The organism is Sutcliffiella cohnii, assembly GCF_002250055.1.
Lineage (GTDB): Bacteria > Bacillota > Bacilli > Bacillales > Bacillaceae_I > Sutcliffiella > Sutcliffiella cohnii.
On record NZ_CP018866.1, the window covers coordinates 303,358 to 359,992 of the forward strand.

Below are 56,635 nucleotides of genomic sequence, written 5' to 3' on the forward strand. Positions count from 1 at the left end.
ATTGCCTGTTGTCGACAATTGTAGAATTATGCTGTTAATTAAGATATAATATTATCTTTACACCATAATAGATGTTAACTGTAAAATGTAGACAAAACAAGAGTTTTTCATCAATTAGTTCAAGCTAGAAAGAAGTAACTAAAAAGTAATTGTAATATAATTGAATGAAGAGAGAATAGGAGGGATAATGATGGAATTTAAAATGAAAGACGGAGGATTCTTGGCTGATTTACCTTATGGGGAACTTCACGTATCAGGTGATGAGCAGTTCGGCTTTCGACCATACCAGTTAATGGTTTCATCCATTGCAGTATGTAGCGGAGGGGTCTTGCGAAAAATACTTCAAAAAAAGCGTCTAACCGTAAAAGATATGCATATACATACAAAGGTGGAACGAAACGAGCAGGAGGCAAATCGACTTGAAAAAATCCACTTGCACTATATTATTAAAGGTGAGAATTTGCCTGAAAAACATGTAGAGCAAGCAATGGAACTTGCTCGAAAAAACTGTCCAATGGTCCAATCTGTTATCAATAGCATCGAAGTAACGGAATCATTTGAAATAGTAGAATAAATTAAGTTTCAAAAAAAAGAAAAGACTCCGCGGGGGGAAGCCGCTAGAGTCTTCAAGAACATAGGACAATGTGAAAAATTAAATTTCTTAAGTATTACACTGAAGGATAGTAGGAACTTAACTTTTAAAAGGTTAACTGATGTTCGGAGTAATGCTACCTCCTTTCAAGGTTGTAGTTACTCTATATCCCTCCCTCACTTTAAGTATACTATACTATATAGTTGGACAGTTGTAAATATTCTGATAAATTTAAAGTTTTTTTCATAAATGAGATATTTTTTGTTTACAATAGTAGGACAAGGTATAACAAGAAGGAGATACACATGTTAAAAAGAGCTGTTTTTTACTTAATAGGATTACTCATTTTATCGTTTGGCGTTAGTTTAACGATTGTGTCAGATTTAGGTGCAGGAGCGTGGGACGCGTTAAACGTTGGTCTCTCAATTAGAATCGGCCTAACGGTTGGTAGTTGGGTATTTATCGTAGGTATTATTTTAATTGTAGTTAATGCTTTCTTAAGAAAACATAAACCTGATTATTTAGCAGTCATTACGATCTTTTTAGTCGGATCGTTTATTGATTTTTGGCTATATATGTTGTCCAACTTAGAACCAACGGGCTTCCTATTCAAATTGCTCGTTTTACTTGCCGGTATGACGTTACTGAGCCTTGGAATTGCAACGTATTTACAGGCGAAATTCCCAGTTATCCCAATCGATAACTTAATGTTGGCACTACAAGACCGACTTGGATTTAAGCTAATGACAGCAAAAATGACAGGCGAATTAATTGCACTAGTACTTGCTTTAATCTTCGGCGGCCCAATTGGATTAGGGACTATTATCGTTACGTTTGGAGTAGGACCAATCATTCAATTGTTCTTTCCGACAATGGAAAAACTATATGGGAAATGGATGCACGAGGGGTGAGGATCTCTCGTGTTTTATTTTTGCATATTAAGCAGTGAAACAGAGCGCTTTGGGGATAATCTGTAGTATATTACATGAAATCAATATGTTATTATAATAGAAAGAATTATAATGGTGGTGATTTTTATGGGGAAAATACATTCTTCCGAAGAACTGATGAATCATATTGCTAATATGAATAGTGAAAATTCTGTATTTCAGTTTTCTATTCCAGGTAAAGGGAAATTTACTCTTGTCCTACAAGAAGAAGATAAAAAAACCATAAAGGTTGAATCAGAAGAAAATCCTGAACTCGAGCTTATGTTAAAGGAGAGTATGGAACAGTACGAAAATGGGCGTGGTATGACTACGACAGAGTTATTAAAATCACTTACTAAAAAGGATTTTATGTAATGATTGGTCGAAATATTATTTGGTCCCCTGCTGTTAAGGAAAAACTAACTTCGTTTAGAAGTGAAAGGTTTACACCAGAAGAAACGCTTGATTTTATTTCTCAGTTTATCTTAGAAACCGAAGAACTACTGCAAAATAATGTAATAGGTAAATTGTATACAGAAGAATATGGTAAATATAAGGTATCTCAAGAGTTGTAGTAAAGAAATTTAGAGTCTATTACAAATTGGTAGAAAAGGATGTTATTGTTTTAGCCGTCCTTTTCCCAGGTGAAAACTAATTAAATATTCCATATATGCGGCCATATTTTTATATGGTCTTTTTTGTGTTTGAGTAGGAGTAGTTGTTCAGAACGGAGGGCATGTTGAACAGAACCCTCAAGTTGTTGTACAGAAATGCTGTTGAGTTGAACAGAAAGAGAAATCGGCTGGGAGCTGTAACTCCGAACATGAAGTAGTTGTCCAGAATGGAGCGCATGTTGAACAGAATTCCCAAGTTGTTGAACAGAAATCATGTTGAGTTGAACAGAAAGTGAAATGGGCTGGGAGATGTAACTTCAAATTAGAAGCAGTTGTCCAGAACGGAGCGGATGTTGACCAGAACCGCCAAGTTGTTGGACAGAAATACTGTTGAGTTGAACAGAAAGTGAAATCGGTTGGGTACTGTATCTCCAAATTTGGAGCAGTTGTCTAGAACGGATCGGATGTTGAACAGAAGCCTCAAGTTGTTGAACAGAAATCCAGTTGAGTTGAACAGAAAGTGAAATGGGCTGGGAGATGTAACTTCAAATTTGAAGCAGTTGTCCAGAACGGAGCGGATGTTGAAAAACCCAGGTTGTTGAACAGAACCCCAGTTGAGTTAAACAGAAAGTGAAATTTATCTAGAAAAAGAAAGTCTAACCCCAAGAGTAGTTTTGCAAAATACACTAGACTACTTTCCTCCAACTAATTTTTTATGCCGAACGTGGATAATATTCCTTCTATTCGAAAAAAATAAAAGCAAACAAAATAAAAAGGCTAGTGAAAGGAGTTTAGCAACGTGAGACTCTTCAAAGTAATGCTCGTTTTTATGTTAATGTTTATTATCGCTCCTTCAGCTCATTCGGCAGAGAAAGGGCAAGAAGATAAGCAGCAAGGAAAAGTTCAAATACCAAGCTCCGTGCTCGATATTTCAAAAGAAAATACGTACCCAAACCCAACGGAGGATATTCCGTATTTACAGCCTAGTGAATTAACACAAGAACTAATTGATTCTTCTAACGTGAAAATTGAAAATCCACAGCTCATTAAAATGTTAAACGAATCAAATATTTCTCCTTCGCCTGTAGCGTTAGGGTACCGAGCAACCATTTATTTAGGACAATGGCCGCTCTATTACGATTCGGCAGAAACGAACGTAAACTGGGAATACCAAAAAATCAACACGAACTACATTGATAATCGCGGTGGAAAAGCACCGGTTCAAATGAAATATCGTCAAGAAGCACAAAAGCATATTAAAGGCGGTTTAACCTCTAAAGTCGCAAGCGATGGCGAAGTGAAACAAATGATGATGTTAAAAGCGATGGAAAAAACGAAGTTACCATTATCCTTCAGCACAATTATTGGAGCAGGCACGAAAAAAGACCAGGTGTATAACGTTCCCGTTAATAAACTTGGCTATTTATATGCGTATTCTCCAGCTGTAAATGAAAAAGGAAAAGTAACATATGGGGAAGTCTATTTAGAGCTAAAAGGTAGTAAAAAAGCAATTGTTGTGAAAAATGTAACTTCTCAAGGAATTGGTGCATGGATTCCTATCCAAGATCACGCATCATTCATTTTTGCTGCAAGCGACCGACCAAGATAAGAAAAAGAGTCTTCCAACCCGGAAAAAAGGTTGAAAGACTCTATTTTTATTTTGATAAAACTGCACTCTTTGTAGAAAAATCTTCGTTTGGATAATATGCATTTTTTACTAAAATATTCGGACCTAAACATTGAACAGCTGGACAATGGCAGCTTAGTTGTTTGGCAATTTTACTTTCATTCCATTTGTTATAAGCTTCAGGAAGAGAAGTAGTTTGGATATTACCAAGCGCTGGTGTATCACCAAAGTCAGTGACGATAATGTCCCCGTTAAAAATGTTCACGTTAAGTCTTGAGCGACCGTCCGGGTCATTACGAACCGTCACGTTTTTCGCTGCGTACAGTTTTTTCAATAGAGCTAAATCTTCCTCGTTAGAGCTACAAGCATAAAACGGCAACGTACCAAATAACATCCACACATTTTCGTCGCGAATGTCTAATAAACGATGGATAGCGTCGCGCATTTCTTCTAATGAAAGAACTTCTAAGTTGCTAGCAAAGTCACTTGGGTACATAGGGTGAACCTCATGACGTTGACAATTCATTTCTTCCACGATTTGCTTATGAATGTTTTCGATATGAGGAAGTGTTCGCTTATTCAACATCGTTTCGGCGGAAACAATAACTCCAGCTTTTGTTAATGCTTTCGAGTTATCAATCATTCTTTGGAAGTATTTCGCCCGCTGTTCATAGGAAGGTTTTCTCTCCATCATCGCGAAACCACCTTCGACGAAATCATCGATAGTTCCCCAGTTATGAGAAATATGCAAAACGTCAAGGTAAGGAACGATTAGTTCGTAACGAGCAAGATCTAACGTTAAATTTGAGTTTATTTGAGTGCGAACCCCTCTTTCATGGGCATACTTTAACAGAGGCACGACGTAATCAGTAACGGATTTTTTAGAGAGCATCGGTTCTCCACCCGTTATACTAATAGAACGCAGGTGAGGAATTTCCTCTAATCGGCGTATTAACAACTCTAACGGAAGTGCATCAGGGTCTTTCGGCTGTAACGTATAACCAACTGCACAATGCTCACAACGCATGTTACAAATAGTAGTAGTCGTAAATTCAACGTTCGTTAGTGTCATTTTGCCATATTGTTCTACATCTAAATAAGCTTCCCAAGGATCAAAGCTTGGAGTAATAGCTTGTAAAGGTGCTTTCGTTTTCATTTATATAAAACTCCTTCTAAAACAAAATTACTCTTCATTGTATCACGAAAGCGAGCAAATTAGACCGTGAATTTTGCGAGTACTTGCAACGAACACGCGGTTTCAGTACTATAAACTAAGAAAGAAAGGAGCGGTCAAAACAATGGGTAAGGCAACACATAACAAAGACGATCAAGTATCATACTTAAAAAATCGACTAAATATGTTCCTAGAGGTAATCGACTCAATGGATCCTGAATCAACTGAGGTAGAGGACATCGATCGATTAATTGAAATGTTAGATGATTTAGAAGTGAAGTATAACCAATTTAAAAAAGAGTGGTAAACTTAGGGACTGTCCAAAAATCAGTAGCGGCTGACTTTTGGACTTTTTTTATTTTTATTGGTGTGGTAAGTATGGTGAGTATTAATGAAGATCAATGGCATAAAAAGGAGGCTGGAGACTGTCGGGTTGACCAAAGTGGATTTGTTAGTGCGAAAGGTAGAGCAGTTGGCCGAAAAAGTGATTCAGTTGGCGCAAAAGGACTTGCAGTTGGCCGAAAAGCGATTCGGTTGGCGGAAAAGGACTTGCAGTTGGCCGAAAAAGCGATTCAGTTGGCGGGAAAGGGCTTCCAGTTGGCCGAAAAGTTGGTTCACTTGGCGGGAAAGGACTTGCAGTTGGCCGAAAAAGCGATTCAGTTGGCGGGAAAGGGCTTCCAGTTGGCCGAAAAGTTGGTTCACTTGGCGGGAAAGGACTTCCAGTTGGCCGAAAGATGATTCACTTGGCGGGAAAGGACTTCCAGTTGGCCGAAAGATGATTCATTTGGCGGGAAAGGAACTACGGTTGGCCGAAAAAGCGATTCAGTTGGCACAAAACAGAGTCCAGTTGGCCGATAAAAAGACCCCAATGGAATAAAAGAGAAGGCAACCAACACAGTAAATTGTTGACGGTTACAAATTCCTTTCAACAATTCCAAATAAGCAGTATAATAATTATTGTACAATTATTTATATATAAAATACTCACTATATACGGGGATAGGAGAGGAATTTTTAAAATGGAAAAAATATTAGACAGCTTGTATGAGCTAGTTGTTGAAACGTCCACGAAATTACCGAAAGATGTTCGTCGTGCGATTGCAAAAGCAAAGTTGAGCGAAAGTGCTGGAACGCGCGCTGCAATGTCACTAGCGACGATCACAAATAATATTAAAATGGCTGACGAAAACGTATCACCAATTTGTCAGGATACAGGTTTACCAACTTTCAAAATTAAAACTCCAGTTGGCGTAAACCAATTAAAAATAAAAGACGCTATTTATAAAGCAATGGCAGAAGCAACAAAACATGGGAAACTACGTCCAAACTCTGTTGACTCTTTAACAGGAGATAACAGTGGAGATAACTTAGGACCAGGAACTCCTGTGATAAAGTTTGAACAATGGGAAGAAGATTACATCGATGCGCGCCTTATTTTAAAAGGTGGCGGTTGTGAAAATAAAAACATTCAATATAGCTTACCGACTGAGCTAGAAGGACTTGGCCGTGCTGGTCGTGACTTAGACGGCATTCGCAAATGTATTATGCACTCTGTCTATCAAGCACAAGGACAAGGCTGTAGTGCTGGGTTCATCGGAGTTGGAATTGGTGGAGACCGTACATCTGGTTACGAGCTTGCGAAAGAACAATTATTCCGCAGTAACGATGACATAAATCCAGTAGAAGAGCTTCGTCAATTAGAAGAGTACGTAATGGAAAATGCAAACAAACTAGGAATTGGAACAATGGGCTTCGGTGGAGAAACGACGTTACTAGGCTGTAAAGTTGGCGTCATGAACCGTATTCCAGCAAGCTTTTTCGTATCTGTTGCTTATAACTGTTGGGCATTCCGTCGCTTAGGGATGAAAATTAATCCGGAAACAGGCGAAATTATGGAGTGGTTATACCAAGATGGCGACATGATTGACTTTAAAGATGAGCAAGTGGAAGAGGCTACTGAAAAGAATGATTCACGTGAAGTGGTGTTAACGGCTCCAATTACAGAAGAACAAATTCGTGAGCTTAAAGTAGGGGACGTGGTACGCATTACAGGTAGAATGTACACTGGCCGTGACGCGATTCATAAATATTTAATGGATAACGACGCACCTGTTGATTTAAATGGTCAAATCATTTACCACTGTGGACCAGTTATGATGAAAGACGAAGATGGAAATTGGCACGTAAAAGCAGCTGGCCCAACGACAAGTATTCGTGAAGAACCTTACCAAGGAGATATCATGAAGAAATTCGGTGTCCGTGCCGTTATCGGTAAAGGTGGAATGGGTGCAAAAACTTTAGCGGCCTTAAAAGAACACGGTGGCGTATACTTAAATGCAATCGGTGGAGCGGCACAATATTATGCAGATTGTATTAAAGGAGTAGACGGAGTCGACTTAATGAAATTCGGTATTCCAGAAGCAATGTGGCATTTAAATGTAGAAGACTTCACAGCCGTTGTAACAATGGATTCACACGGCAATAGCTTACATGAAGATGTAGAAAAAACGTCATTAGAAAAATTAGAGCAATTTAAAGAGCCGGTATTTAAATAAAAATTAACAAATGGAACTTCCGCGAATTTGGAGGTTCCATTTGTTTTTTGAAATTCACTTTCTTAACTCAATTTTCACCGCCTTGGCTTTACCTGGATAACTTGCTTCAATCTCTTCGCCATCCAACCAAATGTCGATCTCATTACCTACTTTAAACCCTTTAACATCATCGTAAGTTATATAAATTAAGGTGAGGTTTCTATCCATCAACTCTTCAATTGGAATATCTTTTATTTCATCAAATTCTTTAGAAGATATACGTTCTGCAACCAATAAACCTTTCCCATCTACTTCGAGAATATACCCTGTTGTGTGAGGAGGTTTTGGGTCAAAATTTTCTATTGAACAACCCGTCATGAATGCAATAAACATCAGTAAAATCAGCCGATTTTCTACAAGAATAAACGCTTTTATTTTACAGGCTTCATACAAATCGGTTTTCACCATTAAAAATCACGCCTCATATTGATTATCTTACATAATTCTATTCGCATTCACTTTTTTTCTTCGTTTCACTAACATGCCCCGTGAGTTGAACAGTAAAAAATGTTAATCTATTAGGTAAATTTAGTTGGAACCAAAAAATTTACTTAACCTTGCTTTTCGATAGTTTTATAATATTCGATTCCTAAAATAACTAGACCTATAAGTGTAAAAATCACTCCTAAAATGAATGGAAATCCTAAGAACAATGACTGTACAACTTCATTTCCAAATTGTTTCGCTCCAAAGATTGCATGCCATAACTTTGATTTACCAGACCATGCCGTAATATGAATTGCATATATAGTTCCACATAAAATAATTGTTAATGTGGTTAATAATCCACCTAACATTATAAATCCGCCAATTACGGTTCTTTTCATAAATTTACGCCCCCTATTTTAACTCTTCTCCCAGTTAGTACAATAACTTCCACAAAAAAAGCATTTCTCCTTCTTGAAGAAACGCTCTCTGTTATTTCAACACTAACTCCTTTACTCGTTCGCTGTGTTGTTTTTAACCGTAAATTTTATTCTTTACCGATGTCCCTTTTTTGCATCAAGAATAAACATAGATGCATCTTGTCCCATGAATAGTTTATCTCCAGAATAAAAAGTTTTGAATTGAATGTCTTTGTACCCGATTTTAGTCATCATGTCAGTTAACTCTTCTGGATTAAATCCGTTATGAACAATATCTGAAACTACTTTTTCATTTTTATTAAAATCCACTATTAGTAGATGTCCACCTTCATTCAGAACATCAAACAGTCTTGATAAAACAAATTCAACATCAGGAATATGAAGTAGGACCTGACCCATAAATATATAGTCGGCTTGTAAATCAGTCGGTCTTTCCTTTTCAATATCAAAGCAGAGTGTTTCTGCATTATGAATATTAAAATCAGCTATTTTTTGTTCTATTTCATTGATCATATTTTGTGACGAATCAAGAAAAAGTACAGAATGAAACTCGTTTAACAAATTCATTCCGACAAGCCCAGTTCCACACCCAAAATCGATTGCAGATTTACTTTTAGCGTCAACTAAATGATTGCGGATGGCATCTGAGCATACCTTTGCAATTTCGATTCTTTCAGGTGTGTCATATTTATTAGCTATCATTTCAAACTTATCTGTATTTCCCATTATAAACTCTCCAATCAGCTTAATTAACAGACCTAAACATAAAAACGTCATTTTTCAGCATACCAGTCTGTATATGACAATTCAACAAACCTGTCCTGTTGAATCAAGATATAACGTTTACCTATATCTTCATGAAATATTAACCCTTCCTTTTTGGCAATATAAATAAGAATTAATTGAAAGGTGGATGGTAGATAATATGTATTTTTATAAAGAAGATTTAATTAATATGATTGTCCCTGATAAACCAGATCCTCATGCGGCAAAAGTTCTTCAGGAAGCACTTGGAGGGCAATTTGGTGAAATGAGAACTTTGATGCAATTCTCATTCCAAAGTGCAAATTTCAGGGGGAAAGCGAAACAATATCGTGACCTAATCCGAGGAATATTTCTAGAAGAACTTAGTCATGTAGAGCTCGTTCAAACGACAATTAACCAACTTTTAAACGAATCGGGAGGGGATATGCCAGGAAACCAGGCATCTGATGCGGCTCCATTAGATGATGTGATACAATCTGGTGCAAACCCTCATCATTATATTATGGGTGCAAAAGCTTCCCTGCCAGTTGATGCAGGAGGCAACCCATGGAATGGTTCATGGGTATATGACCATGGAAACCTTGTGGCAAATTTACTTAATAATGTTGTGCTAGAGTCGACCGGTGTTCTTCAGAAGTCGAGAATTTACGAGATGAGCAGCAATAAAACGCTAAGGGAAACAATCGCTTTCTTAATTGTACGTGATAATGCCCATCAAAATGCATTTGCTAAAGCATTAGAAACATTAGGTGTCGATTGGGGAAAGCTATTTCCGATTCCCAACTATGATTTAAACAAATATCCAGAATGTCGTAAATATGTAGAAATGGGCTTCCATAATGCCCAATTCAACTTCCGCCTAGATGATACGAGAATTGGTGAAATCTTTCAGGGGACAACTCCAAGCAGAAATGGCGGAGAGTTGGCAGTCATTGATCCACCACAAGGCTATCCAGTTCCGGAAATGCCAGATATGCCAAATGAGCATGCCCCAGGTCTTTTTGATCTTAATAATTGAGGGGTTAATAAACGAATACTACGCCCTTTGCTTTAGGGCGTTTTTCATTTTTGGAATTAGTGTTGCTTATTGTACTAAAGCATACGTTTTTCAATAAAAATTATTTTGAATTTATATAGTAAATTAAGTTATCAGTCCATTCATCAAATTCATAGATAAAACCTTTTCTTATACATTCAAATTGCATTCCAACACTTTCGGCTAATTTTATCGAAGGAGTATTATCGAGATTAATGTGTGCTTCTATACGGTGAAAGTTTAGCTTATTAAAAGCAAGAATTATTGCTGCTTTTACAGCTTCCTTTCCAAAACCTTGTCTCCAAAATTGGTTATGAATTGTATAACCTAATCTTGCCCATTGAAAATCATCCCTCATAATTGTAGAGAAATCTATTGCACCTAAATGAGCATTATCTTCTATTCGAAATATACCAAATACATATACTTTGTCATCCAAAGCCATCTGTTGCTGGTTATTTAACAATTCTCCAAACCATTCTTTAGTGCAAATGCTCATATCTATTTTACCGTCATCATATTTGTGCTGTGAAGGCAATCTATTATTAAATTGGGTTAACCAATTTGAAAAATCTCCTTTGATATATGGCCTTATTATTAATCTATCTGTCACTATATTATAGTTAAAATTACACAAACAAACACCTCATCATAATTTTTAGGATTTTGCTTAAACTAACCTGTCTCGTTGGTACAATAACTGAAGAGGAAAATTTCATTTTAATTTTTTAGTTCTTGTTAAAATTTCAGAAACACCGATTGCAATACTTGCATTAAGCATTGCGAGTACAGAGAAAATTATAGCTGTTCCATCATATCCAGTAAAAAAATTCATTACGAAAAAAATAAAACTAAAGAAAAATACTACAATACCAAAGAGATATAAGAATCTATCCATTATGACCAACACCCAATCTTAAACAAATTTTTAATTTTATGCTTCAAAAACAGCCATTGAAGCATTTCTAAAGTAAATTTTTCACCAAGAGAAAGCTTTGCTTCTTCTTAAAGAAAACTCAATCCTTCTTTTCCAACAAGGACACAATTTTCTCGTTCTGTTCAATTAGCTTATCAAGTTTTTTAGCAATCGCATTGGAATTATTAGCTCGTATGGAAGAATTTATTAGTATCCTCCGTATAAACATTGAAAAAGATATGACAAATAATAAAATAAGTGCAAATACAATAATAAAAAAATAGGCAGTCGTATGTCCCATCTTCAAAACCCTCCATTCCATTTGTGTTTATAGGTAAACCAAAGTGAGAAACTAATAAAATTTGACGGTGCTGCCAGTAAAAAAACTTACCTTCTCCGACTAAAGTTAAGTCATTTCTAAACGTTGCAACAAACGAAATTATAGTTGTAACAAAACGCTCTTGTTTACTTCAAGCTATCCCATATAGTTTCATCAACCATAAAATATCTTTCATGTGAACATGAAGCAAATAAACATTTCTCGTTATGATAAAACATTAAGTCTTCGGGTAATTCAGGGTTAAGCCAATCGAAAACAGAATTGCTACGTTCTTTTAAGAATAGCTTTGTCGCATTATTTAAATAAAAATAATAAACATATGCTGTGTCCTCACGAAGCTTTGTTGTTTCCCATTCTTGTTGAATTTTTCTTTCGATTAGATGTTCAGCGATATCGGAAATTAATGTATCAATATATGTAAGACGATCTTCTTCAATATCCATCATCTGTCTGTTTTCTACAAATGCAAAACGATTACAATTCGTTGATAAAATGTCTATTAATTGTTTATATGATTTACCCTTTATATTTCTTTCGATCATTAGCATTATAAGATTCTCCCCATACATATAGCTTTACTGACAAGTATGATGACATTAAATAATGTTTAATTAACCTCATTGTATCACGGTTTCCATATATTGTATTGAAAATTTTGATGATTAGGTCTATCTATTGAAAAGAAAAACTCGCCAAAATTTAGCGAGTTTTTGGTCATTATGATAATGATTTCAGGCATCTGATATGACAAATAATTATAAAATTTCCAGTAAATGTGTGGACGAGGGACCTGTCCCCTTGTCCCATCCCCGTGTCCCACAAAAATGGAAAACACTGCAGAGTATTTATGAAACATTGGTAACGGAAACTAGAGGTAGATAAAATAAATGTAAAGGAGGAATGAACATGCGGAAAGGGATGTTAGGTTTCCTTTTGATCAGCTGTTTGTTTTTATCAACTTTTCTTCCTAATATTACTGCTGCAACAGCTTATTCGAATACGTCCATTCATTGGGGGTTCAAACGAAGTCAAAATCACGAGCCGCCTGATGCTGGGAAACAATATAATGAACTTTTGAAGAAATATGGTGCGAAATATTTAGGGGATACATCGAAGAAAGAGATTTATTTAACGTTTGATAACGGTTATGAAAATGGGTATACGTCGCAAGTGCTTGATGTGTTAAAGGAAAAGAAAGTACCGGCAACGTTTTTTGTAACAGGTTATTATTTAAAAGACCAACCAGAATTAGTTCGTCGTATGGCGAGAGAAGGGCATATTGTTGGCAATCACTCATGGCATCACCCTGATTTAACGACAGCGAATGACGTTCGGGTGAAAAAAGAGTTACAAATGGTAAAAGATGAGTATGAAAAAATTACTGGAATTAAAGAAATGCGTTACGTTCGACCACCAAGAGGCATTTTTAGTGAACGTACGATGGCAATCGCTAAAGACGAAGGATATCAACACATTTTTTGGTCGCTAGCTTTTGTTGATTGGAAAACGGATCAACAAAAAGGATGGAAGTACGCGTATGACAATATTATGAAGCAAATCCATCCTGGAGCGATTATTTTACTCCATACGGTTTCTAAAGATAACGCCGAAGCATTAGGTAAAGTCATTGATGATCTTCGAAAAGAAGGGTATGAATTTAAAAGCCTAGACGAGTTAAATGAACCCACAACAATACCTGATCCGTTAATGCTAATTCAAAATTAACAGTGAGGACTGACAAACACGTCAGTCCTTTACTTCGCAAGTAAATGTATACGAAACTTCACCATTTTTCCACTGTGCCACTACTTCATAAATATAGTACCCAGTTTCATCAGGGATATGAAAAGTATTATCCGTTAGCTCTACTTCATTTAACCTCTCCGTCTCTGACCAAAGATATACGGTTAAATTTGCCTCTTCCTTTTCAAATTGAAAAGAAACCGTTTCTCCTTTTTTCACTTGAATAGGTTCCATGCTTTCTGCAATTTGGTTGGGAGACGCTGCATCTGTCATAACGACTTCTGTACCGCTCAAAGTTTTTCTCTCCCACCTATAGCCCCCGGGTTCCATCGGATATGTCACTTCATTTACAATCACACTACCTGGGTATTTAGGTGAATCAACTTCATCAATACTTTCATCAACAGGAGAAATCCCAGACGAACATCCAACGAGTATAAGAAAAACGATAAGGACTACTAATTTTTTCATAAAAATGCCCACCTCTCTTTTTTTCATTGGACGTAGGTGGGCAGGAAAAAGTTACAAGTTTTCTATCAATGAACTTTAATGCTTCCACTCGAAACCTTCAGTTCAATCGAATGTGTTCCATTACCGTGAGAAGCTTCCACAGAGCGACGGTCCTCATCTATTTGATCAAAAGGGAAACCTGTATTAATATGGCCACTACTAATCGAACCGTTCAGCGTAAAGTCTGCATCTTTCGGTAATTGAAGAGTTGCTCTACCGGAACTTACTTGCATTTTGACATCACCAGTAAGCTCATCCACAGATACTTGTAAATTTCCAGACGATACATTTGCATCAAAGGACCCCACTATATTTCGAATCGTCGTGTTTCCTGAACGAACGTCAAAGCTTCCGTCTTCTACTGTTACATTGCGAATCGTTACGTTTCCGGAAGAAACATCGCTTTCCAACATTTTTGCTTGAATATGCTCGAGCTTGGCATTTCCAGAACGAATATCTAATTGTAACTCTTCTAAAACAATTGGGTTACTTGCACTTCCTTCAAAGTTCACATTCCCTGAACCGATATCAAACTCCATCGTTTTATTAAACGACTCTGGAATATAAACTGTTATCTTTTGGCGACCAAAAGAGAAAAACCGAAACGTTGGCGGTTTGTATTCCACAGCAATTGTTTTTCCTTTCTTCTCAACAAGCACGTCACCTTTACCTTCAAGTTTTGCTTTGACACTACTTCGGTCTTCTGTGACAACTTCGATACTGGAGCTTGAACCCTCTATCGTAATCGTATTGATGGAATCCGTTACGGCAACCTCATCCGATTTGCTATTCCCAAAAGACCAACTTGCATTAATAATTAAATTGTAAATAGTAAAAAGGGCAATGAGTAAAAATAACCCCATTCCTAAATATTTCATTGTGACCCCAACTCCATTCGTATTATCTATTTCTAGTGTATGGTAAAACGTTTCCTAATCCTATACTCTTCAGTATTATTTTTTATAAGACTTGAGGCGTAACGTATATTTGTCAGGAGGGAACGGTAATCGTTATAATGGGGGAAGACGTAAAGGAGAATAGGGGAATTTTCTATGTACAGTTATGAAGTAAAAATAGAAGGACCTTACGAATTTAATCGAGTGTTAGATCGGCTTTCGATGGACCCGTTACATGCGGTCGATAAGGAAGCGAGAATAATTCGTGTGCCGATGTATGATAGAGGCGAGCCGGTAGTTGTGACGGTTAGAGCGGTTGGGACTACTGAACATCCAGCTTTTGAAGTGAGTAGTGAAAAAGAAATGTCTTCAACCATAAAGGAACGTATCGCAAGGATTTTCCATTGGGATCGCTCGTTAACACGGTTCAGCAGCATTTTTTGCAAACGAATCTAGCTCCAATATTCAAAGAGCATGAAGGAACTCCGATTGTTTTAGAATTCAATATGTACGGTTGTATCATGAAATGTATCATTCACCAACAGTTAAATTTAAAATTTGCCCATACGTTAACAGAGCGATTTGTGCAACAGTTTGGCTTTCAACGAGACGGAGTATGGTTTTACCCGCTTCCAGAAACAATTGCCGAGTTAGATTATGAAGCGTTAACTTCTCTGCAATTTAGTAGAAGAAAAGCGGAATATGTAATCGATACATCAAGATTGATTGCGGAAGGAAAACTAAATGTAGAGAATATCGAACATCAAACAGATGAAGAAATTTTAAAAGAACTAATAAAAGTAAGAGGAATCGGGCCGTGGACTGTGCAAAATGTGTTATTGTTTGCACTTGGGCGACCAAATCTTTTTCCGATAGCTGATATCGGTATACAAAATGCATTAAAAAAATTATTCAATCTTCCAGCAAAGCCGTCCAAAGAAGAAATGGAAAAATGGTCAAAAGAATGGGAGCCATACTTAAGCTATGCATCTCTCTACTTATGGCGCAGCATTGAATAAAGATTTCGGAGGAACATATGAAACAGCAAAAGCAACAACAAAAACAAGTTCAATCAAACGTTCAATTGGAAGTAGGACAAACCTTTCCAATTACGATAAAACGCCTCGGCATTAACGGGGAAGGAGTAGGCTACTTCAAAAAGTCAGTCGTGTTCGTAAAAGGAGCACTTCCAGGTGAAGAAGTAGTAGCAGAGGCAACGAACATTCAACGTAATTTTGCCGAAGCGAAAGTGAAAAAAATACGAAAAAAATCACCGCACCGCATTGCACCACCTTGTCCCGTTTACGAATTATGCGGCGGCTGCCAGCTCCAGCATATGGACTATCGCGCACAATTAGACCATAAACGCGATATTCTAATTCAAGCGTTAGAGCGCCATACGAAACTAAACGTTAATAAACTGAAGATCGAAAAAACGATTGGCATGGAAGACCCTTGGTACTACCGTAACAAAAGTCAATTCCAAGTAGGTAAAGATAAAGAAAAAATCATTGCTGGCCTATATGGAGAGAGTTCGCATCGACTAATAAATATCTCGGAATGTTTAATTCAACATCGAGATACGACCGAAGTAACGAACACGGTCAAGCAAATCCTCCAAGATTTTAATGTGTCCGTATATAACGAACGGAAACGAAAAGGAATTGTCCGCACGATTATGACGAGAGTTGGCTTCCAATCTGGTGAAATTCAAGTGGTGCTCATTACTTCACAGGCGGACATACCACGTAAAACGCTCATCGTAGAAGAAATTAAAAAGCGATTACCGAAAGTAAAAAGCATTTTACAAAACATAAACGGTCAAAAAACGTCGCTCATTTTCGGCGAGGAAACGATTCATTTAAGTGGAGAAGAAGTCATCCAAGAAACACTAGGCGACATATCATTCGAACTTAGTGCACGTGCCTTCTTCCAGCTCAACCCTGTCCAAACAGTAAAGCTTTACGACGAAGTAAAAAAAGCAGCCGCCCTTACTGGTGAAGAAAAAATAGTCGATGCCTACTGCGGAGTCGGAACAATCGGACTCTGGCTAGCTCGTGACGCCAAAGAAGTCCGCGGCATGGACGTCATCCCAGAATCAATCGAAGACGCCAAAAAGAACGCAAAACGCCACGGCTACACAAACATGACCTACGTCGCAGGCAAAGCAGAAAAATGGATGCCAAAATGGGTAAAAGAAGGATGGAAACCAGATGTAGTGGTAGTAGATCCACCGCGTACGGGGTGTGATGACAAACTGCTTCAAACTATTTTACAGGTGAAGCCGAAGAAAGTAGTTTATGTTTCTTGTAATCCGTCTACGTTGGCGAAGGATATACAGTTCTTGTCTAAAGATTATAAAGTGGAGAACTTGCAGCCGGTGGATATGTTTCCGCATACGGCGCATGTGGAATCGGTTGCTGAGTTAATTTTAAAATAATTTTTTTTAATAGAAGAGTGTGGTGGGAATGGGAGACGCGGTACGACTCAAAATCGTGTTCCTTCTGGAGTGTAGGTTCGACCCCGACCACCGGTACCATCTTTAAACACACAAATTACTAAATACTATTATCGTAAAAGATAAGACAGGTGAATAACCTGTCTTTTTTGCATTATTTAAGAATTTAATTCCATTAGTAATAAGTCTTTAAACGGCTCTAGAATTACTTTTGAACATGATTAAGAGTATTGGTATGGAAGTCTATATTAACCGCTTATAATACGTAATATTCTCCTCTAAAGGGTACTTTTATCTTTACTACTGTAAAACCACTAATATAACTTTTATTTTATACAAGGGGAACCGTATCACAAATAGTGGTAAAACAGAGAGTAGAAATAGTCATAAATGATGTGTGGCTTGAAAAAATATAACCTTATTATAATGATAGTTAAGAAAAAGAAAGCATGGTACAAGATTACTATGCTTTCTTTTATTATACTTAAATAAAAGAATAATGAATATTTATAAAAATAAAAAGCAAATAGACAAAATTTTAATTTATAAAGGAAGTGAATTAGGTGGATAAAAAAATATATCTTGATTACAATGCCAGTACCCCAGTAGCACCTGAAGTGATAAATGCGATGAAACCTTTATTAGAGGATTACTATGGAAACCCATCTGCATTACATTGGTCTGATAAACCAGTTAAAGAATTACTGAATAAGGCAAGAGAACAAGTTGCAAATTTAATTTCTTGTTCACCTAAAGAAATTATTTTTACTAGTGGTGGTAGTGAATCTAACAATTTTGCTTTAAAAGGTTATTACTACAAAAACAAATGTAGAGGTAACCATATCATTACTTCTAAAATAGAACACCCTGCTATATTGAATCCTTGTAAATTCCTAGAGCAATTAGGAGCAGAAGTAACATATGTAGGTGTTGATCAATATGGAAAAGTTTCACTAGAAGAAATTGAAAAGGCTATTAGGGAAGACACAATTCTAATTACAATTATGCACTCCAACAATGAAGTGGGGACTTTACAACCCATTAAAGAGATTGGAGAAATTGCTGACAGGTATAAAATTGCTTTTCATACAGATGCTTCTCAATCTGTAGGTAAGGTTCCAATAGATATTGAAGAATTAAATGTTGATTTGCTGACGATTGCTGGACACAAAATTTATGCCCCAAAAGGCATCGGAGCACTATATATAAAAAATGGAATCGAACTTGAGCCACTAATACATGGGGCTGGGCATGAGTTTGGATTAAGGGCAGGGACTGAAAATACATTGCTTGCCATTGGACTAGGTAAAGCATGTGAGTTATCTAAAATACAACTAATTACAGATGATTTAAAAAGCCTGACTAGTTATTTTTGGAATAGATTAAAAGAGGAATTCGATGAACAAATTGTCTTAAATGGTGATCCTATAGAAAGGCTACCTAATACTTTGAATGTAAGTTTTATTAATAAAGTAGGCCAAGAAATATTGGAGAAAATTCCTGAACTCGCCGCTTCTACTGGATCTGCATGTCATTCTGGAAATATTGAGTTATCACCTGTTTTAAAAGAAATGAAAGTACCAGAATATATTGGAATGGGGGCAGTTAGATTTAGTTTAGGTAGGAAGACGACAAAAACTGAAATCGATTTAGTAATAACTCGATTAAAGAAAATACTTTAATAATAAAAAGCATGTCTAATGGATATTCTATGGGCATGCTTATTTTTATATTTACAACCTAAAAAAATTGTGTTATTATTCAACTAATCAGTTGAATAGTTGAATTAAATTCTGAGGGAGGTGAGAACACTTTGAATTCTAGAGAATTTAAAGACTTTATATATGGGGAATTTGCTCGTATAGGTAAAACTTTATCTAGTCCTAAAAGAATTGAATTGTTAGATTTGTTAACTCAGGGTCCTAAATCGGTTGAATTATTGGCACTTGAAACAAAGATGAGTATAGCGAACACTTCAAAGCACTTACAGACCTTACTTGATGCAAAGTTAGTTTCGTTCGCTAAAGAGAAAAATTATGTTATTTATCAATTAGCCTGTAACAAAGTATTGAACTTAGTCTTGGCTTTAAGAAGTACTGCAGAAGACCGAATTGCTGAGATTAACTATGTAAGGAACGACTTTATTTTAAAGAATAATGAGTTAGATACTATTCAGATTGGTGAATTAATAAAAAAGGTGGAAGAGGGTTCTATTACTCTAATTGATGTCAGACCAAGTGATGAATATTTGAACGACCACCTTCCAAGTGCAATCTCAATCCCAATTTCTGAAATAGAAGAACAACTTGATTTATTGCCAAAAGACAAAGAAGTTGTTGCATATTGTCGTGGACCATATTGTGTTTACGCCACGGAAGCAGTAGAGTTTTTACGTTCAAAAGGATACAATGCTTCATTGCTTGAATCAGGGATAAATGAATGGAAACAATTACAACATTAAAATAGGAGGTTTTAGTTATGTTATTTCGTCAATATTTACACATGAATCCAGTTGCGGCATCTTATTTATTTGGTTGTGGAAGCCTTTCTCAAGGAGTTGTTGTTGATCCATTAGAAGAAGAGGTGGATTTTTACATTAAAGAAGCAAAAGACTTAGGATTGAATATTGTTTATGTAATTGATACACACTTACATGCAGACCATGTATCAGGTGCTAGAAAATTAGCAGATAAAACAGGTGCGAAGTATGTCCTTCATAGTTCTGCAGACACCACATATGATTTTACACCTGTAGAAGATGGAGAGGAATTAATGGCTGGGAATACAAAGTTAACATTCTTGCATACACCCGGTCATACGCCTGAACACATTTCTATTGTTGTAACTGACACAAGACGTGGAGAAGAACCATGGTTTGTTCTTACAGGCCATACGTTGATGGTTGGAGATGCTGGACGTACAGAGTTAGCCTCATCTATAGAGGAAGGAGCAAATAACCTGTATAACAGTTTACAAAAAATCATGGAATTAGAAGACCATATTGAAGTATATCCGGGGGCATTTTCTGGGTCAGTATGTGGTCGTGGATTGAGTGGAAAGCCTTCTTCAACAATAGGTTTTGAAAGACGATTTAATCTTGCCTTACAAAAAGGTGAAAAAGCAGAGTTTGTAGATTTTATGACCAAAGAGGTTCCACCACAACCTGAGAACTTTACGAAAATGAGAAAAACAAATCAAGGAAAATAAGAGTGAAGGGAAGCCTGATATTATTTCAGGCTTTCTTAAATTGGAGGTGAAAGGGATGAATCAACCTAAAATTGGTATAAGGGAAAATCTTTTTCAATTTCTATTGTTAGTAGTAACAAATCTATTTGTCGGATCGATGGTTGGAATAGAACGAACAGTTCTGCCAATCTTAGGCGAAGAACAGTTTGGTTTAGCCTCTACAAGTGCTGCATTATCGTTTATTATTAGTTTTGGCTTTTCCAAAGCGATTGTAAATTATTTTGCAGGGCAAATAGCAGATAGATTTAGTCGAAAAAGAGTGCTATTAATAGGTTGGATAATTGGTTTATTTGTACCTATTTTAATAATTTTTGCTCATGCTTGGTGGGTTATCGTCTTTGCAAATATACTCTTAGGTATTAATCAAGGTTTAACATGGTCTATGACTGTCAATATGAAAATAGATCTCTCTAAGGCTAACCAAAGAGGAACTGCAGTAGGATTAAATGAATTTGCAGGTTATTCTGGTGTGGCATTGTTAGCAGCAGTTTCAGGCTATGTGGCTTCGTCTTCTTCATTAAGACCAGACCCATTTTATATCGGAATTGGAATTGTCATTGTTGGGATATTACTAACGTTGATTGTGAAAGACACAGGGCAGCATTTGAAAGTTCAAATTCAAAATAATTCAACAATCACTGAAGCCAATAAAGATATCTCATCGAAAGAGGTCTTTAACTTAACAACATGGAAAGACAAAAATCTTTCCACGATTAGTTTCTCTGGTTTATCTACAAACCTAAAAGACGGAATGGCGTGGGGGCTCTTCCCAATCTATTTTACTACTGTTGGTTTAAGTGTCAGCCAAATAGGAACAATTGTTGCGCTGTATCCCGCTGCTTGGGGATTCTTTCAATTATTTACTGGAGTACTAAGTGATAAGATCGGAAGAAAAAAACTAATTACCTATGGCATGTGGACACAAGCCATAGCACTTTGGTTTATTCTAATTGTTAACAGTTTCTTCTTATGGGTTATTGGAGCAATTTTATTAGGTTTAGGTACTGCGATGGTTTATCCAACTTTACAAGCAGCGATTGGTGATGTTGCTGCTCCTAATTGGCGTGCATCTTCCATGGGAGTATATAGATTTTGGAGGGATAGTGGATACGCTTTTGGTGCATTACTTGCTGGTATAATAGCAGATTTAATGGGTGTAACATGGGCAATTGGATTAGTGGCATTACTGCCTTTCATTGCAGGACTACTATCTAGTACACGTATGAATGAAACGCTAAAAGTTAGAACAGAACACAATTGAAAATTTTATCATATACTGCCTATTCTTTTGAGGATTGGCTTTTTAGTTTAGGTACTTACCAAAACGTGTGTGCTGAACCGTACCACAAATAGTGGTAAAGCAGAGAGTTGAAGTAGTGCTTGATAAAGAGTGGCTAGAAAGGTTGTAATGAATGTATTTTATACATTCTCAACTTTACTATCAATTTTATAAACACCTAAAAAGGCAGTGGGGTTATTATAAACTCTGCTGCCTTTAATTTATTCCTAAAATTAAATATTTCTTCATTTACATACTTTGAGTACGAAAAATACAATTTTTTTTGATATATAATGGAAATTGTAGGTGTAAAAAAATGTAGAAGGAGGTTACTAAATTGAAGAATTTTGCTGAGTTTTACAAGTGTGCATTACAGGTTAATCCTTATAGTTATGTTGCTTATAGAGGTGAAGAGCACGAAATTAGCGAAGAAGAGTATAATCAATCAGTCCTAAATAATTGCTTATCAGAAGAAATTAAAGTAGTTGGTTTGGCAGACCACGGAAGTGTTCAAACTGCTGAAAAGTTGAGGAATTTGTTAACTGAAAATGGAATAACGGTGTTTCCGGGGTTTGAAATTGCAACAGCCGAAAAAATACATATAGTGTGTCAATTTTCAGAGGAGACAACTCCTGATCAGTTAAACCGATATCTTGGTAGGCTAGGTTTAACTGATGTAGAAAATGGAGTAATGCCTAGCTATTTATCTTGCTTAGATATTGCTAAATTAATTGAAGAAGAATTAGGTGGTTTTTGGTACGCAGCACATATCACTAGTGACAATGGAATATTAAAAATGGGTCAGATGAATCATATCTGGACAGATGAAAGACTAAAAGTAGCGCAAATACCTTATAGTTTAAATGAAGTAGATCCAAGATATATAAATATAATAAAAAATAAAGAACCAATGTACAAGAAAGAAACTCCTTTTGCGTTTATAAATGCAAAGGATATTTGTAAGCCTGAGGATTTATTAGAGAAAAATGCATATTGCTTAGTTAAAATGTCAGATTTGAATTTTACTTGTTTTAAAGAGGCTTTTCAAGACCCGACTGCTAGAGTTAAACTTTCATATGACCAAAATGAACGCTTTCATAGCAGTATAAATAAAATTGAGGTATTTGGAGGATATCTTGACGGCATGTCTGTTGATTTATCAAGGAATTTAAATACAACTATTGGTGGCCGGGGTACTGGGAAATCTACACTGTTAGAGTTGGTGAGATATGCTTTAGACTTAGAACCCAAAAGTAATGATTCAAAAAAGTACTTTAGTGAGTTAATTAAATCAAATCTAGGTTTAGATAATGGCAGAGTTGAATTGCATGTTACGTCATATCACCGGTATGGACAAGAATATAAAGTCATTAAAAGATACGGAGATCCAACAGTAGTAAAGAATATAGATGACTCTGTATCAAATCTAACTGTAAAGGACATTCTGCCTCATATTGAGATTTATGGGCAAAATGAGATAATAGAACTAGTCGCAAATGAAGAAGCCAAACTAAATATTCTAAATAGGTTTCTTCCCAATCAGGCAGATAACTTAAATGAAAAGGAAGAAATAATTAAGAAATTAAAACAAAATGCGATTAAATTAGTAGATATAATAGAGAAAAAAGATGAAACATCTACCAGAGTCTCAAAGTTACCTATTCTTGAGGAAAAAGTGAAATTTTTTAAAGAAGCAGGGATAGCAGATAAGTTAAGTACAATAGAACATCTTTCCACAGAAGAGGAGTATTTAAAAAAGTCGCAAGAGGTCATTGTCCAACATAATGTTCCATTTAGTGAAGTAGATTTACCTTTTTCTAGGGAATTTTTAGATAAAACTCCAAATTATGCTAAATTTAAACTGGTTGATGAAGTATTCAAAAGCTTTAATTTAAAACTTAATGAGTTAAAGGATGAGTATGAAAAACTTGTTAAAGAGTCTGCCAGAAGTGTAGAAGATATTAACTCTGAATGGAAAGTGATAAAACAAGAATCAGATGGAGAAATACGAAATTCAATTAAATCATTAGAGGGGTTAAATGGAAAAACCGGACAAGAAATTGCCTTAGAATATAAAGAAACAGTAGCTGAAATTGCTAGAATAAACCCAATTAAAAGTGAATCAAAGAAATTAGAAGAAGATTTAGAAGAAATAATCTCCGAAAGAAGAACACTGATAGAGAAACTTAAAAAAACACAAGATCAATCCTATGATTCTCTAAGAAAGGCAGTAAAAAAAATAAATAAAGGCAAATTAAGAGGTAAAGTACAGATTGAAATACATGCTGCTAAAAATAGAGATGAATTAATAGAGGTTCTATCTGACATTGAAGGTTTAGGCCCAAAAAGTTTAACTTGGATAAGAGATAAAGATGAGTTTTCCTTATTTTCCTTTATAGGGCATTTGAATCAGGGGAGCGACAAACTAATTGAAGAGTATAACTTAACAAGAGCAAAGGCAGAAATTTTAGCCAACATTCCGCTTGCCAAAAAATTAGAACTTGAATTAGTTCAATTATTAGATGTAATAGATGTCAAACTAAATACTGCTAGTGTGGAAAATGAACAAGAAAATTATAAATCACTTAGTAAACTTTCGAAAGGACAACAATGTACTGCTATCCTAAATATATTAATGTTAGATAATAATGACCCTCTGATAATAGATCAGCCTGAAGACAATCTGGATAATTCCTATATTGCAAATAATTTTGTTGATGGCTTAAGGGATTATAAATTAAACAGACAATTTATTTTTGCAACACATAATGCCAATATACCTGTATTCGGTGACGCTGAACTAATAGTGGTTATGCAAGAAGTAGATAGGCATGGTTCAATTAAAGAAAATTGTATCGGTTCAGTTGATAACCCAAATGTAAAAACAGCGGTGGTAAATACATTAGAGGGTGGGAATATTGCGTTTAAAATGAGAAAGGCAAAATATAATTTGTAGATCTCAAATTAATATAGTGCTCAAAAGTAAAAGAACTTCATCTCAACTATAATTTGATATGTTTCTGAGATTTACAGATGATGTGGGATTTTGTGAATGGTACACAGATAAAATATTTGAAATAAATTATCGATTTGATGGGAACAGTTTTTCATAATATTAAACTTCCCTTGCAGCTGTGCAAGGGAAGTTTTTAGGTTTGGTTAATGCAGAATTATGCTCAATCTCTTTCAGATTTTAAATACCTTGGATTAAATATCCTATTACAACATTAATTATAGAGACTCTTAAAATATATAAAACTAGTACAAATATTATTATTTAGCAACTAGGCACACATAATGCCATATCCGCTACTAGAATGGTAAGTCGGGGTCATTTAGTAGGCTATTTCTCCACAGTTTAGTCTCTTCATAAGTTGTAATCATATTCAATAAATATTTATATACATGATTATCATCCAAGTTTTCACAAATTTTATAAGCCAATTGTTCGATATTTTTATTATAAATATCCTTAAATTTTTTATCTGAGTCCGAGACATTCGAAAGAAGATAATCAATTAGTGTTCTAGCAGAATCAAAGTATTTATAACTCTCATCTGTTTCTTTTATCCTAAAGCATTCTTCAAGGTAATTCCATTCTATCAGATAACTTTTGTCTAATAAGATCTCATAACTATTAGTGTATATGCATTTTTCTTTCCGTATATCAAAAGGTTCTAAGATATTATTATTCACAAACCAATAAATATGGCTCTCGATGGCTCCAACATCCATATATCCATAGAGATCGTGGTAATCATCAAATAAATCATTGAAATCAATATACTTTTCTTTATCATTGCTTTTGGGGAAAGGTATATCTAATTGAAAATAGTCTAGTAAGTCGGCCACTTTTATGTAATTACCAATAATGTCTGTTGTCATCTCCCTTTGCAACATAAGTACTTCAGTGGGAGTAGTGGTTTGAGATATACATTCGTTCTTGCTATTGTAATAATATTCTTCAAACTTCCTTATCTCCCTGCAGAATAAAATAAAGGCATCATATTCATTCCTTATCTCATCTGAGAGGTCGAAAAGATAATTTATGATATAACGAATACCATCAGCAATCCCAATTGTTCCATCATCTAGTAAAACTCTCAAAGAACGACTAGAGTTTTCCCATTCTATAGAACATTTAAAATTAAGATGACCATAAGTGAATACAAAACTATAAGTGTGATGGTTCTTCCTGAATAAATCCCGTTGTAGAAAACTTTTAATATCAGTGTTTTTTCTTTCTAATAGGTATTCATGGATATCTAGATTAGATAAAGGATGGTCTAAACCAAAGATCAAATGACAAATACTATAAAGTGAATTTTCAACCGTATCTTGGTTTATAAATTGAATTTCATTCTTTGTAAATGTAAACAAAGGATCTTCCTTATCATTCCAAAATATATTTTGTTTCCTACTTGCCCATGTACCGTCCGACCAAAATAAAACCTCTTCGGTAGTTTTTGATAGTAAGATATTTTTTAGTTCTTCAACCTGCTTAAGTGTATAAACCCAATTACTACTATAACTTTCTTTAAAACTTTGTTTTCCTTCTTTCATATGCATCAACCTCCTTAATTTGTGTTGTAGGCTGATTATAAATTGTATTATGATTTGTTTGTTATGATTGTTATGTTAATGTCCTACACTCTATTTATAAAATAAATAAAATAATGAATCAAATCTATAGAGAGTTTTTAAAAATTTTTATCTAATAATTTGGAGTCTCTTAGCTTAACTATATATGCCCATATACTATACCTTAACATTGATTTAGAGGGTATTTTGACAACAATTTTTAGGGTGTTTTACAGATATCTCAATTACTGTATGGAATATCATCATGATTAAGATTTCTTACGAAAGAAGGCTTGGAAGTGGATAAAAGAAAAGCAACTACACTTCTGTATGCTGGAAATGGTTACCTAGGTACTTTTTTACTCAGATAGCCTTTTTAAGTGGAAACTATAGTCGTGTTGTAGAGGCACTTAAATTGTATATGATACTTATTCTATTGCTTTATAACCAGTATGTTTATTAATAAGTAGGTTTGAGTCACATGCTAATGGAGAAGTGAGCTGTTAATTCTACTCAAATTTTAATACTGTATTATTCTGTTATTAGGATCGTAGTATAGAATCTTTACTGCATAGTAGACGGATACTGCGGCAGCAACGACTGCGGCCAATTATGGAAAATATGAACAATAATTGGTTATCTTCTGGTATGATTTTTTGTATAGAGATTTGTTATATTGGGAAGTTCTTCACTTAAACTATTGGGGCAGGATTGCACAATAAGATATTCATTAAAAGAAATATGATAAGGAAAAACCGTGCTTGGTGTCCCCTCTGCTTTGAAAGTTGGAAAGAAGAAGGCAAGGAAATATATGAACCACTCATATGGAATATAGAATTAATGAAGTATTGTCCTGATCACTTTGTTCCATTAGACGAGAAATGTTACTCATGTGGCAAGAAAAACAAATTCATTTCTTCAAGTCAGCAGGTAGGGCATTGTGGTAAATGTGGCAATTGGCTAGGGAAAGAGAATGTCGAAGAATACAAGGAATTAGATGAATGGGACTCATGGTGTATCTCGAACTTTAAACAAATTTTAGAGTTCCTTCAACAGAGTAACAACATTCCACTTAGAAATTTCCCTAATCAAATTGTAAAAATGCTCGTTAATCAATATACAGATGGAAATATAAGTGAGTTTGGTAAAATCCTTAATGTAAGTATGATCTCTGAATATGTGATGGATCGTAGTAATATAACTTTTGAAAAGTTACTAAATCTATCATTCTACTTTCAAAGTAAGCGTCAAATAGAACCCACATTTTCAGTGTAGGAAGTTCATGCGATAATCTTCCTAGAAAGTTATTTAGGAGGTTATGCCATGACCCAAACAGACAAAAGAATAGAGTGGAAAGCTAGATTTGATGCATGGAAAGAAAGTGGTTTAAATGTGGCCCAATGGTGTCGAGAATAAGGAATCAAAAGTCATCAAATGTATTATTGGATAAGACATTTTGAGGATGATACACCCTCTGATACAGGACTTGATACACAGTGGCTGACTGTCAACGTGAAAGACGATTTAATAAGTAGCAGTGGCCATGCCCCAGTGTTCATTCATTTTGGTTCAATTTCCGTTGAAGTCCGTCCGGGCGCCAGTATGGCTTTATTATCGGATGTTGTACATGTGCTACAAAACCAATGATAACCAATTCCCATTTTGAACGTGTCTACCTGGCACGCGGTAGTACAGATCTTCGTAAATCCATTGATGGTCTAGCAGTCATTGTAAAAGAATGCTTCAATCTCGATCCCTTTTCCCCCTGCTTGTTTGTATTCTGTAATCGCAAACGCGATAAGTTGAAAATCCTGCAGTGGGAGCACAATGGTTTCTGGCTCCATTACCGTAGATTGGAGCGTGGAACATTTCACTGGCCATCTGAAAAAGATTCACCACCTGTGCCCATCAATCCACGCCAACTGCGGTGGCTCTTAGATGGTTTACCACTTGAACAAAAACAAGCTCACTCGGAAGTGAAAGCACGCACTGTTATATAAATATAAAAATGACGCAAAATAAGGATTCCGACTAGTCAAGTCGGGTTCTTTTTCGTATACTTATTTTATGGAAAATACAGCGCATACATCAAAAGAATCAATTGAATATTATAAAGCGCAAAATGAAAAGCTGGAGCTGGAAAAAGAGGCATTAGAGACCAAGCTTAAATGGTATGAGGAACAATTTCGCCTTAGTCAACAACAGAGGTTTGGCTCTTCTAGTGAGAAAACCAACCCAGACCAGATCTCACTTTTCAATGAAGCTGAAGATACGGCTGATTCGACCGTTGAAGAACCGACTATCGAAACAGTGGCATATAAGCGTAAGAAGCAGCGTGGTCAGCGCGAACAAAAGCTTGAAAACCTGCCTACCGAGACGATTGAATATTGTCTATCCGATGAGGAACAGGTCTGTTCGTGTTGCGGCGGTGAGTTACATGACATGAGCACGGAAGTGCGCAAAGAATTAAAGGTTATTCCTGCTCAAGTGAAGGTCGTTGAGCACGTACGCCATGTTTATAGCTGCCGCCATTGTGAACGCCATGAACTTGAAACACCCATCGTTACAGCGAAGATGCCAGAACCTGTTTTTCCAGGCAGCTTGGCCTCTCCATCCGCGATGGCTTATACCATGACACAAAAATATGTGGAAGGCATGCCACTGTATCGTCAAGAGAAACACCTAGAACGCTTTGGTGTTTCCATTCCACGCCAAACCTTGGCAAACTGGGTTATTTACGGTGCTAACACCTGGCTTCAGCTCTTATACGATGAGATGTATGCACATCTGATGAAGCACGATATTTTACATGCGGATGAAACAACTTTACAAGTTCTTTCTGAACCAGATCGACCAGCCAAATCAACGTCGTACATTTGGCTGTATCGTACTGGAGGAGAAAGCACCCCTATCGTGCTTTATGACTACCAGCAAACGCGTGCAAGCAAGCATCCACAACGATTCCTAGCCGACTTTCACGGTTATTTGAATGTAGACGGATATGCAGGCTACAACAGTATTTCTGGTGTAACGCTGGTTGGGTGCTGGGCGCATGCACGTCGAAACTTCACGGAAGCTTTGCGAGCATTGCCTGAATCGGCAGATACGACTGCCGTAAAAGCAAAGGAAGGCTTAGCCTATTGTAATAAACTCTTTGAAATTGAACGTGATATAAAGGACAAAAGTCCGAAGGAACGTTATCATACACGTCTAGAACTCAGCCAGCCAGTGCTAGATGCTTTTTCGGCATGGCTTCGTGAACAAACTCCACGAGTGTTGCCCAAAAGTGCACTTGGCAAAGCGATCAAATATTGTCGTAACCAGTGGGAACGTTTAGTAGCGTTCTTAGAGGATGGGCGTTTGGAGATCGATAACAACCGTGCAGAGCGGTCTATCAAGCCTTTTATTATTGGCCGGAAAAACTGGCTTTTCAGTAATACCGCGATGGGCGCACATTCTAGTGCGATCATTTATAGCGTGGTAGAGACAGCTAAAGAAAACGGATTAAACCCTTTCAATTATCTCAGCTATCTATTTGAGGAGCTCCCTAATGTGGATACGACAGATAAAGACCAACTGGCACAATTCTTACCCTGGTCATCAACACTCCCAGAGGAATGCAGCGTTCCAAATAAATCTAAATAAAGCATATAATAAGTCCCCATCTATAAATAGGTGGGGATTATTTTACGCTTACCTTTCAAACGTCAATTGTAGATTTAATTCATTTTAAGCCGATTGATAAAAGTAACATTTGTCGGCAATTGATAATCTCGAAAATAGACAGCACAGCTATTATAATGTTTCACCTGAGGAAGTTAGAAAAGAACTTCAAACAATATTAGATTCAGAACAAATTCCTCCCTTAAGTATGGCTCAAGCAATAAAATTATCTAAGTATAGTACTTATATTCTCTATAGACATGCAAAGGATTTGTGTGAAGAAATAACTTCAAAGAGGAAGGCACACTTTCTTAGACAAAAAGAAATAAAACTAAATCAAATTAAGTATGATGTAATTCCGATTGTTGAGAAACTCCTAGAAGAAGGTATATATCCTTCTGAAACTATTGTAGAACAAAGAATTCCCTACACAGTTTTTAGGAAAGAACTAAAAATTTTAATCGATGAAATCATGGAGGAGCTTCTAAAAAAAGTTTTTAACTATAATAGATTAGTGGGTTTATGATTAATTTAAAAGACAAAAAATGACCCAATCCACGTGATTTGGTCATTTTCACTTTCCGTATCATGAGGATTTACAAGAAAACTAGTCATGCTTCTATTGTATATGGGATAAATAAAAAAGAGATAATAAATATCACCAAAACAAACTGTTTCATAAAATACATATTGTAAGTAGTTTTTTGACTAAAGAAGAGCGAGTGTTCAAGAAGCAAAGTCGCTTTTTCAGAAAAAAGGAGTTGTCCACATGGCAGAACAAGATGATGGTGTGTCGGAAGAGTTTAGGAACAAAGTAGAGGAGCTTTGTGATAGGCTTGGACCAAAAAATAAAGAAACCAACGCGTTGTGGCAGCTAGTTAGTGAAATATGCAAGGACGATGTAAAGGATTAACTAAGTTAGGTTTAAAGATCATAAAATATTATCTGTGCGCAGCAAATATATTGGTTATAGAATAACCCTCGAAAGACGATTACTTTAAAAGCAATCGTCTTTCGTATTCGACTAAATACTGTTCAACAGTAAGTATCAACAGACCAAAACATTAAGAAATCAACAAAATTTAGTGAACTCCTTAGTGATATAGACTTATTTTAAATACTAATAATGTAAAAATTTAGGTATAAGGAAATGGTACAAGGCATATTGATTAGAAGGACATGTCTAATAAAGGTGAGGGGGAATTCAGTGAACTATACAGAAAAGGTGTTTTTAGGTCTGTTTCTTGCGTTAACTGTAGTATTTTTGTTTTTATCTCAGTATTATGAAATATTCAAGATTTTAGTTACTCCAGTTGCTACATTATCTGTTTCAACCTTTATTTGGTTAGATATTAAAAATCGAAGTATAGAAGTTAGAAGGCTAGGTCTACTTTTCATTATTACTCTGATTTTAAGCGTTATCTTCGGTAATATTGGATTTGTTAACGAAATAATCATTTGGTTATGGGTAGCTTTAATACTAGCAGCGTTGTGGGTTTTTACTATTAAAGCTTATCAAAGTTTAAGAATATCATTAGCATGGATGGTCATTGTTCCATTATTTGCAATGATCTTTCTTTCAGAGACTGAAATTTTAAGAGGTTATGATTATATTATCTACATTGTAACTCTTTTGGTAACGTGGGCATTTTTATGTTATCAAGGTGAGTTGAAAATTGTTGAAAGAGCAATTCAATTTATAGGAATAATATTTGTGGTGATAGTGTTAGTATGGCATTTATTCTTAGAAATGTTTCAATTATCTTCTGAATTTCCTGAATATTCAAATATTCTCTTTGATAATGGAATAGATATTTTAATGATATTTGCACAAATTGACATGGCCATCTTCCCGGTAATTATTAATTGTTTATTGTGCTATTTAATCATCATTTTAAGAAAAAGAATGCAAGAAAAGGTAACGTGATAAAAGTTTTATGAGAAAGGTCCGTTGTCTCTTGAAAAGTTCCAGAGTCAACGGACTTTCTTGTAATACGACATTTAATAAACTGAAATAGAGTAACTATTATGACGATGACACCTATTCATATGGCTCATCATGGTCATGGACTTGGCGCAATTGGTCTTGTTATTGGAAATCATATTGGGTCGATGTATCCTCCTTCATTGGTTACAGATGTACTTGTGGATAAGGTTGGTCGAACTGCGATGGCTATTGCTGCTGAAGTCACGTTACTATTAGCAGGTTTGTTGGCAGCTTTTGCACCAAGTGATTCTATTCTTGTCTTAATCATAGCTCTTTCCTTACTAGGAGTAGGGTGGAACTTTGGATTGATAAGTGGGACAGCTTAGGTTGTTGATTCAACTGCTTCATCACAACGTGCTAAGATTCAAGGGACAGTGGATGTTATCATAGCATTAACAGGTGCTTCTGGTGGAGCTATGTCTGGAATGATTGTAGCTAATACGAGTTATACAATATTGTCAATAGCTGGAGGCGGATTGTCTTTATTACTGATTCCTGTGGTGATTTGGTCTAGAAGGACGGGAAAAAGAAGAGAAGAGTCTGATGTTTGAGAATAGATTCAGATTAACCTATATAAGCTAACGATTAGCGGTGATTTAAAAGTCACTATTAAAATTAGAGGCAGGAGATTGGGAATCAAACTATTTTCAACGTAAAGTACGCTATAACACCTAACGTAGAAATCGGCTTTTTAATTCATCAAATATGTGAAACAATTGTAATTCTAGTTGATTACATACCCTAATAATGTACCTGTTAGGGTATTATTTAGTAGAGGGAGTGTGCATCATATGAAGAATGAAGAAAAAAGTTGTTCAACTAACTAGTGAGGAATGAATAAACGGACAACAGATGGTAAAAAGGCTAAAATATCGCCTCCAATATGACCAGCTGTTTATCTTTGGTTCCTGGTAGGAGCTATATTTATTATCTATAGTATTATGGGTACTGTACTCTCAATTTTTTAGGGGATATTGTTAATTATGGATCGTACTTTATTTAGCTAAAGAGTCATGGGGAAGTGCATATGAAAATGCACTTTTTTTGTTTTATTTACTTCTTAAACGTTTCTTAATATTCACAAAGTATAACTGAAGATAAAGGAGGAGCATTATGGAGGAGTTTTTAATTATTGGTTCGATACGTTTGCCTATCAAATGGATCTTTATTGGGGGTGCACTAGTAGTAGCCTATCTAGCAATGAACATTCGTTTAAGTCGATTAAATTTAGACAAGAAACCATTATTAGATACGGTATTTAATGCGTTATTTTATGGCTTTATTGTTTGGAAACTAAGTTATGTATTATTCAATCCGGTTCATGCTTTTGCCTATCCACTGGGGATTCTTTATTTTGATGGTGGTCAAAAAGGAATGTTGTTAGGAATTCTAATTTGCTTCATTTATATTTACTTTCAATCTACTAAGCAGAGCATAGGAATAGTAACGTATGTGAATCTTACTTTCAGTGGTTGGCTTGCAGGGAGCGCAACTTATTTTATTTATTTATTCCATACAAATTATTTTTACTACTCTGGTCAAATTTTTTTAGCTGGATGGCTACTATTTGTCATGTCGAAGAATAAGGAAGTAGATCTTGGAAAAGAATTATCCAACAGCTTATTAATTTATAGTCTAGGTCAAATCTTTTTAGGTTATTTGACTCAAATAAAACCAGTTATTTTTGGGTTCACAAATCTCCAAATTGGTTTTATTTTGTTAGCTCTACTTATGCTAATAGTACAGAAATGGAAAAGGGGTGAGAAGAATCGATAATTTATCCATTTTAGTAGCCTTTACTGCAGGACTGCTTTCTTTCTTATCACCCTGTGTATTTCCGTTACTTCCTGCTTACATTGCTACGTTAACAGGTTCTACAGTCTCTGATAAGGTCAATGTAAATAAGAAACTAGTATTTACTAGATCAATAAGCTTTATTTTGGGATTTAGTATCATCTTCGTCCTTTTAGGAGTATCCGCAAGTTTCATAGGTCAAATGTTTATGGAAAATAGAAACATTGTTGAAAAAATAAGCGGACTCCTTATTATCATCTTTGGACTTCAAATGGTAGGCCTTTTACAACTCAAATTCCTTATGAGGGAAAAAAGAATACATATGCAATCTAAAAGGGCAGGTGCAGGACCTTCCTTTTTAATTGGAATGGCTTTTGCATTTGGATGGAGTCCATGTGTAGGTGTTGTTTTATCCTCTATTTTATTATTAGCAGCCTCGCACGAAACAGTAAGTAGTGGTGTGATTTTATTGTCAGTGTACTCATTAGGATTGGGGATACCATTTTTAATGGTATCAATACTTGTGACCTATTCATTGAAAGTTGTAAGGAATATTAATTCAATCTTACCTAAATTGAGTGTAGTTAATGGTTGGATTTTAATCGGTTTAGGTTTGCTTCTATTTACAGGTCAATTTCAAAGGATTAGTGCTTGGCTTGCAACTTTCACCTATTTTGGTTAAGGGAAGGAAAATAAAAGATGAAAAAACAAAAGAATTTGATTGTGATCCTCCTTTTAGTTGGGCTAATAGGATGGGGTTTAATGGATTTACGTGGAGAAAGTGGGAATGAACTGAACAGTGAAACGACTGTAGTAGATGTTGAAGTAGGATTAAACCAAGGAAATTTGGCACCGGACTTTGAATTAGAAACATTAGAAGGAGAGCCATTGAAGTTATCAGACTTTAGAGGGGAAAAAGTAATCCTAAACTTATGGGCAACTTGGTGCCCGCCATGTCGAGCTGAAATGCCCCATATGCAAGACTACTATGAGAAACATAAGAATGATGGAGTTACAATATTGGCAGTTAATTTAACAACTCAAGAGCGAAATAAAGATGCGGTAAGGCCTTTTGTGTATGAGGAATTTCAATTGACATTTCCAGTTGTATTAGATGTCGATGGTGATATCGGAGCGATGTATCAAGCTTATTCTATACCAACAACTTATGTCATTGATACTGAGGGGTTCGTTCAAAATAAAGTGATTGGGCCCATGTCTTATGAAATGATGGAGACAATGATAAACAATATTAATTAATACGAGATGTGGAGGTTCGGAGTGAACACTAAGGGCAAATCTATTTTAATTGTAGAAGATGATCATAAAATAAGACAATTAATTAAGATCTATCTTGAAAAAGAAGGTTATGATGTGTGGGAGGCGGGAGACGGCAAACAAGGCATAGACATGTTTGAGCGGTACGATCCGTGTTTTACGATCATTGATTTAATGCTTCCTGAAGTCAGTGGAGAAGAGGTTTGTAAATGGATTAGGACAGAGAAGAAAAGTGATAGTCCGATTATCATGGTTACAGCCAAGGTGGAAGAAAAAGATCGGATTAATGGACTCAGAATGGGGGCGGATGACTATATAACAAAGCCATTTAGTCCAAATGAACTTGTTGCTCGCGTCGAAACGGTGCTGCGTCGAACAGAGAATCGTTGTAATAAAATTAGTTTTCAAGGGATCACAGTGAAGCCTTTAAAAGGAGAAGTGAATTTTAATGGAACGAAACTTTCTTTAACAAATAATGAAAGCAAATTACTATACATGTTCATGAAGCACCCGAATCAAATTCTATCAAGAGAACAGTTGATCGAGGAACTTTATCCAAATGTTGAGAAAGATATTACGAATCGGACAATTGATGTCCATATCCGAAATCTTAGGGAAAAACTAGAGCAAGTAGACGCTCCAGATTGTATTAAAACAGTTCGGGGCATGGGGTATCAGTTTGTTGCCTTTTAAACAAATCGTAAAAAGAATGTTAAAAATGAACCTTATGTTAAAGCTAACGGTGATAAATAGTATCGTTGTCGGACTGGTCATTTGGATTGTTGGTGTATCTGTAAAAGATTTTGCTTGCTATTTAATTGAAAAAGAAAATTCTCTTTCAGCTGAACAAAGGTTAGCTTTTACAAATCAATTGGATTCTTACCTCGTTTACGCTGTTATTCTCTCCATATTCATTGCTGCGGTCGTTCATTTTTATTTTATTCGTTTGTTATTATATCCACTAAGTACTTTAACGGAGGCGATAAAAAAGATTGCAAAAGGGAACGATCCAGCGATTATTTATAACAAAAACTCTGATGAAATCGGTCAATTAACAAGGCACTTTAATGAAATGATAAGAAAAATAAAAAAAGTAGAGGATTCTCGTGAGAAAATGACTCAAGATGTTGCTCATGAGTTAAGAACTCCTTTAACCAATATCAATGGCTATTTAGAGGCATTAAGATCGGGAGTAATAAGTGGAAATCAAGAGCTATACGATTCTCTTTTCGAAGAATCGATGAGGCTTACAAGTCTTGTTGAACAATTGCAACAACTTAATATTTGGGAAAATGAATATGGCAGCTCTGTAAATTATGAGTGCTTATCTATTCGTCTTCTTATTGAAAGCCAAGTTGAAATGTTTCGCTTAGAACTTCAGAAACAATCGATCCAAATCAAGGTTAGCGTAGAAGATAAACAGTTAAACGCTGAGAAAGAGGCCTTGAAACAGGTCTTAACAAATTTAATTGAAAACGTCCTCAATTATGATAAGGGGGGATGGATGGAGATTATAGGTTTTATGAGTGAAAAAGGCTATCAAGTTCAAGTGAAAAATGAAGGGCTACCTATTCCAGTTGAAGATCAGAACCAACCTTTTGAACGTTTTTATCGAGCTGACCTTTCACGGAATCGTAATTTAGGAGGGTCTGGGTTAGGACTATCGATTGTCAAAGAGATTATCAAAATTCATAACGGAGAAGTAGGCCTAAAAACGAGTCAAAATGTTCATACCTTTTGGTTTATGTTACCAATTGAAAATGATAGAACGTTTTATGGATAAAGTTGTTTTTTTAGGAGGCTGTCAATGAGTTATAAGGAGCAAAAAAAAGACGAGTGGACACTCACATTACTTCATACAAATGATAGTCATGGACATTTATTACCTATTGAAATATCTAGTTTAGACATTTCTTCTCAATTGCGCTTGTGTCACTCATTTCCTCTATATAAAAAGTTAGGTGGTTTCGCCTATTTAGCTGAAGCAGTTAATCGTATTCGGCAAGAAAATGATCATGTACTTCTACTTGAAGCAGGAGATGTATTCTGTGATAGTGAAATTGCGAACATAACAAAAGGCAGTTTTTACATTAAATTGATGAACCAATTAGGGTATGATGCAATGACACCAGGAAACCATGATGTAGATTATGGAATAGAGGTTTTAAAACAAAGAGCAAATGAAGCGAACTTTCCAATGTTAGCAGCTAATTTATTAGAAGAGGAAACAGAAGCACCTTTATTAGGCAATCCTTATATGGTGAAAGAGATCAATGGTTTTAAAATAGGTATCTACGGTCTGACTTATCATTTAACACCCGAAACAACATCAAAAAAGAATACAAGTGGCGCTAAATACACGTTTAGTTTAGAAACAATACAGTCGGACATTAATCGATTAAAAAATAGGGGGGTTAACTGCGTAATTATATTGTCGCATTTAGGATCAGATTTAGATAGAAAGATGGCAGAAAACATAGAAGGAATTGATGTAATTGTAGGAGGGCATTCTCATGAACCCATTCCAAAGGAGATAAGAAATGGTGTCATCATTTCTCAGTCTACACCATACTATACTGGACTTGGGGTACTAAGGTTGCAATTTAATCGTAGCTCATTAGTAGGAGCAGAAGGAAGTATTATCCCTATTATCCCTGAGAACTTTCAACCGAATGTAAATATACAAAGAATGATAAATGAAATGCGGTTTGAGCACAAAGATCGACTAGAGCAGGATGTCGGAAGAATTACATCTCCTATGATTCGTAATTATAAGCGAGAATCGCCTGCTGAAACGTTCTTTGGCAATATTCTACGTACTAAGACAACTAGTGATATCTCAATATTACCCGGAATAGGGTTTGGGGTAACGATCCCTCCTGGGCCTATCACACTCGAACAATTAACGAACTTGCTACTTCATCGTTCATCTATTTATACCGTACAATTAAAAGGTAGAGATATTGTAGCAGCTTTAGAACAAAGTATTTTAAACCAAATTCATCCAGATGTAGAAGAACGAGTTGGTGGTCTTATTCAAGTAACAGGACTTGCTTTTGTTTATCAATATTCCTCTAAGTTGAAAAACTTAGTTCTAAATGTAAGAGTGAATAATCAACCAATCTCCCTTGATCAATTCTATAAAGTTGTTTTGAACCAGTTGATGTTTGAAGGTGGCCATAAGTACTCATCTTTAAAAAAAGGACAGAATGTGTGTAAATGGGAACAAACAGATTTTGAGATGGTGATCGACTGGATGCATAGTAATCCGGCATTACCTGTATATGAAGAAGGGTGGAGTAAACCATTACGTATACCAGATTCCCAGAAATTTCAAAAAAAGGTGTTTTCCATTAGAGAATAGTAATATTGAGGAGTGAAACCGATGAAAGTGACTAATCTCACTCTATTTACGATGTCAGCTTGTCCCTTAGGTAGAACGATGAGGCATGTTTTGGAAGAGGTTACTACCTTGTTACCTGAGCAAACATTTTCGATTGTGTTTATTGATCAAGAACCTGAGTTAACGAATGAGGCACGGATTAGTAATAATCCTACTACGTTGTTTCGAGATAAAAATGGAAAAGAAGTTAATCGGGTTGAGGGATTTATGGAAACAGACGAGGTAATACAACTCATTAAAACTAAAAAAAACTATACAACCTTACCAAGCGGAGCCAAAAGAGAGAAGAGTGTAGAATCTTACACTATCTATTTACTCAATGGTGACGCACTAGAAGCGGTAGACATAGATTTTACTAATCCAACACCAGTGAAAACCCCTCGTATTACAGCAATCAATTTGCTATTTGAAGCTGATTTACAACCATTAATTAACCCGTTTCCAGATAGTGCTACTTTAGAATTAGTTGAGTTTGAAGAAGATTTAGCACGAGTTTATATTAACCATGAAGAAAAAACAATTTCAGAAGATAACGCGTACAAGATGAAAAAGTGTCTACTACAAACATTACACTCATACGGCACTAAAAAAATTGAGCTGGTTCTAAAAAGATTATAAAAAAACATAATAGTTTCTAATTTATCGTAAAAGACCTTAAACATTGTTTGAGGTCTTTTATAAGTATTTAATTTATAAAAGAGATTGTAACGCAATGCGTTCCTCATTAATCTCAATAGGGGTCCTAATACCCAACCCTCTAATGGTAATGGAGGACACCAACCCTGCACAGAGTGTTGCAGTAAAAAATAACTAATCACTCCTGAAAATAAATGCACCTTCTGTTGCCGTAAGCCCTAGAAAGGTTCCAAGGAGAACGAAAGATGCTACTGAAGCTTCTAAAACTCGTTCAGTATCCCATTCTTGATCAAGTTTATCAAGTCGCCTCATTATATCTTCCTTGTTCTCATATTGATACCTTTCAATACTTTGCTGTGTTTCTAGTGCAATCTTTTCGTTCACTTTTACTGGTGTGTTTAACTGCACTCTTCTTGAAGTTGGAGGAAGGAATCCCATGTAAGTGCACCTCTTTCGATTAAATGACAAAAGCTATTCGCGGAATGGTAGTAAAAGCGGAATTAAATTATTGGGTTAAAGAACTGAATTTAGCAAAGTGCTTTTTGAACCTGAAGAAGTAAAAATGTCTGCCTTTTGAAATGATAACTATGTACCACTCTTTTTTTATCTGCATTTAGAGGGGGAAATATACAATATGTCAACAAATACACTGATTGAAGAAATTACACCAACTGAAGTATCACATCGCATAAATGAAGGCAAGCTGGATAGCATCATTGACGTTCGTGAACATGATGAAATAGCAGAAGGAGCCATTCCCGGAATACACCATATCCCACTTGGAGAGCTTGAGGATCGACTTAGTGAAATTGATAAAAGCAAAGAACATATCTTAGTTTGTCGATCCAGTGCCAGAAGTGGCAGAGCTGCTGAATTTTTGAAAGGCAAAGGATATAAGGTGAAGAATATGGTAGGTGGAATGTTGGATTGGGAAGGTGATTTAGAAAGAAAATAAAAGATGTTAGGGAGGTGAAGGAGTTGGAAGTAACAGTAAATAAAACGTTAGATGCAAAAGGGCTTGCATGTCCGATGCCAATTGTTAAAACAAAAAAGGAAATGAATACGCTTGAACCTGGTCAAGTCATGGAAATACAAGCGACTGATAAAGGTTCAACCGCCGATATAAAAGCATGGGCTGAAAGTACGGGGAATCAATACCTTGGAACGATTGAAGAGGCAGAGACGTTAAAACATTACCTTCGAAAAGCAAGCCCAGAAGAAGAAAAAACGGAAACCAAACATCCTTATGTTGTGACGCTTGATGAACTTTCTAAAAAAATAGAAGGGGATAAAAAAGTCACCATTTTAGATGTGAGAGAATCTGCAGAATACGCTTTTGGGCATATTCCGGGAGCTGATCATATTCCGTTAGGAGAGCTTGAAGAACGCTTTGAAGAATTAAATAAAAGTGGTGAGATTTATGTCGTGTGTCGAACCGGCAGCAGAAGTGATTTCGCAGCACAAAAGCTTGCTGAAAAAGGATTTAATCATGTGAGAAATGTGGTACCTGGTATGAAAGAATGGACGGGTCCAACAAATAAACTTCATTAAAAAAGGGAGAGAGTATCAATGAAAATGGCAATTATTGCTGCAAATGATGGAATGTTTGATGCTTACAAAGTTTTTAATATCGCAACAGCAGCCGCTGCTACAGATGCTGAAGTTGAAATGTTTTTCACTTTTGAAGGATTAAATTTAATTCATAAAGAGGCACATAAAAATCTTCCCATGCCTGCAGGTGCAGAACATTTCCAAGAAGGCTTTAAGAAAAACAATGTCCCACCAGTTGATGAACTTGTTTCGATGGCTACAGAAATGGGTGTGAAAATGATTGCTTGTCAAATGACAATGGATGTTATGAGTTTAGAGAAGGAACATTTTATTGAGGGAATTGATGTTGGTGGTGCCGTTACATTTTTGACGTATGCAAAAGATGCTGACGTGACCCTGACATTTTAATAAAGAACTATAGGAGGGGAAACCATGACGACAACAACTGCGATTAAAGGAATCAATGTTAAAGAGTTAACAAAAAAGATTCTTAATGGCGATCAAATTTTTATTTTAGACGTAAGAAACACAGGTGATTTTGACGATTGGAAAATTGAAGGGGAAAACGTCCATATTATTAATAAGCCTTACTTTGATTTAATTGACAGTCTTGATCCGATTATGGATCAATTGCCTAAAGATCAGCCGATCTATGTTATTTGTGCAAAGGGAGGTTCGTCTGAATTTGTCGCTGAACAAATTGCAGAAGCTGGGTATGATCATGTTTATTCTATTGAAGGCGGAATGAAAGCGTGGAGTGAATATCTAGAGCCCATTAAAATAGGTGATTTAACAGGTGGAGGTACTATTTATCAATTTGTTCGAATTGGTAAAGGGTGTTTATCCTATTTAGTTGAATCAAATGCAGAAGTAGCTATCATTGATGCAGCACGTATGATCGAACCTTATGAACAATTCGTTAGCGAACATAACTTAAAGCTAACTCACCTGTTAGATACGCATCTTCATGCTGATCATATCTCCGGCGGACGAACGTTAGCTGAAAAGGTAGGTGCTGAATATCACTTACCACCAAAGGATGCTGAAGAGGTAACGTATTCATATACGAAGCTCGAAGATGGAAATGAGATCAAGGTTGGGAAAGTGTTAATCAAAGTTATTTATTCGCCTGGACATACGATAGGGAGTACGTCCTTTATTGTTGATGATCAATATCTGTTAACAGGAGACATTTTATTTATCGATTCAATTGGCCGCCCTGATTTAGCGGGAAAAGCCGAAGACTGGGTAGCAGATCTTAGACAAACCCTTTATGACCGGTACAAACAATTAGCAGATAATCTGATTGTGCTACCTGCCCATTACATGGGAATTAATGAAATGAACAAAGATGGGAGTGTATCAGAAGAATTAGGCAATTTGTATAAAGAAAATCATGGGTTGAATATCAATGATGAAAATGAATTTAGAAAAACCGTTTCAGAAAATTTACCGCCACAGCCGAACGCATATCAGGAAATTCGAGAGATGAATATGGGCAAGATCAATCCAGATCTTGAGGAACAACGGGAGATGGAGATTGGGCCAAATCGCTGTGCAGTACGTTAAGGAGGAATGAAAAGATGGAAGTGACGAAAGTTTTAGATGCAAAAGGTCTTGCGTGTCCAATGCCGATTGTGAAGACGAAAAAGGCAATAGATGAGTTACAGTCTGGAGAAGTGTTGGAAATACAGGCTACCGATAAGGGAGCTAAAAACGACCTTGTTGCTTGGGCAAGTTCGGGTGGGCATGATTTATTAAGTGATAAAGAAGAAAATGGTGTGTTTACTTTTTATATTAAAAAGTCTTAACCCTCGTCCTACTATGAGGATAACTCTTCATAGTAGGATTTTAAACAAAGTAAGGGACATTGTTAAATGCCTCTAGTTGTCTATAACATGTATCTCCTCTTAGGTCTGATCTATACATAAAATTTAAATGATTGACAAATTAACTCAATAAACCTAAAATAGGTATAGGGGTATATTAGGTATAGGGGTATATGTATACTATAAATTAAAAGAGAGGAAGGAACCTTATGTTTAAAAAGTTAATTCCGGCATTGGAATGGATGCCAAAATATAAACGCTCGGATTTAAGCGGAGATATGTCAGCGGGGTTAATCGTTGCGATTATGCTTATTCCACAAGGGATGGCATATGCAATGTTAGCCGGATTACCACCGGTTATTGGGTTGTACGCTTCTACTATTCCACTTCTTATATATGCATTATTTGGAACGTCGAGACAATTAGCAGTTGGTCCCGTTGCAATGGTGTCATTATTAGTACTAGCAGGGGTATCTACGATTGCTGAACCTGGAACAGATGAGTATATCTCGTTAGTGTTACTTTTAATGCTTATGATAGGTATAATTCAGTTTCTAATGGGAGTGCTTAGACTTGGTTTCTTAGTAAACTTCTTATCTCATGCTGTAATTAGTGGTTTTACTTCTGCAGCCGCAATCATTATTGGATTAAGTCAGTTGAAGCATTTACTAGGAGTGAAACTAGAAGCAGATAAAGATGTATTTAAAATTATATTTGAGTCGATAAGCAGGGTTTCTGAAATAAATCCAATAACATTAACCATTGGATTGGTTAGTATTCTCATATTGATTGGATTAAGAAAGATTGTACCTAAAATTCCAGGTCCGCTTGTGGTCGTCGTCCTAAGCATTAGTACAATCTACTTTTTACAGCTGCAGCAAGCAGGAGTGAAAATTGTTGGTCAAGTACCAAAAGGTCTGCCGTCATTATCGCTACCTGTATTTACACTAGATGCTGTTATGGCACTTCTTCCTATCGCACTAGCCATATCTTTTATCGGTTTTATGGAGTCGATTGCGATGGCAAAGGCAATAGCGGCTAAAGAAAAATATAAAGTAGTTCCAAATAAGGAGCTAGTAGGGTTGGGGCTTGCTAATATTGGTGGTTCTTTCTTTGCAGGATATCCCGTAACAGGAGGATTTTCCCGTTCAGCTGTGAATTATCAAGCTGGGGCAAAGACACCACTTGCGACGATAATAACTGCTATTCTTATTATCCTAACGTTATTATTTTTCACTGGTTTCTTTTACTATCTTCCTAATGCAGTGTTAGCAGCGATCATTATGGTTGCTGTATACAGTCTAATTGATGTGAAAGAAGCAAAACATTTATTTAAAATCAAAAGTGTGGATGGTTGGACGTGGGTAATTACTTTCATAGCTACGCTAACAATTGGGATTGAGCAAGGGATATTAATTGGAGTAGTATTTTCCTTACTTGTTTTTATCGTTCGGAGTGCGTATCCTCATGTCGCAGAGTTAGGGTATTTACAAGAAGAAAATGTGTTCCGTAATATTAAACGCTACCCAGAAGCAAAAGTAGACCCAGAAGTTATGATTTTCCGTGTCGATGCTTCATTATACTTTGCGAATATGACCTTTTTAGAAGATAAACTATGTGAGCGTGTAGGAGAAAAGCCTGAGACGAAGTGGATTATTTTAGATTTTTCAGGTGTGAACTCCATAGACGCTGTAGCAATACATTCATTAGAAGAAATAATGGAGTCATGTAGAAAAGGGGATATTGCATTTCTTTTCGCGGGAATTAAAGGTCCTGTGATGGATTTATTGAAGAAAGCGAACTGGGATGAAAAATATGGGGAAAATTTAAGGCATTTATCGGTTGAGCACGCGCTTAATGCAATTAACAAACAGAAGGAGAGGAGCAAAGATGGAGGAACTTGAATTAAGAAAGAAAAATGAAGAATTTATACAAAGGATTAAAGAACAAGACCCAACATTCTTTGATGAGTTAAAAAAAGGTCAAACACCAGAATTCTTTGTCTTGTCTTGCAGTGATTCGCGTGTTAGTCCTTCTGTCATTACGCAAATGCCTTTAGGACACATGTTTGTCCATCGAAATATTGCTAATCAAGTGGTAACGGAAGATGAAAGCTTTTCGGCTAGTCTATATTATGCGTTGAAACACTTAAAGGTAAAAAAGATTGTCATTAAAGGTCATACCGACTGCGGAGGCGTAAAGGCCGCTTGGTTAGAGAACGATGAGCAGGAGCTCCAGGGTTGGATTTCAAGAGTTCGCGCTAGTCTACCTGATAAAAGTACGAAGATAGAACCAGTTTCATTGGATGAATTAACGAAGCTAAATGTTTTAAAACAAGTCGAAAGATTAATGGAGCACCCTATTTATAAGGAATACGGGACTGATATAGAAGTTTTAGGATGTTTATTTCATGTCGAGTCAGGGGAATTGGAAAGGGTGTTTCCGCTTGAGAATTAATTGGTTCTTAAAGTTGTTCTCTAAATAAGGTGTCTATTTTTTAAAAAGTTAACAATGCAAAAAGTAATACGTTGTTTTTACTGGTACCAATAACTCATAAAGGAGAGAAAATTATGTTTGATTATACTGTCGATACAGTAAGTGGAATGGAAGAAACAATTGAGAAGTTAAAAGTAAATTTGATGGAAGAGCAATTTGGAGTCTTGTGGGAATTTGATATCCAAGCAAAGTTACAAGAAAAAGGATTGGAATTTAACGATCCATATAAAGTGTTAGAAGTATGTAACCCCCAAGAAGCGAAACGAGTATTAGATAGAAATAAAATGGTTGGGTACTTCCTGCCTTGTAAGATAGTAGTGTATAACGATAATGGAAAAACGAAAATTGGAATGCCAAAACCTACTTCATTAATACAGTATGTAAATGATGAAGATTTAAATGGAATAGCTGCGGATATCGAGAAAAGACTGATTTTTGCTATCGATAAAAGCATTTGATGCATATAAAGTCTCTTGTGAAAAGTCTAACTTAGTAGCAAGAGGCTTGTTTTACAAGTTAGGAGGTCTATCCAAATGAATCAATCGATGAATCTAAATATATTCAACAACACTTAGCAAATGAAAGAACGTATTTAGCTTGGATTAGAACAGCCATTGCTATTATTGGAGTAGGATTCTTAGCAACAACCCTACACTTTAATACACCAATGAATGAGTTCTTAGACAATACAATTGCAATGTTTATTAGTTTATTTTCTCTTTTGATGGGGCTATTAACCATTTTTTTTGCTACATTTGTTTATTACCGAAATCGAAAGGCTATAAATAGCCAAACGTTTCATTCTTCGTATAAAATTATCTTCTATATGACATTCATCATTACCGCTATATTGGTATTGTTTGGTATTTATTATTTTTTTGTTAACACTCCTTGACTTTATACCCTAAGGGGTATAATATACAAAATATAAAGAGCAAAGGGGGTTAAGGTAATGAAGAAATATAGTTCCTATATTTTGCCGCTTGTATTCATTATCGGTTTTATTGGCTATAAGTTAATTCCCACAATAGGGGTAGAACAAGTGAGTACAGAACAACTTGCCAACATGATGACGAATGCATCTGATGACGTTTTCTATGTTGATGTACGAGAACCTCACGAATTTCAAGAGTCCCATATAGAGGGAATGATTAATGTTCCTCTTAGTGAGTTAGAAAGCAATTATCATCTAATTCCTGCTGATAAAACCGTTGTGATTATATGTAGAAGCGGGAATAGAAGCCTACAAGCCTTAAATAAACTTAAAGATTTTGGGTATCAAAATTTAATTAATGTAAAAGGTGGAATGCTTGCTTGGGAAGGGGAAGTAACAAATTAGATACTTCTTAGGTTAACGATATGACCATCTTCATAATTGTGCTATTATTAATAGGATCAAATATTTTATATAGAAGATTTGTGCCAGTGATTGGATTAGCGCGCATGGATATAGACCATTTCAGTGATGAAAAAACGATTTTACTCGATGTAAGAGGTTATCTTCAGGCTCATAAAACGCCTATCAACGGTTCTTATAATATTCCTTTGCCTTATATAAAAAGGAATTTACCTGATCTTGAAGGGAAACCTGTTTGTATTATTGGTTCAGATATATTAGATGTAACGATAAGCGCTCGTTTTTTAAAAAGTAAAGGTGTTAAAGTAGCTGGATATTATTTAGAAGATAAATATTATAGTAAGCAAATGGCTTGCACAGATAGGAGGGAAATTCATGGAATACACTGATCAAATGAAAAATAGAGTGAAACGCATAGAGGGGCAAGTGAAAGCTATCCTAAGAATGATGGAAGAAGGAAAGGATTGTAAGGATCTCGTTGTTCAACTTTCTGCAGCAAGAAATGCGCTAGACCGGACAATTGGTGTTGTTGTTAGTACCAATTTGGAGCACTGTGTCAGAGAGCAGATCGAAAATGGGGAAGATACAGAAAAATCCATCCAGGAAGCTGTTAACTTGTTAGTGAAAAGCAGGTAAAAAGATAAATATAAAAGGTTGACAGCGGCAATAAAAATAAGTTAATATACCCCTATAGGTACTCGGTTAGTTAAGTAAAGAAAGTTGTTATTAGCTAAGAAATAGGTTGACTAATTTTTTTTAATCAGATATAATACCTGTATGGGTATATGTATAAATGATATTTAGGAGGAAACAATATGAAAGCAGATAAAGTTCTAGACGCAAAAGGGTTAGCTTGTCCAATGCCAATTGTGCGTACTAAAAAGGCAATCAACGAATTAGAAGCTGGGCAAATTTTAGAAATACATGCGACTGATAAAGGGGCCAAGAATGATTTAGCTGCCTGGGCAAAATCAGGTGGTCATGAATTACTAACAGATGTAGAGGAAGATGGAGTTTTAAAGTTTTGGATTAAAAAAGGCTAGGTTAAATTTTTTTAATCGGAAACATACCTGATAGGGTATAGATAAATATAAATGACAAAGGGGAGAGCAACATGACAGACAAAAAGAAAACAACGATTATTTTATTTAGCGGTGATTATGATAAAGCAATGGCAGCTTTTATTATCGCAAACGGGGCTGCAGCTTATGATCATGAAGTAACAATCTTCTCAACATTTTGGGGATTAAATGCATTTAGAAAAGAAGAACAAGTAACAGTAAAAAAAGGGTTCTTGGAAAAAATGTTTGCTAAAATGATGCCGCGAGGAGCAGATAACATGGGACTTTCAAACATGAACTTCGCTGGTATGGGTCCTAAAATGATTAAACATGTCATGAAGAAGCATAATGCAATGCCTTTACCGGATCTAATTGATATGGCTAAAGAACAAGGAGTCAAACTTGTGGCATGTACGATGACGATGGACCTTTTAGGACTGCAGCAAAATGAATTAATTGATGGATTAGAATACGCGGGAGTAGCTGCATATCTAGCAGATGCTGAAGAAGGAAATGTGAACTTATTTATTTAATAAGTTTTACCCAAGGGGGTACAAAGTGGACGTAATCATTAATATAATAATTGTTGGCCTAGTAGCATTCTTTTTAATCAATAAGTTCATGCCTGTTAAAGGTGTAAAACAAATTTCAGCGAGTGAGCTTAAAAAAGAGTTAAAGAGAAAAGATGTTCAATTTATTGATGTAAGAACATCTGGTGAGTTTTCTAGAAATAAAATTAACACATTTAAAAATATTCCTCTTCATGAGCTTTCTCAGAAGGCAAGCCAGTTATCAAAAGAGAAAGAAGTTGTAGTTATTTGCCAGAGTGGAATGCGCAGCAATAAAGCAACAAAAGTGTTAAGGAAAATGGGCTTTCAAAAAATCACAAACGTAAAAGGCGGTATGAGCGCTTGGAACTAACGTTAGGAGGAAATCAGTTATGAAAGAAATCACACCTAAAGAAGTAGAACGTCTCGTTAACCCCAATATTATTGATGTTCGTGAAACGGATGAGGTAGCAGCAGGGCATATACCTGGGAGTGTAAACATCCCGCTTGGATTACTAGAATTTCGTCTACATGAACTAGACAAAACGAAAGAATATATTATTGTTTGTCGCTCTGGTGCTAGAAGTGGAAGAGCCACTGAGTTTCTGTCCAGTCACGGGTTTCATGCTACCAATATGGTTGGAGGCATGATGAACTGGGAAGGGAACGTTCAGTAAAATTTTTTGAAGTTTATTATACCTATATAGGTATTCATTCTAAGGAGGACTATTTATGGAAACTATTAAATTTGATCAACTAGTAGATGCAAAAGGATTAGCATGTCCAATGCCAATCGTTCGTACAAAAAAAGCGATGAATGAGCTCGAACCAGGAAAAGTATTAGAAATTCAAGCAACAGATAAAGGATCAACTGCTGATATTAAGGCGTGGGCACAGAGCACTGGACATCAATATTTAGGAACGGTTGAAGAGGGCGATGTGTTAAAACATTATCTTCGTAAGGCGACTGGGGAAGAGAAAGAAGAGAAGAAACACCCACATGTTGTAAACAACGAGGAACTTCAAGCAAAGTTAGCTAACAAAGAAGATATTCTAGTGTTAGATGTACGTGAATCAGCTGAATATGCTTTCAATCATATTCCTGGGACAAAATCCATTCCACTTGGTGAGCTTGAGAATCGTTTAAATGAACTAAGCAAGGATGCAGATATTTATGTTGTGTGTCGTACTGGAAGCCGTAGTGATTTAGCCGCACAAAAGTTAACCGATGCAGGATTTAAAAAAGTGATTAATGTCGTACCTGGCATGAGTGAATGGACTCATCCAACAGATAGTCTCAGTAAATAGGAGGAATCAACTATGAATCAGATTACTGTCTATACATCTAATCGTTGTCGTTATTGTGTGATGTTAAAGAACTTTTTAGCAGATCAAAACATTTCCTATCGTGAAGTGAATGTAGAAACAAATCCTGCCATTATGCAGCAACTTGTAGAGAAAACAGGTCAATTAGGGGTTCCACAAACGGAAGTGAACGGCCAGTGGGTTGTTGGTTATGATCCGAATAGCATTATGTCAGCATTGAGAAAGTAATAGGAGGTTGAAAGAAGATGAGTAGAAAATTAGCGATTATCGCAAGCAATGGTGGGTTATTTGATGCCTACAAAGTTTTCAATGTGGCAACAGCTGCAGCTGCAACAGACCAAGAGGTAGCGATATTCTTTACCTTTGAAGGTCTAAACCTAATTCATAAAGAAGCATACGGTCAATTACCAATGCCAGAGGGGAAAGAGCATTACCAAAAGGGTTTTGAGAAAGCAAATGTTCCAGCGATCCCTGAACTCGTGGCAATGGCACAAGAAATGGGTGTTAAATTGATTGGTTGTCAAATGACAATGGATGTTATGGAACTAGAAAAAGATGCATTTGTTGATGGAATTGAAGTGGGTGGAGCCGTTACGTTCTTAGAATTCGCCAAGGATGCGGATGTAACATTAACGTTTTAATTAAAATTTTTTTAAACTTAAAAATACTATAGGGGGTATATTAAATGTTAGTAAAAGCGATGAATTCAAAAGAAGTAGCAAGAAAAGTAATTGAAAAGAAAGAGCTATTTATTCTAGACGTTCGTAATGAAGGGGATTTCGCTGATTGGAAGATTGAAGGAGAGAACTTTGATTACTTTAATATTCCTTATTTTGAACTATTAGATGGCGTAGAAGAAATCATGGATAAAATTCCAGCAGATAAAGAAGTCTTAGTCGTTTGTGCGAAAGAAGGTTCTTCGATGATGGTAGCAGAGATGTTGTCTGATGAAGGACTAGATGTTTCTTATCTTGAAGGCGGAATGAAGACTTGGAGTGAATATTTAGAGCCAGTTAAAGTAGGGAACCTAAAAGACGGTGGTGAGCTATATCAATTTGTCCGTCTAGGTAAAGGCTGTCTATCTTATATGGTTGTTTCAAATGGGGAAGCTGCGATTATCGATGCAACACGTATGGCAGATGTGTATGTGAACTTTGCTAAAGAAATCAATGCAAAAATCACACACGTATTTGATACTCATTTACATGCTGATCATATTTCTGGAGGAAGAAAAATTGCCGAAGCAACTGGTGCAACGTACTGGTTACCTCCAAAAGACGCTGGTGAAGTAGTGTTTGAATATGCGGCACTTGAAGGTGGGAATGACGTAGTGATCGGAAACTCAACGATCAACATTCATGCGCTATACTCACCTGGTCATACAATCGGATCGACTTCATTTGTTATCGATGAAAAATACCTATTATCCGGAGACATTCTCTTCATTGATTCAATTGGAAGACCTGACCTAGCAGGACTCGCTGAAGATTGGGTAGGAGATTTACGTGAGTCGCTTTATAAGCGTTATAGAGAACTATCAGAAGAGTTGATTGTTTTACCGGCTCACTTTATGATCATCGAAGAGTTAAATGAAGATGGAAGTGTTGCAGAAAAACTAGGCACACTATTTGCTCAAAATCATGGTTTAAACATTGAAGATGAAAATGAGTTTAGATCAATGGTGACAGAAAACTTACCGCCACAACCAAACGCGTATCAAGAAATTCGTGAAACCAATATGGGTAAAATTACACCAGATGAAGAGAAACAACGTGAAATGGAAATTGGGCCAAACCGTTGTGCAGTAAGATAACAAACGATAATAAATTAGAAATAAATAACTGGAGGTTTTATAAATGAACTCAGATAAAGTATTAGATGCCAAAGGATTAGCATGTCCTATGCCAATCGTTCGAACAAAGAAAGCTATGACGGAACTTGATTCAGGTCAAGTGCTAGAAATTCATGCGACTGATAAAGGAGCAAAAAATGACCTTGCAGCATGGGCGAAGTCTGGTGGTCATGAGTTATTATCAGATACGGAAGAAGATGGTGTATTAAGGTTCTGGATTAAAAAAGGCTAAATATAAAAGAAAAGGGAACCGGGTTGGTTCCCTTTTTCTTCTTTAAAAGGGAGGTACAACATTAGGTTTTATAAAAGAAGTGACATTGTTAAATCATATAATTAAACTATAACTTTTTAGAGGGAGGGTATATTAGATGGTTAAAATAACACCCACAGCAGTCGAAAAGATTTTAAGTGAAATTCAAGATACAATTAAACAAGGAATAGAACCCTTTATCCGTTTAACTATGGGGATTGGTTGAGGAGGACCTCAACTTCGTCTGGCTCTGGAAGAGTCAGCTTTAGAAAATGATGTAATCATTGCACAGGATGGTATTCAATTTTTAATTTCTGAGAAAGATAAGGTTTATTTCAATAATGTCAAAATAGATTATACGAAAAATGTATTGGGAACAGGCAATTTTGTCGTGATTCGTTAATCGTTTTATCACCCTATATGTCTATTCTGATTATAGGGTGTTACTTCTTATAAGATACAGTTTAGGAGATAGAAAATGAACCTATGGAACACGCGTTTTCAAAATGAGAGCTACGTATATGGAACAGAACCAAACGTGTTTTTAGCGGAAGTGCAGAGAAAACTTCCATTATCAGGTGACGCTCTTGCTATTGCAGAAGGTGAAGGGCGTAATGCTGTATTCTTAGCTGAACAAGGAATGAACGTGTCAGCTTGGGATTATGCTGAATCAGGCTTATCAAAAACGAATAAATTAGCAGATGAAAAAGGTGTAAAAGTTAATACGCAACTGGTTGATCTAAATGAAGCTGTTTGGCGACAAAACATATGGGATGAGATCGTCTGTATTTTTGGGCACTTTCCAGAAGTGTTACGTAAGAAAACACTACAAGGAGTGAAAGAGTCAGTTAAACCAGGTGGTTATTTTATTACGGAAGTGTATTCGCATTATCAAATACCATATAATAGTGGTGGCCCTCAGAACTTAGAGCTTTTATACAAACCCGAAGAATTTCTAAATGTTTTTTCTGATTGGCGTATTGTTCACTTTTTTATGGGAGAGGTTGTCCGACAAGAAGGAGACTTACATAATGGCTTGTCTCATGTTATTCAATTTGTCGGGCAAAAAAAGAGTGAATTCAAAAGCCAATTATGATTTTTTCTTTAGTAGTTACACAAAGAATAGATTAGGAGTAGATCCTATTCTATTTTTCTTTTGTGCAAAAAAACTAAAAAGTTATTAAACTAATCAAATGCCCTTTTTTAATTAAGTATATTCATTAGTAGTCCATTCTCTTCACATAGGCATATGATAAGTTTGATAAACCATTGAAGGGAATGAATGAAATGTATTATTCTAACACAAATCCATATCCATATTACGCTAATGCTAACACACCCATATATAATCCAGACTTTATGACAAGAAATCATCACGGGCAGGATGACCAAGCTTTTGAAGCAATACTTGAAGGGATTAAACGGGAGGCCAAAGCCATTAAGTTTTATAGACAGTTAGCCAATGCTGCACCGTCTAAAAAACATAAAATTGATATTCTTCAGGCTTTAGAAGGGAACAAAGCCCATTTAACTCATTTCACCAATCTTTATACCGATCTTACTGGTATCCTACCTATGTATCAGATCGATCACGTTCCTTTTCAGAGTTATAGAGATGGTTTACAAAAGGCTTATGAGCTAGAAGTAGAGGGTTATGAAGAGTATCAAAAGAGTTCCCAACTTATAGGGCATCCACAAATACAAAATGTGTTTAGATGGGCTCTAAATGGTGAGCAAGAGAACGCTACACGATTTGGTTCGTTAGATGCAGAACTTACAAGTGAAATAATGGATTATGGGGCAGAACCGTTTGTAGTAGATATAGAAGAAGTGACTAATCAAAATAACAATTTCCGTACCGCTTTATGGACAGGAGATCATTTGCAAGTCACTTTGATGAGTATTGATGTTGGAGAGGATATTGGTTTAGAAATTCATCCAACTCTTGATCAATTCTTACGTATTGAACAAGGGCAAGGAGTTGTTCAAATGGGTGATAGCAAAGAACGATTAGATTTTGAAGAAAAAGTATATGACGATTATGCGATTGTGATACCAGCTGGTAAATGGCACAATTTGACCAATACGGGAAATCAACCACTTAAGCTGTACTCTATCTATGCGCCACCTCAGCATCCATATGGAACCGTTCATGAAACAAAAGCTATTGCTATTGCGGCTGAAGAAGAACACGGCCATTGATATACAATAATGAAGAAAAATAAGAGCTTGAAAAAACAACCGGTTGTTGAGATTCGGTTGTTTTTTCAAGCTCTTTTAAAATTCGATATTATAGTGTTTAATCTCTAGTTTCTATATTGATTTTCTTCATTCGTAGGTTAGCTTTATAAAATTAAAATAAAAAAAGCTAACTGTGATTTAAATCACATCAAAGAAGAGAGTAACCTCGTAATATACTATACAGGGTATATACCCTGTAAGGTAATTGATAACTAACTAGGGGGAAAAATAATGAGTAAGAAAATTGTTATTGTCGGTGGAGTCGCAGGCGGTGCCACAGCAGCTGCTCGCTTAAGAAGAATAGATGAAACATCAAAGATTGTCCTATTTGAAAAAGGAGAATATATGTCATTTGCTAACTGTGGCTTGCCTTATTACATTGGTGAGAAGATCAAAGATCGCCAAAAACTATTAGTTCAAACAGTAGAAGGAATGTCAAAAAAGTTTAATTTGGACATCCGTAACCTTAGTGAGGTTATTGGAATTAATCGTGAAACAAAAACGGTCCAAGTCAAAGATCTTAAAACAGGGAATGCGTATGAAGAATCTTATGATGATTTGGTGCTTTCACCTGGGGCACGTCCAATCGTTCCGCCAATTCAGGGGCTGAACGAAGCAAAGGCTATTTTTACTTTGAGAAACATACCAGATACAGACAAAATTAAGTCTTATGTTGATAACGAAAAACCAAAGCGTGCGGTTGTCGTTGGTGGTGGATTTATCGGTTTAGAAATGGCAGAGAATCTTCATGAACGAGGGATAGATGTTACGGTTATTGAAATGGCTAACCAAGTGATGGCCCCGTTAGATTATGAAATGGCATCCATCATTCATACGCATCTTGAAGAAAAGGGAGTCAACCTTGTTTTAAGCGATGGGGTCGAGTCTTTTGAAAGCGAAGGAAAGATTGTTGTTACAAATAACGGTAAGCGAATGGAGACCGACCTCATTATTTTATCGATTGGCGTTCGCCCAGAGAATGAACTTGCTATTAACGCTGGCCTTCAGGTAGGAGAACGTGGAGGAATCCAAGTAAATGACTATTTACAAACAAACGACCCAAATATTTATGCGATTGGTGATGCTATTGAAGTAAAGGATTATATTAACGGGAAGCCGACGATGATTCCACTCGCATGGCCAGCGAATAGGCAAGGCAGACTTGTGGCGGATAATATTTACGGAAAGAAAGCTAAATATAACGGTACACTTGGAACATCGATTGCTAAAGTTTTAGATTATACAGTGGCAACTACTGGAAATAATGAAAAAACATTAAAGCGTTTAGGAATTCCGTACGAAGTTATCCATCTTCATCCTAGCTCACATGCCGGCTATTACCCTGGTGCAGCACCGATTGCATTAAAACTAGTGTTTGATAAAGAAACAGGCAAAATCTATGGAGCGCAAGCGGTTGGAAAGGATGGAGTCGATAAAAGGATCGATGTGATTGCAACAGCCATTAAAGGTGGCTTAAGCGTCGTAGACCTTGCTGACTTAGAGCTAGCCTATGCACCTCCATATTCTTCAGCTAAGGATCCTGTTAATATGCTAGGTTACGCAGCAACCAATATTGTGGAAGGTGTGATCGAAACCGTTCAGTGGCATGAAATTGATGAAATCGTGGCAAATGGTGCTACGTTAGTCGATGTACGCACACCTATCGAGTTAGAAATGGGCTTTATCGAAGGGGCCATTAATATTCCAATTGATGATATCCGGGAGCGGTTAACAGAACTTCCGAAAAATGAAAAGATTTATGTTAATTGCCAAGTAGGGCTACGTGGTTATTTAGCTACACGTATCCTTCAGGAAAATGGGTTTAAAGTGAAAAATTTAGATGGTGGCTGGAAAACTTACTCTTCAGTGCATAGCAATAAAAAGAAAGACTGTGATATGAAAACGGACGACTCCGGTGTGGCACGAGTTGATTGTCAAGAGTTTAGACCAGATGTAAAAATAGATGCCAGCGGCCTTCAATGTCCAGGACCTATTATAAGTGTAGCAAAAGCAGTAAAAGAAATGGGAAAAGGACAAATTTTAGAAGTAACAGCAACTGATTCACAATTTGTTAGGGATTTACCTTCATGGTGTGAGCACAATGGCCATACTTTACTAGAGGAGAAGAAAGATAGGAAAATGATTAAAGCTTATGTTCAGAAAAATTAGTGCTGGAAATTAAGGAATAGTAAAGAGTTCATATTCTTTCTTCTGAATTGGTCTTGGTTGTTTTTTTTGAAGCCTAAAAGATCTTCTAATTAATAGTGGGTTGTTATTTAGTATCTAATAGATATTTATGGTTTTAGAGTTATCATCAGGGTTAAGATATTACACACTTTCACCTTACGTGCTGCATAATTGAACTAGTTCTGATAATATCTATATATGGTTCGCTAGCACTTAAAATAAAAAAGATATGGCAAACAGACTACATCATATCTGTCGGTCACTATCCAAGTCATATATAGAAAGTAAATAAGAGGTTGCCAAACGAGGCAACCTCTAAATATTAGTAAATAAAAATTTTCAAACGACTTAATAATAATTTATATCCATAGATCGTCAATGCGAACAATGTAAAAATAGGAAATATATGTTTTGGTGTGAAGTGTACTAATTTATAAAGTTTCATTCTTTGAAATATCCAGTTTAAAGGGTAAGAAAAAAACAAATCGATGAGCAAGTTTATTAATAGATAACGTTTGAAATTTCCAAACGTAAAGTGGAAAATCCATATTGTCCCAATAAAAAATGGTCCTAATATAAAACTTCCGTCATTAAGGAGCTTATTTTTTAAACCACCTTCTACAACCCACCATTTATAAGGTACTGCTAGTGCGCATAGCCCAGTTACAAGCGTTGAAGCAAAAAGAGTAACAGGAAGAAATTGCTTAAAGGATTTTATAGGTATCACAGGAACTGAAAGCCAAGGGGCTACCAATAAAATTATTCGAATAATGTTTGGCATACTCATTTTATAGAGCTCCTTTCTTTTTTATTTATCTTTCCGAATTTCATTATTATTATTATCATTAAATATTTTTCTTAATAATTAATTTTAAATCGACTAGACAAGAATAGAAAAAACGGTACGTAGCAACTAACATTATGGAGGCTGTGATCGAAAACTATTCTGTGGCACGAAATCGTTGAAATCGTGGCAGAGGGTGGCTACGTAATCTATGTACACCTATCAA

General features: G+C 35.9%; 67 protein-coding genes and 2 pseudogenes. 56 read left to right on the plus strand and 13 right to left on the minus strand.

Going from position 1 to position 56,635, the window contains the following annotated elements; all coding sequences use genetic code 11:
* Positions 1-190: 190 nt before the first annotated feature.
* The 5 genes from BC6307_RS01315 (at position 191) to BC6307_RS01335 (ending at position 3,744) form a co-directional block, all read left to right on the plus strand.
* A complete protein-coding gene (locus tag BC6307_RS01315) occupies positions 191-574 on the plus strand; it encodes an OsmC family protein (protein ID WP_066421286.1) in 384 nt (127 codons plus the stop codon).
* Positions 575-897: 323 nt separating this feature from the next.
* A complete protein-coding gene (locus BC6307_RS01320; RefSeq protein ID WP_066421287.1) occupies positions 898-1,503 on the plus strand; it encodes a YczE/YyaS/YitT family protein in 606 nt (201 codons plus the stop codon).
* A gap of 126 nt (positions 1,504-1,629) precedes the next feature.
* A complete protein-coding gene (locus tag BC6307_RS01325; protein ID WP_066421288.1) occupies positions 1,630-1,896 on the plus strand; it encodes a hypothetical protein in 267 nt (88 codons plus the stop codon).
* A complete protein-coding gene (locus BC6307_RS01330) occupies positions 1,896-2,096 on the plus strand; it encodes a hypothetical protein (RefSeq protein WP_235858325.1) in 201 nt (66 codons plus the stop codon). The genes BC6307_RS01325 and BC6307_RS01330 overlap by 1 nt, the downstream gene beginning before the upstream one ends.
* An 868-nt stretch (positions 2,097-2,964) precedes the next feature.
* Positions 2,965-3,744 (plus strand): YfkD famly protein, encoded by a 780-nt coding sequence (locus BC6307_RS01335; protein ID WP_084380296.1) that lies wholly within the window; start codon positions 2,965-2,967, stop codon positions 3,742-3,744.
* A 46-nt stretch (positions 3,745-3,790) separates the two neighbouring features.
* On the opposite strand, the gene yfkAB is transcribed toward BC6307_RS01335, so the two are convergent.
* Positions 3,791-4,918 carry a radical SAM/CxCxxxxC motif protein YfkAB gene (gene yfkAB, locus BC6307_RS01340; protein ID WP_066413945.1) on the minus strand — a complete coding sequence of 376 codons (1,128 nt, stop codon included), beginning with the start codon at positions 4,916-4,918 and terminating at the stop codon, positions 3,791-3,793.
* Between the two features lie 142 nt (positions 4,919-5,060).
* Between yfkAB and BC6307_RS01345 the strand changes: the two genes are divergently transcribed.
* From BC6307_RS01345 to BC6307_RS01355, 3 genes are all read left to right on the plus strand, one after another.
* Positions 5,061-5,243 carry an SE1561 family protein gene (locus BC6307_RS01345; RefSeq protein ID WP_066413942.1) on the plus strand — a complete coding sequence of 61 codons (183 nt, stop codon included), beginning with the start codon at positions 5,061-5,063 and terminating at the stop codon, positions 5,241-5,243.
* Entirely contained in the window at positions 5,237-5,674 is a 438-nt protein-coding gene (locus BC6307_RS01350; RefSeq protein ID WP_157729267.1) for a hypothetical protein, read from the plus strand. Before BC6307_RS01345 ends, BC6307_RS01350 begins: the two co-directional genes overlap by 7 nt.
* Positions 5,675-5,955: 281 nt before the next feature.
* A complete protein-coding gene (locus tag BC6307_RS01355; RefSeq protein ID WP_066413937.1) occupies positions 5,956-7,491 on the plus strand; it encodes a fumarate hydratase in 1,536 nt (511 codons plus the stop codon).
* A gap of 54 nt (positions 7,492-7,545) precedes the next feature.
* Here the strand turns inward: BC6307_RS01355 and BC6307_RS01360 are convergent, their stop codons facing one another.
* The 3 genes from BC6307_RS01360 to BC6307_RS01370 all read right to left on the minus strand — a co-directional run bounded on the left by BC6307_RS01360 (position 7,546) and on the right by BC6307_RS01370 (position 9,122).
* On the minus strand, positions 7,546-7,938 hold the full coding sequence (locus BC6307_RS01360) for a DUF3221 domain-containing protein (RefSeq protein ID WP_066413933.1): 393 nt from the start codon (positions 7,936-7,938) through the stop codon (positions 7,546-7,548).
* A gap of 143 nt (positions 7,939-8,081) precedes the next feature.
* Complete coding sequence (locus tag BC6307_RS01365; RefSeq protein WP_066413930.1) at positions 8,082-8,357, minus strand: hypothetical protein; 276 nt, start codon at positions 8,355-8,357, stop codon at positions 8,082-8,084.
* Between the two features lie 153 nt (positions 8,358-8,510).
* A complete protein-coding gene (locus tag BC6307_RS01370; RefSeq protein ID WP_066413928.1) occupies positions 8,511-9,122 on the minus strand; it encodes a class I SAM-dependent methyltransferase in 612 nt (203 codons plus the stop codon).
* Positions 9,123-9,321: 199 nt separating this feature from the next.
* Here BC6307_RS01370 and BC6307_RS01375 point away from each other — a divergent pair, with 199 nt between their 5' ends.
* Positions 9,322-10,179, plus strand: coding sequence for a manganese catalase family protein (locus BC6307_RS01375; RefSeq protein ID WP_066413926.1), 858 nt, complete (start codon positions 9,322-9,324; stop codon positions 10,177-10,179).
* Positions 10,180-10,279: 100 nt separating this feature from the next.
* Here BC6307_RS01375 and BC6307_RS01380 read toward each other — a convergent pair whose 3' ends face one another.
* The 4 genes from BC6307_RS01380 to BC6307_RS01395 all read right to left on the minus strand — a co-directional run bounded on the left by BC6307_RS01380 (position 10,280) and on the right by BC6307_RS01395 (position 12,001).
* The gene (locus BC6307_RS01380; protein ID WP_066413922.1) at positions 10,280-10,834 is read right to left on the minus strand and encodes a GNAT family N-acetyltransferase; all 555 of its coding nucleotides are present in this window, start codon (positions 10,832-10,834) and stop codon (positions 10,280-10,282) included.
* A gap of 78 nt (positions 10,835-10,912) precedes the next feature.
* Entirely contained in the window at positions 10,913-11,095 is a 183-nt protein-coding gene (locus BC6307_RS01385) for a hypothetical protein (protein ID WP_066413919.1), read from the minus strand.
* A gap of 118 nt (positions 11,096-11,213) precedes the next feature.
* The gene (locus BC6307_RS01390; RefSeq protein ID WP_066413916.1) at positions 11,214-11,414 is read right to left on the minus strand and encodes a DUF4083 family protein; all 201 of its coding nucleotides are present in this window, start codon (positions 11,412-11,414) and stop codon (positions 11,214-11,216) included.
* 164 nt (positions 11,415-11,578) lie between these two features.
* On the minus strand, positions 11,579-12,001 hold the full coding sequence (locus BC6307_RS01395; protein ID WP_066413907.1) for a stage III sporulation protein AH: 423 nt from the start codon (positions 11,999-12,001) through the stop codon (positions 11,579-11,581).
* A 358-nt stretch (positions 12,002-12,359) separates the two neighbouring features.
* Here BC6307_RS01395 and pdaA point away from each other — a divergent pair, with 358 nt between their 5' ends.
* Positions 12,360-13,178, plus strand: a complete 819-nt coding sequence (gene pdaA / locus BC6307_RS01400) for a delta-lactam-biosynthetic de-N-acetylase (protein WP_066413905.1) — start codon at positions 12,360-12,362, stop codon at positions 13,176-13,178.
* A gap of 21 nt (positions 13,179-13,199) precedes the next feature.
* Here pdaA and BC6307_RS01405 read toward each other — a convergent pair whose 3' ends face one another.
* Together BC6307_RS01405 and BC6307_RS01410 are read right to left on the minus strand one after the other, a co-directional pair.
* Positions 13,200-13,667, minus strand: coding sequence for a hypothetical protein (locus tag BC6307_RS01405; protein WP_066413904.1), 468 nt, complete (start codon positions 13,665-13,667; stop codon positions 13,200-13,202).
* 65 nt (positions 13,668-13,732) lie between these two features.
* Positions 13,733-14,584 carry a DUF4097 family beta strand repeat-containing protein gene (locus BC6307_RS01410; protein WP_066413902.1) on the minus strand — a complete coding sequence of 284 codons (852 nt, stop codon included), beginning with the start codon at positions 14,582-14,584 and terminating at the stop codon, positions 13,733-13,735.
* A 174-nt stretch (positions 14,585-14,758) separates the two neighbouring features.
* Between BC6307_RS01410 and BC6307_RS01415 the strand changes: the two are divergent.
* The 7 genes and pseudogenes from BC6307_RS01415 (at position 14,759) to BC6307_RS01445 (ending at position 24,541) form a co-directional block, all read left to right on the plus strand.
* Positions 14,759-15,621: pseudogene (locus tag BC6307_RS01415) on the plus strand (DNA-3-methyladenine glycosylase family protein).
* Positions 15,622-15,638: 17 nt separating this feature from the next.
* On the plus strand, positions 15,639-17,042 hold the full coding sequence (rlmD, locus tag BC6307_RS01420; RefSeq protein ID WP_066413897.1) for a 23S rRNA (uracil(1939)-C(5))-methyltransferase RlmD: 1,404 nt from the start codon (positions 15,639-15,641) through the stop codon (positions 17,040-17,042).
* Between the two features lie 581 nt (positions 17,043-17,623).
* Complete coding sequence (locus BC6307_RS01425) at positions 17,624-18,742, plus strand: cysteine desulfurase family protein (RefSeq protein ID WP_066413895.1); 1,119 nt, start codon at positions 17,624-17,626, stop codon at positions 18,740-18,742.
* Between the two features lie 131 nt (positions 18,743-18,873).
* Positions 18,874-19,521 (plus strand): ArsR/SmtB family transcription factor, encoded by a 648-nt coding sequence (locus BC6307_RS01430; protein WP_066413893.1) that lies wholly within the window; start codon positions 18,874-18,876, stop codon positions 19,519-19,521.
* A gap of 17 nt (positions 19,522-19,538) precedes the next feature.
* Positions 19,539-20,267, plus strand: coding sequence for an MBL fold metallo-hydrolase (locus BC6307_RS01435; protein ID WP_066413890.1), 729 nt, complete (start codon positions 19,539-19,541; stop codon positions 20,265-20,267).
* A 55-nt stretch (positions 20,268-20,322) separates the two neighbouring features.
* Positions 20,323-21,567, plus strand: coding sequence for an MFS transporter (locus BC6307_RS01440; protein ID WP_066413887.1), 1,245 nt, complete (start codon positions 20,323-20,325; stop codon positions 21,565-21,567).
* Between the two features lie 355 nt (positions 21,568-21,922).
* Positions 21,923-24,541 carry a TrlF family AAA-like ATPase gene (locus BC6307_RS01445; protein ID WP_066413884.1) on the plus strand — a complete coding sequence of 873 codons (2,619 nt, stop codon included), beginning with the start codon at positions 21,923-21,925 and terminating at the stop codon, positions 24,539-24,541.
* A 356-nt stretch (positions 24,542-24,897) separates the two neighbouring features.
* Here the strand turns inward: BC6307_RS01445 and BC6307_RS01450 are convergent, their stop codons facing one another.
* Positions 24,898-26,148, minus strand: a complete 1,251-nt coding sequence (locus tag BC6307_RS01450; protein ID WP_066413882.1) for a hypothetical protein — start codon at positions 26,146-26,148, stop codon at positions 24,898-24,900.
* A 729-nt stretch (positions 26,149-26,877) separates the two neighbouring features.
* Here BC6307_RS01450 and BC6307_RS01455 point away from each other — a divergent pair.
* From BC6307_RS01455 to BC6307_RS01520, 15 genes and pseudogenes are all read left to right on the plus strand, one after another.
* A complete protein-coding gene (locus tag BC6307_RS01455) occupies positions 26,878-27,441 on the plus strand; it encodes a TniQ family protein (protein WP_066413875.1) in 564 nt (187 codons plus the stop codon).
* Between the two features lie 48 nt (positions 27,442-27,489).
* Positions 27,490-27,582 (plus strand): IS66 family insertion sequence element accessory protein TnpA, encoded by a 93-nt coding sequence (gene tnpA, locus BC6307_RS25675; RefSeq protein ID WP_425319484.1) that lies wholly within the window; start codon positions 27,490-27,492, stop codon positions 27,580-27,582.
* A gap of 227 nt (positions 27,583-27,809) precedes the next feature.
* The gene (gene tnpB / locus BC6307_RS25680) at positions 27,810-28,166 is read left to right on the plus strand and encodes an IS66 family insertion sequence element accessory protein TnpB (RefSeq protein ID WP_084380294.1); all 357 of its coding nucleotides are present in this window, start codon (positions 27,810-27,812) and stop codon (positions 28,164-28,166) included.
* 67 nt (positions 28,167-28,233) lie between these two features.
* Positions 28,234-29,811, plus strand: coding sequence for an IS66 family transposase (tnpC, locus tag BC6307_RS01470; RefSeq protein ID WP_066413871.1), 1,578 nt, complete (start codon positions 28,234-28,236; stop codon positions 29,809-29,811).
* Between the two features lie 109 nt (positions 29,812-29,920).
* Positions 29,921-30,355, plus strand: a complete 435-nt coding sequence (locus BC6307_RS01475; protein ID WP_066413869.1) for a hypothetical protein — start codon at positions 29,921-29,923, stop codon at positions 30,353-30,355.
* 243 nt (positions 30,356-30,598) lie between these two features.
* Positions 30,599-30,742 carry a hypothetical protein gene (locus BC6307_RS24645; RefSeq protein WP_157076616.1) on the plus strand — a complete coding sequence of 48 codons (144 nt, stop codon included), beginning with the start codon at positions 30,599-30,601 and terminating at the stop codon, positions 30,740-30,742.
* Between the two features lie 279 nt (positions 30,743-31,021).
* Positions 31,022-31,756: a hypothetical protein gene (locus tag BC6307_RS01480; RefSeq protein WP_157729268.1), complete on the plus strand. Its 735-nt coding sequence runs from the start codon at positions 31,022-31,024 to the stop codon at positions 31,754-31,756.
* A gap of 92 nt (positions 31,757-31,848) precedes the next feature.
* A pseudogene (locus tag BC6307_RS01485) lies at positions 31,849-32,367 on the plus strand (MFS transporter); the annotation flags it as partial.
* Between the two features lie 562 nt (positions 32,368-32,929).
* Positions 32,930-33,592 carry a hypothetical protein gene (locus BC6307_RS01490; protein ID WP_066413860.1) on the plus strand — a complete coding sequence of 221 codons (663 nt, stop codon included), beginning with the start codon at positions 32,930-32,932 and terminating at the stop codon, positions 33,590-33,592.
* Complete coding sequence (locus BC6307_RS01495; RefSeq protein ID WP_084380292.1) at positions 33,576-34,292, plus strand: cytochrome c biogenesis CcdA family protein; 717 nt, start codon at positions 33,576-33,578, stop codon at positions 34,290-34,292. Before BC6307_RS01490 ends, BC6307_RS01495 begins: the two co-directional genes overlap by 17 nt.
* Before the next feature lie 17 nt (positions 34,293-34,309).
* Complete coding sequence (locus BC6307_RS01500; protein WP_066413857.1) at positions 34,310-34,870, plus strand: peroxiredoxin family protein; 561 nt, start codon at positions 34,310-34,312, stop codon at positions 34,868-34,870.
* 21 nt (positions 34,871-34,891) lie between these two features.
* Positions 34,892-35,581: a response regulator transcription factor gene (locus tag BC6307_RS01505; RefSeq protein WP_174522359.1), complete on the plus strand. Its 690-nt coding sequence runs from the start codon at positions 34,892-34,894 to the stop codon at positions 35,579-35,581.
* The gene (locus tag BC6307_RS01510; RefSeq protein WP_066413853.1) at positions 35,571-36,671 is read left to right on the plus strand and encodes a sensor histidine kinase; all 1,101 of its coding nucleotides are present in this window, start codon (positions 35,571-35,573) and stop codon (positions 36,669-36,671) included. The genes BC6307_RS01505 and BC6307_RS01510 overlap by 11 nt, the downstream gene beginning before the upstream one ends.
* Positions 36,672-36,695: 24 nt before the next feature.
* A complete protein-coding gene (locus BC6307_RS01515) occupies positions 36,696-38,252 on the plus strand; it encodes a bifunctional metallophosphatase/5'-nucleotidase (RefSeq protein WP_066413851.1) in 1,557 nt (518 codons plus the stop codon).
* Between the two features lie 21 nt (positions 38,253-38,273).
* A complete protein-coding gene (locus BC6307_RS01520) occupies positions 38,274-38,909 on the plus strand; it encodes a thioredoxin family protein (protein WP_066413848.1) in 636 nt (211 codons plus the stop codon).
* 192 nt (positions 38,910-39,101) lie between these two features.
* On the opposite strand, the gene BC6307_RS01525 is transcribed toward BC6307_RS01520, so the two are convergent.
* On the minus strand, positions 39,102-39,365 hold the full coding sequence (locus BC6307_RS01525) for a hypothetical protein (RefSeq protein ID WP_235858087.1): 264 nt from the start codon (positions 39,363-39,365) through the stop codon (positions 39,102-39,104).
* Positions 39,366-39,561: 196 nt separating this feature from the next.
* Here BC6307_RS01525 and BC6307_RS01530 point away from each other — a divergent pair, with 196 nt between their 5' ends.
* From BC6307_RS01530 to cdr, 24 genes are all read left to right on the plus strand, one after another.
* The gene (locus BC6307_RS01530; RefSeq protein WP_066413845.1) at positions 39,562-39,882 is read left to right on the plus strand and encodes a rhodanese-like domain-containing protein; all 321 of its coding nucleotides are present in this window, start codon (positions 39,562-39,564) and stop codon (positions 39,880-39,882) included.
* A 23-nt stretch (positions 39,883-39,905) separates the two neighbouring features.
* On the plus strand, positions 39,906-40,478 hold the full coding sequence (locus BC6307_RS01535; protein WP_066413843.1) for a sulfurtransferase TusA family protein: 573 nt from the start codon (positions 39,906-39,908) through the stop codon (positions 40,476-40,478).
* Between the two features lie 18 nt (positions 40,479-40,496).
* Positions 40,497-40,886: a DsrE/DsrF/DrsH-like family protein gene (locus BC6307_RS01540; RefSeq protein WP_066413840.1), complete on the plus strand. Its 390-nt coding sequence runs from the start codon at positions 40,497-40,499 to the stop codon at positions 40,884-40,886.
* Positions 40,887-40,910: 24 nt separating this feature from the next.
* Positions 40,911-42,047, plus strand: coding sequence for an MBL fold metallo-hydrolase (locus BC6307_RS01545; RefSeq protein WP_066413837.1), 1,137 nt, complete (start codon positions 40,911-40,913; stop codon positions 42,045-42,047).
* Between the two features lie 14 nt (positions 42,048-42,061).
* Positions 42,062-42,289: a sulfurtransferase TusA family protein gene (locus BC6307_RS01550; protein ID WP_066413834.1), complete on the plus strand. Its 228-nt coding sequence runs from the start codon at positions 42,062-42,064 to the stop codon at positions 42,287-42,289.
* A gap of 227 nt (positions 42,290-42,516) precedes the next feature.
* Positions 42,517-44,211, plus strand: coding sequence for a SulP family inorganic anion transporter (locus BC6307_RS01555; protein ID WP_066413831.1), 1,695 nt, complete (start codon positions 42,517-42,519; stop codon positions 44,209-44,211).
* Positions 44,198-44,764: a carbonic anhydrase gene (locus BC6307_RS01560; RefSeq protein ID WP_066413828.1), complete on the plus strand. Its 567-nt coding sequence runs from the start codon at positions 44,198-44,200 to the stop codon at positions 44,762-44,764. Before BC6307_RS01555 ends, BC6307_RS01560 begins: the two co-directional genes overlap by 14 nt.
* A gap of 113 nt (positions 44,765-44,877) precedes the next feature.
* Complete coding sequence (locus BC6307_RS01565) at positions 44,878-45,261, plus strand: DUF302 domain-containing protein (RefSeq protein WP_066413825.1); 384 nt, start codon at positions 44,878-44,880, stop codon at positions 45,259-45,261.
* A gap of 101 nt (positions 45,262-45,362) precedes the next feature.
* Positions 45,363-45,698, plus strand: a complete 336-nt coding sequence (locus BC6307_RS01570; RefSeq protein WP_342351662.1) for a YidH family protein — start codon at positions 45,363-45,365, stop codon at positions 45,696-45,698.
* Between the two features lie 57 nt (positions 45,699-45,755).
* Complete coding sequence (locus BC6307_RS01575; RefSeq protein ID WP_066413822.1) at positions 45,756-46,142, plus strand: rhodanese-like domain-containing protein; 387 nt, start codon at positions 45,756-45,758, stop codon at positions 46,140-46,142.
* Positions 46,143-46,228: 86 nt separating this feature from the next.
* Complete coding sequence (locus BC6307_RS01580; protein WP_157076614.1) at positions 46,229-46,549, plus strand: rhodanese-like domain-containing protein; 321 nt, start codon at positions 46,229-46,231, stop codon at positions 46,547-46,549.
* Entirely contained in the window at positions 46,536-46,796 is a 261-nt protein-coding gene (locus BC6307_RS01585; RefSeq protein ID WP_066413813.1) for a metal-sensitive transcriptional regulator, read from the plus strand. The genes BC6307_RS01580 and BC6307_RS01585 overlap by 14 nt, the downstream gene beginning before the upstream one ends.
* Positions 46,797-46,975: 179 nt before the next feature.
* On the plus strand, positions 46,976-47,203 hold the full coding sequence (locus BC6307_RS01590) for a sulfurtransferase TusA family protein (protein ID WP_066413806.1): 228 nt from the start codon (positions 46,976-46,978) through the stop codon (positions 47,201-47,203).
* Between the two features lie 71 nt (positions 47,204-47,274).
* Positions 47,275-47,754: a DsrE/DsrF/DrsH-like family protein gene (locus BC6307_RS01595; RefSeq protein ID WP_066413803.1), complete on the plus strand. Its 480-nt coding sequence runs from the start codon at positions 47,275-47,277 to the stop codon at positions 47,752-47,754.
* A gap of 88 nt (positions 47,755-47,842) precedes the next feature.
* A complete protein-coding gene (locus BC6307_RS01600) occupies positions 47,843-48,142 on the plus strand; it encodes a rhodanese-like domain-containing protein (RefSeq protein WP_425319496.1) in 300 nt (99 codons plus the stop codon).
* Between the two features lie 19 nt (positions 48,143-48,161).
* Positions 48,162-48,446: a rhodanese-like domain-containing protein gene (locus BC6307_RS01605; RefSeq protein WP_004427588.1), complete on the plus strand. Its 285-nt coding sequence runs from the start codon at positions 48,162-48,164 to the stop codon at positions 48,444-48,446.
* 55 nt (positions 48,447-48,501) lie between these two features.
* Positions 48,502-49,077 carry a sulfurtransferase TusA family protein gene (locus BC6307_RS01610; protein ID WP_066413798.1) on the plus strand — a complete coding sequence of 192 codons (576 nt, stop codon included), beginning with the start codon at positions 48,502-48,504 and terminating at the stop codon, positions 49,075-49,077.
* Between the two features lie 12 nt (positions 49,078-49,089).
* Positions 49,090-49,323: a glutaredoxin family protein gene (locus tag BC6307_RS01615; protein WP_066413797.1), complete on the plus strand. Its 234-nt coding sequence runs from the start codon at positions 49,090-49,092 to the stop codon at positions 49,321-49,323.
* Positions 49,324-49,340: 17 nt separating this feature from the next.
* Positions 49,341-49,736: a DsrE/DsrF/DrsH-like family protein gene (locus tag BC6307_RS01620; RefSeq protein WP_035661036.1), complete on the plus strand. Its 396-nt coding sequence runs from the start codon at positions 49,341-49,343 to the stop codon at positions 49,734-49,736.
* Between the two features lie 44 nt (positions 49,737-49,780).
* Positions 49,781-50,908, plus strand: coding sequence for an MBL fold metallo-hydrolase (locus BC6307_RS01625; protein ID WP_066413795.1), 1,128 nt, complete (start codon positions 49,781-49,783; stop codon positions 50,906-50,908).
* A gap of 43 nt (positions 50,909-50,951) precedes the next feature.
* Positions 50,952-51,179 (plus strand): sulfurtransferase TusA family protein, encoded by a 228-nt coding sequence (locus tag BC6307_RS01630; RefSeq protein ID WP_034626685.1) that lies wholly within the window; start codon positions 50,952-50,954, stop codon positions 51,177-51,179.
* Between the two features lie 496 nt (positions 51,180-51,675).
* Positions 51,676-52,293: a class I SAM-dependent methyltransferase gene (locus tag BC6307_RS01635; protein WP_066413792.1), complete on the plus strand. Its 618-nt coding sequence runs from the start codon at positions 51,676-51,678 to the stop codon at positions 52,291-52,293.
* 191 nt (positions 52,294-52,484) lie between these two features.
* Positions 52,485-53,399: a cupin domain-containing protein gene (locus tag BC6307_RS01640; protein WP_066413789.1), complete on the plus strand. Its 915-nt coding sequence runs from the start codon at positions 52,485-52,487 to the stop codon at positions 53,397-53,399.
* Positions 53,400-53,669: 270 nt separating this feature from the next.
* Positions 53,670-55,607 (plus strand): CoA-disulfide reductase, encoded by a 1,938-nt coding sequence (gene cdr / locus BC6307_RS01645; protein WP_066413786.1) that lies wholly within the window; start codon positions 53,670-53,672, stop codon positions 55,605-55,607.
* Positions 55,608-55,947: 340 nt separating this feature from the next.
* On the opposite strand, the gene BC6307_RS01650 is transcribed toward cdr, so the two are convergent.
* Positions 55,948-56,412 (minus strand): hypothetical protein, encoded by a 465-nt coding sequence (locus tag BC6307_RS01650; RefSeq protein ID WP_066413784.1) that lies wholly within the window; start codon positions 56,410-56,412, stop codon positions 55,948-55,950.
* Between the last annotated feature and the right edge of the window lie 223 nt (positions 56,413-56,635).

Excerpts from the sequence above, each read along its gene's own strand:
- yfkAB (WP_066413945.1), bottom strand. The coding sequence starts at position 4,918 with ATGAAAACGAAAGCACCTTTACAAGCTATTACTCCAAGCTTTGATCCT.
- BC6307_RS01520 (WP_066413848.1), top strand. The coding sequence starts at position 38,274 with ATGAAAGTGACTAATCTCACTCTATTTACGATGTCAGCTTGTCCCTTA.
- BC6307_RS01390 (WP_066413916.1), bottom strand. The coding sequence starts at position 11,414 with ATGGGACATACGACTGCCTATTTTTTTATTATTGTATTTGCACTTATT.
- BC6307_RS01490 (WP_066413860.1), top strand. The coding sequence starts at position 32,930 with ATGGAGGAGTTTTTAATTATTGGTTCGATACGTTTGCCTATCAAATGG.
- rlmD (WP_066413897.1), top strand. The coding sequence starts at position 15,639 with ATGAAACAGCAAAAGCAACAACAAAAACAAGTTCAATCAAACGTTCAA.
- BC6307_RS01370 (WP_066413928.1), bottom strand. The coding sequence starts at position 9,122 with ATGGGAAATACAGATAAGTTTGAAATGATAGCTAATAAATATGACACA.
- BC6307_RS01560 (WP_066413828.1), top strand. The coding sequence starts at position 44,198 with ATGGAGGAACTTGAATTAAGAAAGAAAAATGAAGAATTTATACAAAGG.
- BC6307_RS01610 (WP_066413798.1), top strand. The coding sequence starts at position 48,502 with ATGGAAACTATTAAATTTGATCAACTAGTAGATGCAAAAGGATTAGCA.
- BC6307_RS01355 (WP_066413937.1), top strand. The coding sequence starts at position 5,956 with ATGGAAAAAATATTAGACAGCTTGTATGAGCTAGTTGTTGAAACGTCC.
- BC6307_RS01640 (WP_066413789.1), top strand. The coding sequence starts at position 52,485 with ATGTATTATTCTAACACAAATCCATATCCATATTACGCTAATGCTAAC.
- tnpC (WP_066413871.1), top strand. The coding sequence starts at position 28,234 with ATGGAAAATACAGCGCATACATCAAAAGAATCAATTGAATATTATAAA.
- BC6307_RS01410 (WP_066413902.1), bottom strand. The coding sequence starts at position 14,584 with ATGAAATATTTAGGAATGGGGTTATTTTTACTCATTGCCCTTTTTACT.
- BC6307_RS01515 (WP_066413851.1), top strand. The coding sequence starts at position 36,696 with ATGAGTTATAAGGAGCAAAAAAAAGACGAGTGGACACTCACATTACTT.
- BC6307_RS01435 (WP_066413890.1), top strand. The coding sequence starts at position 19,539 with ATGTTATTTCGTCAATATTTACACATGAATCCAGTTGCGGCATCTTAT.
- BC6307_RS01365 (WP_066413930.1), bottom strand. The coding sequence starts at position 8,357 with ATGAAAAGAACCGTAATTGGCGGATTTATAATGTTAGGTGGATTATTA.
- BC6307_RS01575 (WP_066413822.1), top strand. The coding sequence starts at position 45,756 with ATGAAGAAATATAGTTCCTATATTTTGCCGCTTGTATTCATTATCGGT.
- BC6307_RS01595 (WP_066413803.1), top strand. The coding sequence starts at position 47,275 with ATGACAGACAAAAAGAAAACAACGATTATTTTATTTAGCGGTGATTAT.
- BC6307_RS01440 (WP_066413887.1), top strand. The coding sequence starts at position 20,323 with ATGAATCAACCTAAAATTGGTATAAGGGAAAATCTTTTTCAATTTCTA.
- BC6307_RS01320 (WP_066421287.1), top strand. The coding sequence starts at position 898 with ATGTTAAAAAGAGCTGTTTTTTACTTAATAGGATTACTCATTTTATCG.
- pdaA (WP_066413905.1), top strand. The coding sequence starts at position 12,360 with ATGCGGAAAGGGATGTTAGGTTTCCTTTTGATCAGCTGTTTGTTTTTA.
- BC6307_RS01555 (WP_066413831.1), top strand. The coding sequence starts at position 42,517 with ATGTTTAAAAAGTTAATTCCGGCATTGGAATGGATGCCAAAATATAAA.
- BC6307_RS01605 (WP_004427588.1), top strand. The coding sequence starts at position 48,162 with ATGAAAGAAATCACACCTAAAGAAGTAGAACGTCTCGTTAACCCCAAT.
- BC6307_RS01600 (WP_425319496.1), top strand. The coding sequence starts at position 47,843 with ATGCCTGTTAAAGGTGTAAAACAAATTTCAGCGAGTGAGCTTAAAAAA.
- BC6307_RS01615 (WP_066413797.1), top strand. The coding sequence starts at position 49,090 with ATGAATCAGATTACTGTCTATACATCTAATCGTTGTCGTTATTGTGTG.
- BC6307_RS01590 (WP_066413806.1), top strand. The coding sequence starts at position 46,976 with ATGAAAGCAGATAAAGTTCTAGACGCAAAAGGGTTAGCTTGTCCAATG.
- BC6307_RS01630 (WP_034626685.1), top strand. The coding sequence starts at position 50,952 with ATGAACTCAGATAAAGTATTAGATGCCAAAGGATTAGCATGTCCTATG.
- tnpB (WP_084380294.1), top strand. The coding sequence starts at position 27,810 with ATGATAACCAATTCCCATTTTGAACGTGTCTACCTGGCACGCGGTAGT.
- BC6307_RS01625 (WP_066413795.1), top strand. The coding sequence starts at position 49,781 with ATGTTAGTAAAAGCGATGAATTCAAAAGAAGTAGCAAGAAAAGTAATT.
- BC6307_RS01550 (WP_066413834.1), top strand. The coding sequence starts at position 42,062 with ATGGAAGTGACGAAAGTTTTAGATGCAAAAGGTCTTGCGTGTCCAATG.
- BC6307_RS01525 (WP_235858087.1), bottom strand. The coding sequence starts at position 39,365 with ATGGGATTCCTTCCTCCAACTTCAAGAAGAGTGCAGTTAAACACACCA.
- BC6307_RS01620 (WP_035661036.1), top strand. The coding sequence starts at position 49,341 with ATGAGTAGAAAATTAGCGATTATCGCAAGCAATGGTGGGTTATTTGAT.
- BC6307_RS24645 (WP_157076616.1), top strand. The coding sequence starts at position 30,599 with ATGGCAGAACAAGATGATGGTGTGTCGGAAGAGTTTAGGAACAAAGTA.
- BC6307_RS01650 (WP_066413784.1), bottom strand. The coding sequence starts at position 56,412 with ATGAGTATGCCAAACATTATTCGAATAATTTTATTGGTAGCCCCTTGG.
- BC6307_RS01315 (WP_066421286.1), top strand. The coding sequence starts at position 191 with ATGGAATTTAAAATGAAAGACGGAGGATTCTTGGCTGATTTACCTTAT.
- BC6307_RS01635 (WP_066413792.1), top strand. The coding sequence starts at position 51,676 with ATGAACCTATGGAACACGCGTTTTCAAAATGAGAGCTACGTATATGGA.
- BC6307_RS01330 (WP_235858325.1), top strand. The coding sequence starts at position 1,896 with ATGATTGGTCGAAATATTATTTGGTCCCCTGCTGTTAAGGAAAAACTA.
- BC6307_RS01360 (WP_066413933.1), bottom strand. The coding sequence starts at position 7,938 with ATGGTGAAAACCGATTTGTATGAAGCCTGTAAAATAAAAGCGTTTATT.
- BC6307_RS01500 (WP_066413857.1), top strand. The coding sequence starts at position 34,310 with ATGAAAAAACAAAAGAATTTGATTGTGATCCTCCTTTTAGTTGGGCTA.
- BC6307_RS01395 (WP_066413907.1), bottom strand. The coding sequence starts at position 12,001 with ATGCTAATGATCGAAAGAAATATAAAGGGTAAATCATATAAACAATTA.
- BC6307_RS01385 (WP_066413919.1), bottom strand. The coding sequence starts at position 11,095 with ATGGATAGATTCTTATATCTCTTTGGTATTGTAGTATTTTTCTTTAGT.
- cdr (WP_066413786.1), top strand. The coding sequence starts at position 53,670 with ATGAGTAAGAAAATTGTTATTGTCGGTGGAGTCGCAGGCGGTGCCACA.
- BC6307_RS01540 (WP_066413840.1), top strand. The coding sequence starts at position 40,497 with ATGAAAATGGCAATTATTGCTGCAAATGATGGAATGTTTGATGCTTAC.
- BC6307_RS01530 (WP_066413845.1), top strand. The coding sequence starts at position 39,562 with ATGTCAACAAATACACTGATTGAAGAAATTACACCAACTGAAGTATCA.
- BC6307_RS01545 (WP_066413837.1), top strand. The coding sequence starts at position 40,911 with ATGACGACAACAACTGCGATTAAAGGAATCAATGTTAAAGAGTTAACA.
- tnpA (WP_425319484.1), top strand. The coding sequence starts at position 27,490 with ATGACCCAAACAGACAAAAGAATAGAGTGGAAAGCTAGATTTGATGCA.
- BC6307_RS01345 (WP_066413942.1), top strand. The coding sequence starts at position 5,061 with ATGGGTAAGGCAACACATAACAAAGACGATCAAGTATCATACTTAAAA.
- BC6307_RS01565 (WP_066413825.1), top strand. The coding sequence starts at position 44,878 with ATGTTTGATTATACTGTCGATACAGTAAGTGGAATGGAAGAAACAATT.
- BC6307_RS01375 (WP_066413926.1), top strand. The coding sequence starts at position 9,322 with ATGTATTTTTATAAAGAAGATTTAATTAATATGATTGTCCCTGATAAA.
- BC6307_RS01335 (WP_084380296.1), top strand. The coding sequence starts at position 2,965 with ATGTTAATGTTTATTATCGCTCCTTCAGCTCATTCGGCAGAGAAAGGG.
- BC6307_RS01585 (WP_066413813.1), top strand. The coding sequence starts at position 46,536 with ATGGAATACACTGATCAAATGAAAAATAGAGTGAAACGCATAGAGGGG.
- BC6307_RS01450 (WP_066413882.1), bottom strand. The coding sequence starts at position 26,148 with ATGAAAGAAGGAAAACAAAGTTTTAAAGAAAGTTATAGTAGTAATTGG.
- BC6307_RS01405 (WP_066413904.1), bottom strand. The coding sequence starts at position 13,667 with ATGAAAAAATTAGTAGTCCTTATCGTTTTTCTTATACTCGTTGGATGT.
- BC6307_RS01325 (WP_066421288.1), top strand. The coding sequence starts at position 1,630 with ATGGGGAAAATACATTCTTCCGAAGAACTGATGAATCATATTGCTAAT.